The sequence below is a fragment of the Pseudoalteromonas luteoviolacea H33-S genome (assembly GCF_001625695.1).
Classification (GTDB): Bacteria; Pseudomonadota; Gammaproteobacteria; order Enterobacterales; family Alteromonadaceae; genus Pseudoalteromonas; species Pseudoalteromonas luteoviolacea_B.
The window spans coordinates 57,672-115,342 of record NZ_AUXY01000051.1; the positions used below are offsets into that span (position 1 = coordinate 57,672).

At 42.7% G+C, this 57,671-nt stretch carries 55 protein-coding genes (2 of these 55 cut by a window edge); 33 read left to right on the plus strand and 22 right to left on the minus strand.

The genetic code is table 11. From position 1 onward, the window contains the following. Positions 1-1,672 carry the 5' portion of a DEAD/DEAH box helicase gene (locus N477_RS03920; RefSeq protein ID WP_063360268.1) on the minus strand. Its footprint begins 659 nt before the window's first position, so the window shows 1,672 of its 2,331 coding nt (coding positions 1-1,672); it begins with the start codon at positions 1,670-1,672; its stop codon lies beyond the left edge, outside the window. Positions 1,673-1,776: 104 nt separating this feature from the next. Here N477_RS03920 and N477_RS03925 point away from each other — a divergent pair, with 104 nt between their 5' ends. Both N477_RS03925 and N477_RS03930 read left to right on the plus strand, forming a co-directional pair. Then, complete coding sequence (locus N477_RS03925; protein ID WP_063360267.1) at positions 1,777-2,613, plus strand: M90 family metallopeptidase; 837 nt, start codon at positions 1,777-1,779, stop codon at positions 2,611-2,613. 2 nt (positions 2,614-2,615) lie between these two features. Further along, complete coding sequence (locus tag N477_RS03930) at positions 2,616-2,834, plus strand: zinc-dependent peptidase (RefSeq protein WP_419555231.1); 219 nt, start codon at positions 2,616-2,618, stop codon at positions 2,832-2,834. Positions 2,835-2,917: 83 nt separating this feature from the next. Here N477_RS03930 and N477_RS03935 read toward each other — a convergent pair whose 3' ends face one another. The 6 genes from N477_RS03935 to N477_RS03960 form a co-directional block, all read right to left on the minus strand. After that, a complete protein-coding gene (locus tag N477_RS03935; protein WP_063360265.1) occupies positions 2,918-4,816 on the minus strand; it encodes a DEAD/DEAH box helicase in 1,899 nt (632 codons plus the stop codon). 128 nt (positions 4,817-4,944) lie between these two features. Further along, positions 4,945-5,208 (minus strand): GrxA family glutaredoxin, encoded by a 264-nt coding sequence (locus N477_RS03940; RefSeq protein WP_063360264.1) that lies wholly within the window; start codon positions 5,206-5,208, stop codon positions 4,945-4,947. A 128-nt stretch (positions 5,209-5,336) separates the two neighbouring features. Then, positions 5,337-5,615 carry a peptidylprolyl isomerase gene (locus tag N477_RS03945; RefSeq protein WP_063360263.1) on the minus strand — a complete coding sequence of 93 codons (279 nt, stop codon included), beginning with the start codon at positions 5,613-5,615 and terminating at the stop codon, positions 5,337-5,339. A gap of 141 nt (positions 5,616-5,756) precedes the next feature. Continuing rightward, positions 5,757-7,829, minus strand: coding sequence for a TonB-dependent receptor plug domain-containing protein (locus N477_RS03950; protein ID WP_063360262.1), 2,073 nt, complete (start codon positions 7,827-7,829; stop codon positions 5,757-5,759). A 112-nt stretch (positions 7,830-7,941) separates the two neighbouring features. Then, positions 7,942-8,427 carry a TlpA family protein disulfide reductase gene (locus N477_RS03955; RefSeq protein WP_063360261.1) on the minus strand — a complete coding sequence of 162 codons (486 nt, stop codon included), beginning with the start codon at positions 8,425-8,427 and terminating at the stop codon, positions 7,942-7,944. A 116-nt stretch (positions 8,428-8,543) separates the two neighbouring features. Continuing rightward, complete coding sequence (locus tag N477_RS03960; RefSeq protein ID WP_063360260.1) at positions 8,544-10,268, minus strand: GNAT family N-acyltransferase; 1,725 nt, start codon at positions 10,266-10,268, stop codon at positions 8,544-8,546. Between the two features lie 160 nt (positions 10,269-10,428). On the opposite strand from N477_RS03960, the gene N477_RS03965 reads away from it, so the two are divergent. Continuing rightward, complete coding sequence (locus N477_RS03965) at positions 10,429-11,349, plus strand: 2-hydroxyacid dehydrogenase (RefSeq protein ID WP_063360259.1); 921 nt, start codon at positions 10,429-10,431, stop codon at positions 11,347-11,349. A 221-nt stretch (positions 11,350-11,570) separates the two neighbouring features. Further along, entirely contained in the window at positions 11,571-11,705 is a 135-nt protein-coding gene (locus N477_RS26555) for a hypothetical protein (RefSeq protein WP_269199988.1), read from the plus strand. 44 nt (positions 11,706-11,749) lie between these two features. Here N477_RS26555 and smrA read toward each other — a convergent pair whose 3' ends face one another. The 3 genes from smrA to N477_RS03980 form a co-directional block, all read right to left on the minus strand. Continuing rightward, positions 11,750-12,331 carry a DNA endonuclease SmrA gene (gene smrA, locus N477_RS03970; RefSeq protein ID WP_063360258.1) on the minus strand — a complete coding sequence of 194 codons (582 nt, stop codon included), beginning with the start codon at positions 12,329-12,331 and terminating at the stop codon, positions 11,750-11,752. 218 nt (positions 12,332-12,549) lie between these two features. Beyond that, positions 12,550-12,789: a hypothetical protein gene (locus N477_RS26430; protein WP_063360317.1), complete on the minus strand. Its 240-nt coding sequence runs from the start codon at positions 12,787-12,789 to the stop codon at positions 12,550-12,552. Positions 12,790-12,891: 102 nt separating this feature from the next. Continuing rightward, complete coding sequence (locus tag N477_RS03980) at positions 12,892-13,353, minus strand: hypothetical protein (protein ID WP_063360257.1); 462 nt, start codon at positions 13,351-13,353, stop codon at positions 12,892-12,894. Positions 13,354-13,445: 92 nt separating this feature from the next. Between N477_RS03980 and N477_RS03985 the strand changes: the two genes are divergently transcribed. Continuing rightward, positions 13,446-13,829: a response regulator gene (locus N477_RS03985; RefSeq protein ID WP_063360256.1), complete on the plus strand. Its 384-nt coding sequence runs from the start codon at positions 13,446-13,448 to the stop codon at positions 13,827-13,829. 86 nt (positions 13,830-13,915) lie between these two features. On the opposite strand, the gene rpsT is transcribed toward N477_RS03985, so the two are convergent. Beyond that, entirely contained in the window at positions 13,916-14,176 is a 261-nt protein-coding gene (gene rpsT / locus N477_RS03990; protein ID WP_010382487.1) for a 30S ribosomal protein S20, read from the minus strand. 402 nt (positions 14,177-14,578) lie between these two features. Between rpsT and murJ the strand changes: the two genes are divergently transcribed. From murJ to N477_RS04060, 13 genes are all read left to right on the plus strand, one after another. Continuing rightward, a complete protein-coding gene (gene murJ, locus N477_RS04000; RefSeq protein ID WP_269199989.1) occupies positions 14,579-16,156 on the plus strand; it encodes a murein biosynthesis integral membrane protein MurJ in 1,578 nt (525 codons plus the stop codon). Positions 16,157-16,249: 93 nt separating this feature from the next. Then, positions 16,250-17,179 carry a bifunctional riboflavin kinase/FAD synthetase gene (gene ribF / locus N477_RS04005; RefSeq protein ID WP_063360254.1) on the plus strand — a complete coding sequence of 310 codons (930 nt, stop codon included), beginning with the start codon at positions 16,250-16,252 and terminating at the stop codon, positions 17,177-17,179. 20 nt (positions 17,180-17,199) lie between these two features. Beyond that, a complete protein-coding gene (gene ileS, locus N477_RS04010; protein ID WP_063360253.1) occupies positions 17,200-20,028 on the plus strand; it encodes an isoleucine--tRNA ligase in 2,829 nt (942 codons plus the stop codon). Positions 20,029-20,037: 9 nt separating this feature from the next. Beyond that, positions 20,038-20,544 carry a signal peptidase II gene (gene lspA / locus N477_RS04015; protein ID WP_063360252.1) on the plus strand — a complete coding sequence of 169 codons (507 nt, stop codon included), beginning with the start codon at positions 20,038-20,040 and terminating at the stop codon, positions 20,542-20,544. Continuing rightward, a complete protein-coding gene (fkpB, locus tag N477_RS04020; protein ID WP_063360251.1) occupies positions 20,541-20,981 on the plus strand; it encodes an FKBP-type peptidyl-prolyl cis-trans isomerase in 441 nt (146 codons plus the stop codon). The genes lspA and fkpB overlap by 4 nt, the downstream gene beginning before the upstream one ends. Continuing rightward, on the plus strand, positions 20,981-21,910 hold the full coding sequence (gene ispH / locus N477_RS04025; RefSeq protein WP_063360250.1) for a 4-hydroxy-3-methylbut-2-enyl diphosphate reductase: 930 nt from the start codon (positions 20,981-20,983) through the stop codon (positions 21,908-21,910). The genes fkpB and ispH overlap by 1 nt, the downstream gene beginning before the upstream one ends. A 3-nt stretch (positions 21,911-21,913) precedes the next feature. After that, positions 21,914-22,957, plus strand: coding sequence for a sensor histidine kinase (locus N477_RS04030; RefSeq protein WP_081216322.1), 1,044 nt, complete (start codon positions 21,914-21,916; stop codon positions 22,955-22,957). Then, positions 22,935-23,609 carry a LytR/AlgR family response regulator transcription factor gene (locus N477_RS04035; RefSeq protein WP_081216321.1) on the plus strand — a complete coding sequence of 225 codons (675 nt, stop codon included), beginning with the start codon at positions 22,935-22,937 and terminating at the stop codon, positions 23,607-23,609. The genes N477_RS04030 and N477_RS04035 overlap by 23 nt, the downstream gene beginning before the upstream one ends. A gap of 98 nt (positions 23,610-23,707) precedes the next feature. Continuing rightward, positions 23,708-24,259: a type IV pilus modification protein PilV gene (gene pilV, locus N477_RS04040; protein WP_063360248.1), complete on the plus strand. Its 552-nt coding sequence runs from the start codon at positions 23,708-23,710 to the stop codon at positions 24,257-24,259. Between the two features lie 2 nt (positions 24,260-24,261). Then, complete coding sequence (locus N477_RS04045) at positions 24,262-25,239, plus strand: PilW family protein (protein ID WP_063360247.1); 978 nt, start codon at positions 24,262-24,264, stop codon at positions 25,237-25,239. Next, complete coding sequence (locus N477_RS04050; RefSeq protein ID WP_063360246.1) at positions 25,233-25,724, plus strand: pilus assembly PilX family protein; 492 nt, start codon at positions 25,233-25,235, stop codon at positions 25,722-25,724. The genes N477_RS04045 and N477_RS04050 overlap by 7 nt, the downstream gene beginning before the upstream one ends. Then, the gene (locus tag N477_RS04055; RefSeq protein ID WP_331245838.1) at positions 25,721-28,864 is read left to right on the plus strand and encodes a pilus assembly protein; all 3,144 of its coding nucleotides are present in this window, start codon (positions 25,721-25,723) and stop codon (positions 28,862-28,864) included. The genes N477_RS04050 and N477_RS04055 overlap by 4 nt, the downstream gene beginning before the upstream one ends. After that, a complete protein-coding gene (locus N477_RS04060; protein WP_063360245.1) occupies positions 28,854-29,270 on the plus strand; it encodes a type IV pilin protein in 417 nt (138 codons plus the stop codon). The genes N477_RS04055 and N477_RS04060 overlap by 11 nt, the downstream gene beginning before the upstream one ends. On the opposite strand, the gene N477_RS04065 is transcribed toward N477_RS04060, so the two are convergent. Together N477_RS04065 and N477_RS04070 are read right to left on the minus strand one after the other, a co-directional pair. Further along, entirely contained in the window at positions 29,267-29,788 is a 522-nt protein-coding gene (locus N477_RS04065) for a GspH/FimT family pseudopilin (RefSeq protein WP_063360244.1), read from the minus strand. The genes N477_RS04060 and N477_RS04065 overlap by 4 nt on opposite strands. A 194-nt stretch (positions 29,789-29,982) precedes the next feature. After that, positions 29,983-30,522, minus strand: coding sequence for a pilus assembly FimT family protein (locus tag N477_RS04070; protein ID WP_063360243.1), 540 nt, complete (start codon positions 30,520-30,522; stop codon positions 29,983-29,985). Positions 30,523-30,654: 132 nt separating this feature from the next. Between N477_RS04070 and glnB the strand changes: the two genes are divergently transcribed. Beyond that, the gene (gene glnB, locus N477_RS04075) at positions 30,655-30,993 is read left to right on the plus strand and encodes a nitrogen regulatory protein P-II (protein ID WP_010382451.1); all 339 of its coding nucleotides are present in this window, start codon (positions 30,655-30,657) and stop codon (positions 30,991-30,993) included. Positions 30,994-31,044: 51 nt separating this feature from the next. Here glnB and N477_RS04080 read toward each other — a convergent pair whose 3' ends face one another. Then, positions 31,045-31,803 carry an outer membrane protein assembly factor BamD gene (locus N477_RS04080; RefSeq protein WP_063360242.1) on the minus strand — a complete coding sequence of 253 codons (759 nt, stop codon included), beginning with the start codon at positions 31,801-31,803 and terminating at the stop codon, positions 31,045-31,047. Between the two features lie 123 nt (positions 31,804-31,926). On the opposite strand from N477_RS04080, the gene rluD reads away from it, so the two are divergent. From rluD to N477_RS04110, 6 genes are all read left to right on the plus strand, one after another. Beyond that, complete coding sequence (gene rluD / locus N477_RS04085) at positions 31,927-32,904, plus strand: 23S rRNA pseudouridine(1911/1915/1917) synthase RluD (protein WP_063360241.1); 978 nt, start codon at positions 31,927-31,929, stop codon at positions 32,902-32,904. 4 nt (positions 32,905-32,908) lie between these two features. Beyond that, complete coding sequence (gene pgeF / locus N477_RS04090; RefSeq protein ID WP_063360240.1) at positions 32,909-33,634, plus strand: peptidoglycan editing factor PgeF; 726 nt, start codon at positions 32,909-32,911, stop codon at positions 33,632-33,634. 78 nt (positions 33,635-33,712) lie between these two features. Further along, complete coding sequence (clpB, locus tag N477_RS04095; RefSeq protein WP_063360239.1) at positions 33,713-36,289, plus strand: ATP-dependent chaperone ClpB; 2,577 nt, start codon at positions 33,713-33,715, stop codon at positions 36,287-36,289. A 133-nt stretch (positions 36,290-36,422) separates the two neighbouring features. After that, the gene (locus N477_RS04100; RefSeq protein ID WP_063360238.1) at positions 36,423-37,358 is read left to right on the plus strand and encodes an NADP-dependent oxidoreductase; all 936 of its coding nucleotides are present in this window, start codon (positions 36,423-36,425) and stop codon (positions 37,356-37,358) included. A gap of 66 nt (positions 37,359-37,424) precedes the next feature. Beyond that, positions 37,425-39,002, plus strand: coding sequence for a glutamate--cysteine ligase (gene gshA / locus N477_RS04105; RefSeq protein WP_063360237.1), 1,578 nt, complete (start codon positions 37,425-37,427; stop codon positions 39,000-39,002). Between the two features lie 117 nt (positions 39,003-39,119). After that, positions 39,120-39,728, plus strand: a complete 609-nt coding sequence (locus N477_RS04110) for a hypothetical protein (RefSeq protein WP_063360236.1) — start codon at positions 39,120-39,122, stop codon at positions 39,726-39,728. A gap of 71 nt (positions 39,729-39,799) precedes the next feature. On the opposite strand, the gene N477_RS04115 is transcribed toward N477_RS04110, so the two are convergent. Continuing rightward, positions 39,800-41,077: an HlyC/CorC family transporter gene (locus N477_RS04115; RefSeq protein WP_063360235.1), complete on the minus strand. Its 1,278-nt coding sequence runs from the start codon at positions 41,075-41,077 to the stop codon at positions 39,800-39,802. Positions 41,078-41,159: 82 nt separating this feature from the next. Then, positions 41,160-41,963, minus strand: coding sequence for a cytochrome C assembly family protein (locus N477_RS04120; protein WP_063360234.1), 804 nt, complete (start codon positions 41,961-41,963; stop codon positions 41,160-41,162). Positions 41,964-42,126: 163 nt separating this feature from the next. Here N477_RS04120 and ffh point away from each other — a divergent pair, with 163 nt between their 5' ends. Then, positions 42,127-43,506, plus strand: a complete 1,380-nt coding sequence (ffh, locus tag N477_RS04125) for a signal recognition particle protein (protein ID WP_046354729.1) — start codon at positions 42,127-42,129, stop codon at positions 43,504-43,506. A 55-nt stretch (positions 43,507-43,561) separates the two neighbouring features. Here the strand turns inward: ffh and N477_RS04130 are convergent, their stop codons facing one another. Genes N477_RS04130 through N477_RS04145 form a run of 4 tightly spaced genes read right to left on the minus strand, consistent with a single transcriptional unit; the run spans position 43,562 to position 46,952 of the window. After that, the gene (locus N477_RS04130) at positions 43,562-44,305 is read right to left on the minus strand and encodes a HugZ family protein (RefSeq protein ID WP_063360233.1); all 744 of its coding nucleotides are present in this window, start codon (positions 44,303-44,305) and stop codon (positions 43,562-43,564) included. Continuing rightward, on the minus strand, positions 44,298-45,095 hold the full coding sequence (locus tag N477_RS04135) for a heme ABC transporter ATP-binding protein (protein ID WP_081216320.1): 798 nt from the start codon (positions 45,093-45,095) through the stop codon (positions 44,298-44,300). Before N477_RS04135 ends, N477_RS04130 begins: the two co-directional genes overlap by 8 nt. Further along, positions 45,088-46,137 (minus strand): FecCD family ABC transporter permease, encoded by a 1,050-nt coding sequence (locus N477_RS04140; RefSeq protein ID WP_063360231.1) that lies wholly within the window; start codon positions 46,135-46,137, stop codon positions 45,088-45,090. The genes N477_RS04135 and N477_RS04140 overlap by 8 nt, the downstream gene beginning before the upstream one ends. After that, the gene (locus N477_RS04145; protein ID WP_063360230.1) at positions 46,134-46,952 is read right to left on the minus strand and encodes a heme/hemin ABC transporter substrate-binding protein; all 819 of its coding nucleotides are present in this window, start codon (positions 46,950-46,952) and stop codon (positions 46,134-46,136) included. Before N477_RS04145 ends, N477_RS04140 begins: the two co-directional genes overlap by 4 nt. A gap of 242 nt (positions 46,953-47,194) precedes the next feature. On the opposite strand from N477_RS04145, the gene N477_RS04150 reads away from it, so the two are divergent. From N477_RS04150 to tyrA, 6 genes are all read left to right on the plus strand, one after another. Further along, positions 47,195-49,294 (plus strand): TonB-dependent hemoglobin/transferrin/lactoferrin family receptor, encoded by a 2,100-nt coding sequence (locus N477_RS04150; protein WP_063360229.1) that lies wholly within the window; start codon positions 47,195-47,197, stop codon positions 49,292-49,294. A gap of 270 nt (positions 49,295-49,564) precedes the next feature. Further along, positions 49,565-49,813, plus strand: a complete 249-nt coding sequence (gene rpsP, locus N477_RS04155) for a 30S ribosomal protein S16 (protein WP_023398624.1) — start codon at positions 49,565-49,567, stop codon at positions 49,811-49,813. 17 nt (positions 49,814-49,830) lie between these two features. Next, on the plus strand, positions 49,831-50,364 hold the full coding sequence (rimM, locus tag N477_RS04160) for a ribosome maturation factor RimM (protein WP_063360228.1): 534 nt from the start codon (positions 49,831-49,833) through the stop codon (positions 50,362-50,364). Continuing rightward, complete coding sequence (trmD, locus tag N477_RS04165; protein ID WP_063360227.1) at positions 50,364-51,128, plus strand: tRNA (guanosine(37)-N1)-methyltransferase TrmD; 765 nt, start codon at positions 50,364-50,366, stop codon at positions 51,126-51,128. Before rimM ends, trmD begins: the two co-directional genes overlap by 1 nt. A 33-nt stretch (positions 51,129-51,161) precedes the next feature. Further along, the gene (gene rplS, locus N477_RS04170; RefSeq protein WP_039608679.1) at positions 51,162-51,521 is read left to right on the plus strand and encodes a 50S ribosomal protein L19; all 360 of its coding nucleotides are present in this window, start codon (positions 51,162-51,164) and stop codon (positions 51,519-51,521) included. A 255-nt stretch (positions 51,522-51,776) separates the two neighbouring features. Next, positions 51,777-52,922 carry a bifunctional chorismate mutase/prephenate dehydrogenase gene (tyrA, locus tag N477_RS04175; protein ID WP_063360314.1) on the plus strand — a complete coding sequence of 382 codons (1,146 nt, stop codon included), beginning with the start codon at positions 51,777-51,779 and terminating at the stop codon, positions 52,920-52,922. A 79-nt stretch (positions 52,923-53,001) separates the two neighbouring features. Here the strand turns inward: tyrA and N477_RS04180 are convergent, their stop codons facing one another. Next, positions 53,002-54,156 (minus strand): chorismate mutase, encoded by a 1,155-nt coding sequence (locus N477_RS04180; RefSeq protein ID WP_063360226.1) that lies wholly within the window; start codon positions 54,154-54,156, stop codon positions 53,002-53,004. A 311-nt stretch (positions 54,157-54,467) separates the two neighbouring features. Here N477_RS04180 and N477_RS04185 point away from each other — a divergent pair, with 311 nt between their 5' ends. After that, a complete protein-coding gene (locus tag N477_RS04185) occupies positions 54,468-57,446 on the plus strand; it encodes an EAL domain-containing protein (RefSeq protein WP_063360225.1) in 2,979 nt (992 codons plus the stop codon). On the opposite strand, the gene yciH is transcribed toward N477_RS04185, so the two are convergent. Then, on the minus strand, positions 57,443-57,671 hold the 3' portion of the coding sequence (gene yciH / locus N477_RS04190; protein WP_063360224.1) for a stress response translation initiation inhibitor YciH. Its footprint extends 101 nt past the window's final position; the window shows 229 of its 330 coding nt (coding positions 102-330); its start codon lies off the right edge, out of view; the stop codon is at positions 57,443-57,445. The genes N477_RS04185 and yciH overlap by 4 nt on opposite strands.

The following is a 57,671-nucleotide window of genomic DNA, read 5'->3' on the forward strand; positions in this document are numbered from 1 at the left end:
AAGTATCGAGTACCAGCATTGCTTGTGCCCGCTCATCTACTCGTGAGGTATTTGAGGCAGAGACTTCCACGAGACCATTGCCAAAACCGCCCCTGCGATTTTGTCGTTTTATAAACACCCACTCAGGGCGCGCTTCGGCGATTGCTTGGAGAAGCGCTTGGCGGTTGTAGCTAGCTGCTTGGGCAAGACTTGGTAGTGAAAATGCTTCCCTCAACTGCTCACTAAACTGCTTGGCTTCAGCTAGGGCTTCAGGGTCTGCTTGCACGATACCATCAAGTTTCCCTCTGACCAGTGCGATGGCAAGCTCTATATCACACTGATTAGGAAGTAGCAGGTTTAGTTGTTCTAATTGTTCAAGGTGAGTCGGTAACTGATAAACGCGCGCTGGCACAGAGATAACCGCGATTAAATCAATTATGGCTTGTTTGAGTACACCCGAGGGCATTTTGTCAATCAGATAGCCAAGTTCAGCATCGACTGGAAGTGGGTATAGCAATCGACCAAGATTGGTCGCCAGTTGGTCATCGTCAATTGCACCGATACTATGTAATGTTGAAATTGCACGTTGTTTTGACGCCTTTGGCAAGGGATCGATAAAGGGCAGTGAGTCAACGCCTTGTGCTGCGCACCCAGCTGCAAGTACAAGCTCTGTGAGCGCTTCACGCTGTATTTCCGGGGGCGTGCGTTCAATTAAAGGGGCATATTGGCCGTATAGACGAATGCAAATACCAGCTTGAGTTCTGCCTGCTCGCCCTAGGCGCTGTTTGGCGGAATCTTGGCCAATGGCATCTAACCCAAGTACCGTTTTGCCATTTCTCAGGTGTGTACGACGCTCTAACCCTGAATCAATTACACAGGTAACATTTGGAATTGTCAGTGATGTTTCTGCGACATTAGTGGCCAATATTATACGCTGTGTTGATTGCTGCGATAGGGCGAGCTGCTGGTGTTGTTTGCTACAGCCGCTGTAAAGCGGGACGGTAATGGCTTCGAGAGATTTTAAGGCTGTGGCACAGGCGAGGATCTCTCCTTTGCCTGGCAAAAACACTAAAATGTCGCCATGTGTATCTTCAAGCGCTTGTTGACAGGCTAGGACAACACGCTCGACAAGGCGGTCTTTACTGGGCATATCGCGCTGATCTTTTGCGATAAAATCTTGCTCTACGGGATACATTTTGCCTTCGCTTTGCAGTATCGGTGCTTCAAGGTAGCGACTCAGGCTTTGTGCGTTGAGCGTCGCAGAAGTCAGTACTAACCGGTGTTTTGAATGATGCTTGAGCAGTGCTAGGAGTAAATCCATGTCCCAGCGACGCTCGTGAAACTCATCGAGTATGATATGTGAATAATCGGCTAATTTATCCTCAAAATACCACCTTAGTGCGACACCAGGCGTGACAAACACAATATTCGTTTGTTCATCAAACACGGTTTCAAAACGGATTGAATAGCCTACCTTGTCACCCAGTTTTGAGTTGCATAGGCTAGCCACATATTCAGCAAGTGATGTACATGCAATTCGCCTTGGCTCAACAACTAGTACCTTTCCCATTGTGGCTGCCCAGATAGGCAGTTGCGTTGACTTACCAGAGCCAGTGGCTGCGGTCACGACCACATCTTGCTTGGCAATGGTCGCTAAAAATTTTGATTTGATGGATTCAATGGGCAAGGTCATGGCTGTTATTTATTCGGTACTTTTTTGTCGATTTTATCAAAAAATGATTGAAAAGGGACAAGGGTGAACACACTTAAATAAAAAAGTACAGTAAATGAGCAAATATGATAAACCTAATATTAATCGTGTTCTTAGTGGTGTTTGTGGTTGTGTATTGGTACCTCAACGATATTAAACGCTACTTTTGGCACAAAAAATACCAGCAGCAAAGCCTGTCACGGGCAGATAAAAAAATATTGCGTAATTACATGCCTATTTATCGCAACATGACAGATGCAGATCGTGCGCGTTTAGAACAGCACATCATTTGGTTTTTAGGTGAAAAGCGAGTGATTGGACGTGATGGTTTGCAAGTGACCAGGCCGATGTCGTTAATTATCGCAGCGGATGCCTGTCTATTGGTGTTAAATCAAGCTTGGCCTTTATATCCCAATGTTAAAGAAGTACTGCTATATCCAAGTCAGTATTATGCACCGCAAACCAATAAAGACGGTGCTGGGTTAGTAAGCTATCACACAGCTGTGAGACAAGGCGAGTCTTGGCCAGGTGGCACCTTGGTGCTCAGTTGGCACGATGTCCTCGAGGGTAACCGCTTACCCGGGGATGGTCATAACTTGGTATTTCATGAGTTTGCTCATCAATTAGATCAGCAAGCTGGCAATACTAATGGCACGCCAGAGTTGCCAAAAGGGATCAGTTACCAGCACTGGGCTGATGTGCTAAGCCGCGCCTATCGCCAGCTAAAAACACAGTTAGCGTATCAAATGCCGCACGTTATTCATGAATACGGTGCGACCAATGAGGCAGAATATTTTGCAGTTTTAACGGAGACCTTCATTGAAAAACCAGTTGAGCTAAAGCAAGAAAACCCGGAACTGTTTAACCTGTTAGTGAGTTATTTTAGGTTTGACCCCAGAGATTGGTTGGGTAGGACAGTGTAAAACTGGTAAACGCAAACAGGGTCAAGTTTGCGTATCAAATGCGCCATCTGCTTTTTATCCATGAATACGGTGCGACTAATGAAGCAGAATATTTTGCTGTTTTAACGGAGACCTCCATTGAAAAGCCAGTTGAGCTAAAGCAAGAAAATCCTGAACTGTTTAACCTGTTAGTGAGTTATTTTAGGTTTGATCCCAGAGATTGGTTGGGTAGGGCGGTTTGAAACAGTGACAACGTAAGACAGGACGAGTCAACAAAAACAAAAAAGCCGCTGAGTCAGCGGCTTTTATCAATAACGGTTACAACTTATGAAAAGTTGATTTCGTTGCGCTCACCGCGCTCTTTACGTCTGTTGTCACGGTTACCATCTTTGTTTCCGTCACGACGTTTGTCAGTGCGAGGATCTCGGAAGCTACGTTTGCCACCATCACGACCTTCAGAACGTCTGCCACCATCACGGCGCTCGCCACGCTCTTCAAAACGTCTACCACCTTCACGACGATTACCGTTGCCACGCGCCTGATCAGCAGGGTGTGTGCTCTTGGTCATCTTCATTGGGCGTTGACAAATGTGAACACCTTGGAAGTGTGTTAGCGTTTCAGCAGGCATATCCTGTGGAAGCTGAACAGTGCTGTGCTCATCAAATAAACGGATTTCACCGATAAATTTGCTTGAGATATCTGCTTCGTTAGCGATTGCACCCACAATGTTCTTAACTTGAACACCATGCTCACGACCCACTTCAATACGGTAAGTATCCATTGGTTCTGAGCTATTGCGACGGCCTTTTCTGTCGCCACGTTCACCACGTCTGTCACCACGCTCACCACGTCTGTCGTCACGGCGGTCACGGTTACCATCACGGTCACGACGCTCGCGTTGTTGAACTTTAATTTCTTCAACTTTAAGCGGAGACTGTTGCTGTGCAAGGCAAAGTAGTGCAGCTGCAAGTTGTTCTTGGCTTAGCTCTAGTTTCTCACCTAGGCCTTGTGCAACTTCACTGAAGAACTCAATGTCTTTGTGATCAAGTGACATACTGAGCTTGTTTTGAAGTGCTTCAATACGCTTTTGCTCAACGATTTTTGCACTTGGAAGCTCGACTTGCTCGATGTCTGAGCGAGTATGACGCATGATGTTACGTAGTAAGTAACGCTCGTTACCTTTTACGAACAAGATAGCCTTACCTTTACGACCCGCACGACCAGTACGACCAATACGGTGTACGTATGCTTCGCTGTCTTGTGGGATATCGTAGTTAATAACTAGGCTCAAGCGATCAACATCTAGACCACGTGCCGCAACGTCTGTTGCGATAACGATATCTAGTAAACCACTTTTCAGTCTTTCAACTGTGCGCTCACGTGCCTGTTGGTTCATGTCACCATTAAGTGGTGCAGCAGAGAAACCTTCACGCTCAAGCAGCTCAGCAAGCTGAACTGTATCGTTACGAGTACGTACAAACACGATAGAAGCATCATAATCTTCCGCTTCTAAGAAACGTACGATTGCTTTGTTTTTATGTGTCGTTGCACGCCAGTACACCTGCTCAATTGTGTCAACAGTTGAGTTACGTGGTGTGATTTTTACTTGCTCTGCGTTATCTAAGTACTTAGAACAAATAGATTGGATCTGCTTTGGCATAGTTGCAGAGAAAAGGCATGTTTGCTTTTCTTCTGGTGTTTTTTCCATGATGCTTTCAACATCATCGATAAAGCCCATGCGTAGCATTTCATCAGCTTCATCTAATACCAATGCATTTAGGTTTGATAGATCAATGGTCTTACGGTTGATATGGTCGATTAAACGCCCCGGAGTTGCCACGATGATCTGTGCGCCACGGCGAAGTGCACTTAACTGCACGCCATAGCTTTGTCCACCATATAGCGCAAGTACTTCTACGCCTCTGGTGTACTTAGCATACTGCTCGAATGCCTCAGCAACTTGCAATGCAAGCTCACGAGTCGGAGTCAGTACTAAAATTTGTGGTTGCTTAACGGATGCGTCAACATTGTTTAATAGCGGCAGTGCGAAAGCCGCCGTCTTGCCCGTACCCGTTTGCGCTAGTCCCAGCACGTCCTTTCTTTCTAGCAATAACGGTATACATTGAGCCTGGATCTCAGAAGGTGATTGATACCCTAGCTCTTCGACTGCTTTTAGGATTGCAGGAGAAAGGTCTAAAGATTCAAACGTTACTGGTTCTGACATTAATGCGCCTCAACAATTTAAAAGAGGCGGCATTGTACAGTAAAGAAAAGATAATTGCTTGTATAAATTGGCACTAAATTTGTAGGTGTTTGAAATTGGTTAAAAAATAAACTGTAATTTTTTTAGGGTTATTGATATAACCCTAAATTTGCCTTGGCATAGGCCTCAAAATCATCAAATCCACCAATGTGATCTTGGTCTACAAATATTTGTGGCACCGTGTTACATGGCTTGCCAGCAGACTTTTCTAGGTCAGCTTTGCTTATCCCTTCTTTGTTTATATCGATATAGCGAAAATTGAAATCGTTACGTTCATCTTTTAAACGTGTCGCCAATTCTTTCGCACGTACACAATAAGGACAACCTTCACGACCAAAAATAACAGTAAACATAGTAATAACTCTCTCAATGATTTCAATGACACTCAGTATAGTTGAGCGCGCTGGAATTAAAATTGATTAAAAGCTATTACACCAATCTGTTTTTTCGATTTGAAAATAAGGATAGGCTGAGTTGTGTTTTAAGAGCGGTACACCGTTTTAATTAAGTGAAAGCCAAATTTGGTTTTAACAGGGCCATGAACCTCGTAAAGCGGCTTTTTGAAAACTACGTCGTCGAAGGCTTTAACCATATCGCCCTTGTTAAATTCACCCAGGTCGCCGCCACGTTTTTTTGAAGGGCATGTTGAATGCTGTTTTGCTAGCTTATTAAAATCTCCCCCCTTTTCGAGTTTGGCTTTGATGGCTAAGCATTCTTTTTCAGTTTTGACTAAGATGTGATACGCGCAAGCTTTAGGCATGATAATACTCCGGTATGTTTAAGGATCGGATCATGCAAGGCGATGGCGAAAAACGCAAGAGGCAATTGCTTGCTCGCCACGCCTTTATCAGGAAAGCGCAAGCCGTCACCTGGTTTTGTCAGTGGAGATGACGGCGTTATATTAAAAGGTCACACTAAAACCAATTGAAGGGCGCATTTCGAAGTCGTCATTTTCTTCTTTTATATGTAGGTCATTCACCGACGAGATCTTGTCGTAATCTAAATCAATGTAGGCGACATTGTCCTGACCATAGGCATTCATGAGCTCAAGTATTAATTTGCCCTCTAGGCCAAACACGGTGGTTTTTCTTTCAAATCGCACATCCAGCCTGTGGTAAGTCTTAAAGCGCTCAGAGAACGGATCGCCATAAACAGGTAAAAATCGCCCAGCGTGATCTGGGTTCTCTCTTACACCGACAATAGGGGTGTAAGCTTGCCCACTGCGTGCGGTAAAGTTAAATCCACCTTGCCAGAGCTCATTAATGTCGTAGTTTAAGACCGCGTTAAATACGAGCGGTGTATCTGCATAATAATCTCGCGTGACGTTACGGCTTAAGTCAGTTCGTTCACTTTTGGCGTAGCTCAGTGCTACCCAGCCATACCAGTTATCGGTTTTGTTCTTATTTACCAACAGGTCAACACCATATGCACGCCCTTCGACTTGGTTGCTATATAAAAGATGTGCATTACTGCCCGCATCGATCGCCAGTGGTAAATCTTCCATGGTTTTATAATAGCCCTCTATCGACCAAGACCATTCATTTTCAAGCACTTGTCTAAATCCAAGGGTGCTGTGTGTTGCAACTTGTGACTTGAGGGCTGGGTTACCTATCTCCGGTAGAATGTACTCAACATCTTGCATGCGGTTGTAACGACCGACTTTCGCGCTTATCACGCTATTAGGTGTCACATAGTAATTCACTGCGACACGGGGCGAAGTAAATGTTTCGTCGGTATAGCGGTTATGCTGGCTTTGTACACCGACTTCGGTTTGCCAGTCTTCATGGGGTTGCCAGATATGCGTGATCCCAACAAAACCTGAGTCCAGATCTATGGTACGTTTACCTGAAATACGATCTCCCTTTTTCAAGTCACAGTCTGGATCAATCTCAGTACACAAATATTGAAATGTGTCATATTCATAAGACGTTTCATTATCAAAGTAGGCTGCGTCAAATACAAATCGGTGCTGTGGGTTAACGGTATAGTTTAAGCGTGCTTTATAGGTAAGTTGCTTTTCACCTTCTTGTTCAAAAAAGCCCGCTAGATTATTTGGTTGTTTGCCAAATTCGAGTCGCCCTGAATGATCCAGCGCGCCAACACCGACCCTTAAGTGAAACTTTTTGTTGTAGTGATCCCACAGAATACTCTGGCTATTAAAGTCTCGAATAAATCGGGCATCCCCCTGAAACTCAGGCGTTTTTTGTGCGAGTTCAGCTCGTTCACTAAACCCTGCTGCTGCGGAGTCTTCAGCACCGGTAAAATTAAAGGTGAGGGTATTGCTGTTATTAATGTCCCATAAAAATTTGCCTTGATAGTCATGATCATCTGGGGCGTCGTTAATGGTTACCCCTGATGGTTCGCCATCATCATCATCTAGCTCTTCTCCTTCACTGAAAAATAAAGGGAGCGTACTTTTTCTGCCCGAGACATAAAACGCCGTATTTTCAGTGGCCTGACCTTCCACAAAAAAACCAGCATTAAACATCGAAAAGTCTAGTGTGGTCGTAATTGGCTGGTATTTGGGGTTTCTTAACGTAACATCAAACACCGCACCTGTAGCATTACTATAACCCGCGCCATAGCCTGCTGAGTACAACTGAAAATCTTGAATAATATGACGATTAAAAATGGAGCTGCCAAAGTCATGGAAAATATACCCTGCCGGCATAAAGTCGACTTCAAACATGTTGTCGCTGGGTGATGAGCCTCTAACTGCAGGCTCGCTCATAGAACCGCCAGCAGCGACGACCCCCGGTAGTGCAAAAACAGCACGCAGTGGATCGCCCAGTGCACCTGGCATTTCTATGAGCTTTTCGGTGTCTTCCGTAATTTCTGAGGTAATAGAGCTGCGTTTGTAAATGACCTCTATATGCTCAATGTCATCTTTTTTGGTTTGAGCATGTGCTGACATTGCCATACACAACATGATTGGAGATAAAATAAAACGCTTTTTCGCAGTAAGTGCAAACATCGTCGAGTCCCTTTGGCAGTGAGTAACTTCAAATTTGATGACAGTGTACGGACTAAAAGCGTTGATTTATTGCGGATTTGGGTAAGAAAATGTATTGCTGCGATACACTTTCTTACAGGCGAAATCTAATACCCAGCTCGCTTGAGTAACCAATAGAGCGCTCGATGACTTTGAGCTTTGGGTTCATCACATAGTAAGTTGGATAGGCTTTAACTTTATAATCTTGTGCTGTTTTTCGGTTGCCTAATAAAACAGGCATGGATAAGTTCAAGTCTTTGCTAAAAGCTTTAACTTCTTCGGCACTTTGAAAGTCTAGCGCGATGGCAACTGCGTTTACTTTTCCTTGGCGGTGAAGCTTGTCTATATTCGGCATGCTGTAACGACAAATGTTACACCAAGGTGCAAAGAAATAAATGACAGAACGATCCCCCTTAAGCTGGCTAATGTCATATCTTTGCGACGTATCCTCTAATAAAGGTAGTGAGAAGTAGGGGGCTGATTGCTTGCCATCATCTTCCAACATACCGAGCTCTTGATACGCAAGCACGGCCGCAAAGATGACAACAAAAACGATGATATTAAAGAGAGATTTAATCATTACTGGCGCTTAATCTGCGTTGTTATAAATGAAGACCGAGCGCCAGTATAAAAAATTGCAACAGGGTTGCAAGGAGTTTGTCGCAAGCTTTCTTTTTATAAAAGCATAAAGCTTCATTACCGCTGATAAATATTTTCACCAAGATAACGTTTCGCTTTATTTGCTTTTAACTTGGTAAGGTCGACGAGTACCAGCCCATCTATACAATTATTGAAATCAGGATCAATGCTAAAGCTTAAAAAGTTAACGCCGTCTTGTTCACAAAGCTCAGTATACTGCTTAAAAAGCGTTGGCACCTGTGCACCCATGTTCGCCAAAATGTGTTTGAGTTCAGCAAAGTCTTCTTTTATATCATTACCACAGAATAAATCAGTACAGGTCTCTAATTGAGATTGTGAGAGCTTAAATTCATTATTTGGGTTAGCTAAGCTGCCAAGTGCTGAAAAGTAGTGTTGATAGTGATATACCAACATGGCTTTTGCTTTATCTGGCAGTGCGTTTGATAAACTCACGGGGCCGAATAAATAGCGGTGTTCGGGATAGCGCTGAATAAATGCACCTATGCCATACCAAAGGTAATCTAGGCTTTTACGACCCCAATATTTAGGCTGTACGAAACTTCGACCCAATTCCAAACCTTGATTAAAATAGGGGACCATATCATCCGTGTATGAGAACAAGCTACTGGTATATAAGCCATTGGTACCATGTTGCTGAATAACCTGCTGAGCACTGGCTAAGCGGTAAGCGCCCACCAGTTCAAGTTGCTTGGCGTCCCATAGTACTAGCTGCTGATAGTACATATCATATTTGTCAGTGTCTCGTCTTTTACCGCTGCCTTCACCGACGGCTCTGAATGCAATTTCACGTAAGCGACCGAGTTCTCGAAAGATGGGGGAGCTCCCAGCATATTGATACAAATATATATGCATGCCATCTGCGGTTTCGCCAAGACGCTCACATTGCTCAATGGCTTTTTTGAGCTCTTTTTTGCATTCAGGAACGGCAATGGGGGTTTGTGTTTTTAACGGTAGCGCTTTTTTACTGTTTAATCGATACAATTGCTTGCGGATAAGTGCAACGATTTCTTTATCTTTGAGATTATCTAATCGATAGGACTCCGGTGGGATACTGGCCCCAATCTCAAACTCCAACGATTTTTGTCTTTGCTTAAACATTTCTTTAACCAAAAGCAAACTCGCTAGAGGTTTGTAAATCATAGACGTGCCGTAGAACAGGGGGCTGTTCTTCGCTTTGATATAGATGGGGAGAATAGGGCAGTTGGCTTTTTTTGCCATGCGTAAAAAGCCTGTATTCCATTTGCAATCCTTGATACCCGTTGGACCTAGCCTAGAGACTTCGCCTGCTGGGAAAATTAACAGTGCCCCTTCGCTTTTAAGGTGCTTTTGGATATTAGCAAGTTCTTGCTTGCGACTGGCGTTAGATAGGTTATCCACTGGGAGTAACAATGAATGCATTGGCGTAATTGACATCAACATTCGATTGGCGACGACTTTTAAGTCGGGCCTCGCTTTGGCCAAGACTTTGATGAGTGCGAGGGCATCCAAAGAACCAATAGGGTGATTTGCGACAATTACGACGCTGCCTTCACTAGGTATGTGCTCAATTTGCTTAGGTTTAAACCGTGCATCAAAATCTAATTCTTCAAGTACTTGCTCTACAAACTCAAGACCCTCCAAATGTGGGTATGTATCTGCAAATGCGACAAACTCTTGTTCATGTAATAAGTAGCCTAGTCCTTTTTTTACTAAACCTTTCACTTTTGGTGAGTTTTCTAGTTGTGGCAGGTTGGCTTCGATCACTTTATCAACGCTGATCATCATAATTCTCTACGGCTGTGTTTATAGCAGATTAAAAACTGAATGTGACAATTGCGTTGCATGGGTATGTCAATTTTATGGTGATCGCGCACTATTATCCGCGTGTCACTAAACGATATACTGTGCAAAGTGAGCTTTGTATTTTAAATTGGGGTGTAATATGTCTGTATTGGTTTGTATAACCGGAAGAAACAATGAAAAATTAATGGCAAAATTACAAGTTGCATTACCTGATGTTAACTTGCAGTTATGGCCTGAATGCGACGACTTATCAGGCATAGAGTTTGTATTAACATGGAAAGCGCCCGAATCACTTTGGCAGCAATTACCAAACCTGAAAGTGGTGCAGTCTTTCGGCGCGGGTGTAGATGGTATCCCCATGAATAGCCTCCCAACAGATGTAACAGTTGCAAGGATTGTTGATCCCCAGCTTAGTGATGATATGGCACAGTATGTATTGTCTCATGTACTGGCTTATAAATTGAGGCACCAATCATACATTGCTAATCAAGACACTCAATATTGGAAGCCGCGCCGTGCAAGAACAGGTGAAAGTGTAGGCATACTCGGTTTGGGTGAACTGGGTAAAGTTGTTGCAAAGCGGCTATTAGATAATGGTTTTATGGTTAGAGGGTGGTCTAGAAGCCATAAAGAGATTGATAACATTGATTGCTTTCATGGAGAGGGGCAACTTGAAGCATTTGCCTCTGAACTCGACTATTTAGTGTGTTTGTTACCATTAACTGTGGAAACACATGGCATATTGAGCAAGTCTATTTTTCATCATGTGTCTAGTGAGTGTTTACTGATTAATGTCGCAAGAGGCCAGCATTTAAATGAACAAGACTTGATTGAAGCGCTAGATAAAGAGGTGCTTGGTGGTGCAGTCTTAGATGTTTTTGACACAGAGCCATTGCCTAAAACACATCCTTTTTGGAACCACCCTAAGGTGATAGTCACTCCACATATTGCAGCTGTGACAAATCTAAATACGGTTGTTGCACAAATTGCAGAAAATATCCGAGCTTGCATCGCGGGTTTACCGATTAAAAATACAGTGGATGTGAACAAAGGCTACTAATATTTTTAGATACTAAAAAAGAATTAATTTTGACTGAAATTCTCTCAAGTTGACTTTATTAATGAATGATTTAATAGAGAAAAAAATTAACTCTCTGATTTGTAAGTAAATGTAAGTAATAGTTATTCTAATTTACATAATTACTGTATATAAAAACATATTGTGACATCTTTTTATATTCAGTATGTTAGGGAAAAAACAATAATAAGACAGGAAAAAAAATGAAAAACGGTCAAGGTGGTGTGAAACTTTATTTTGTCGTTATTTCTGTACTTGCATTGGGTGTTTCAGCTTGGTTTAACCAAGCACAGGCAGCTGAGAGCCAAACCTGTACGTACTTTGTTCAAACTCAATAAAGTATGTTGAAATGAATATGGGGCTACACGCCCCACTTTGTGCTTTATCTCTTCGCGTGTATTTCTCTATTTTCCAGTTTTTTCTCGTCGCTTTTCTTGAGTAGCGTATAGGTTGAACCGCTCCCACCGTGGCACGTCAGTGCAGAATGAAAAGCTAATACATTAGGCATTTCTTGCAGCCATTTATTACAGTAGCTTTTCAGAATAGCTGGAAACGGCTTACTTTTCAGACCGACACCATGGCGGATCAGTAAAACTCGGATATTTCTTTTTTGGCAGTCTGTAACAAATTCGAACATAGCCTGGCGGGCTTCTACAAATGATTTTCCATGTAGGTCAAGTGTTGCATCAATCTGGTATTTGCCCAATCTTAAGTTTTTGTAGACACCCTCTTGGACACCATCTTTTTTGTAGCCTAACTGGTCATGGGGGTCTAACAGGTCAACATATTCAGTGGATAAAAAGTTAGGGTCGAAATCCAATTCTTTTTGAGCTGCTTTGCGCCTTGCTAGTTGCGCATCCGTTGGTTGGTTTTGCTGTTTTTTAAGTTGTGCGCGATTATCTTGTGCCAGCGGTACAACATCGCCCATTGAAGCTAAAAATAATTCTTCATCTGTCATTGCCATGACGAATCTCCAATAAGGGACAATTTTCAAGATTCTAGCCTATCACTGTAACCTTGAATAGCCTTAAGCAGGTGAATATTTTTTTGATCTAAATTGAGGTGAAAAACGTAACGCGCAAGACAACCTATCTATTCATGTGAATAGATATGTATTTTTATTTAATAGATATTATTAATGAAAGTGAGCTGAGATTTCGTGTACCTCAGCTAGTCGATACTTTAGTTGCTATCGTAGTGCTCTAGTGTAAACACTTTAAACAAATAAAAGGAGTTAATCAGAATTAATCCAAGATTAGAAATCACAGAAGTATCCATAAGATCTAGACTAAACAAAACAAACAATAAGCTACAAGCCATGATAGCTGCGGCTCGAAGCAATGTTTTATGATTAATAAAAAGAGCTCCAAATCCCAGTACCAGTAATAAACTATTCAGTAACCAGTCAAACTCATTAGCCATGATCTTAAATAAACTCCATAGATGATTAAAAAGGGGCGCCATTATGCGCCGCTTTTTTAGTCACCTCAAGCGAGTATTTTTATGATTTTCGAATTAGTTTTTTTAATGGAATGCAAGGTGTTTCATTGCGGCGATGAAACCTTGGGTTTCAATAATTGCATACTTTTGACACGTATCAGGCTTTGACACATCTTGACACAAATAAAGTGTGCTGCGCTCCGATGCTTTAATCGGCTGTAAGATGGAATCAAATAAAATAGGTTCGACACCAGGCAAACCTGGCCAATAGACGCTCTGGGTTACCATGTTGAGCTTCTTATACGTGATAAGTTTAGGCTTTGGAAATAATATAGCGATAAGTGCTATAACCCCAATGGTGATAAGTGTTGTCAGGTTTTTTTTCGGTGGTTCGGTTTCTACTCCTTGGTGGCCGTGCTGCTGTACGAGTTCTTGCTGTCGTTTAATTTGTTGTTCAGAGAGGCGACGCTTTTTCTTTTTGTTTGCTTGTTGCTTTTGAAAGTCACTTTTATTCAATAGTGTTTGTTTTTTTGGATTATTTGCCATGCTTAGGTGTAGCCTTTTGGTTGCAGGACTCTATAATAGTTCTATGCTATAGATGATAGCGCATTTCTAATTACTAGCCCACGGGAAAGGATATGGAACAACAGATCTCTATTCTCATTGTTGATGATGTAGGAACCGTTCGCAGCTTTTTGCATCAAACATTGATGCATTTGGGAATTGACAATGTAAAAGAAGCATCAACTGCAAAACAATGTATTGAAGCATGTAAAGAGCGGCACTTTGACATTGTTTTTTTGGATATAGAATTACCGGATGGAGATGGAAAAGAATTAATTGCTGAACTGGCTCAAATAAATCCTGAGATCAATGTAGTAATGGTATCTGCCCACTCAACGGTTGACAACGTGAAAGACGCTATTGAACGTGGGGCGAAAGGGTTTGTTGTAAAACCTTTTTCTCCTAAGAAAATTGCAGCAATGTTGAAAAAGTTTTATCCGAAATTGGAAATAGCGTAATACTTTGAAAGTATTACGTCTTATCCCAGTATGATAGGCATAAAAAAACCGACTTACGTCGGTTTTTTTATATCCATTTCCACAGATTATAGCGCTTTGATTTTAGCAGCTAGGCGGCTCTTGTGACGAGCAGCTTTATTCTTGTGGATTAGACCTTTAGTTGCGTAGCGGTCTAGGATTGGAGTTGCAACAGCAAATGCTTGCTGTGCAGCTTCTTTATCACCAGCTTCAATAGCAGCGATAACTTTTTTGAAGTATGTACGCATCATTGAACGACGGCTTGCGTTGTGCTGACGACGCTTTTCGCTAGTGATAGCGCGTTTTTTTGCAGACTTGATGTTAGCCAAGGTATGCTCCTAACAATCTTTTAAAAATAAGCTTAGTTTTAAGGCCGAGGACTATGCCTGTTTTATGATCCAATGTCAATAAAAAATAACCTGTCCGACCTATGTATTTCAGTACGGCGTTGCTACATCTTTTATGCCAGTTAGCGTAAGATGCGCCGCCTTTATAAGTCTGTAAAACCATCTCCTAAACCTGTGGTCCTCGGCTACGGCGTTAACAGACTACGAATCATAAGCCTAAAGGCTAATGATTAATGGACGTATTGTAGCAAAACACAGAACCCAAGCCTAGCTTTAATAATGAGGTGCGTTGCTTTCTCATTTGTGCCCGATGTTTAGTAGTTATGGTTCTTGCTGGTCTGTGGCATACTTGGCGCTTATTTTTTATTTCTTAAGGTAAGTTTAGTGGCAAAAGGGCTATTCAAGTCAGGCATGATTGTGAGTGCAATGACTATGTTATCTCGCATTTTGGGGTTAGTGCGCGATGCAGTCGTTGCAAATTTACTGGGTGCTGGTCTCGCAGCAGATGTATTTTTATTCGCAAATCGCATTCCAAACTTTTTTCGACGTTTGTTTGCTGAAGGGGCTTTTGCTCAAGCGTTTGTCCCTGTTTTATCGGAAATAAAAGAAAAACATGGTGATGACGAAGTACGTGTCTTTGTTGCGCAAGCGGCGGGAACTCTTGGGACTATCTTACTGTGTGTCACAATATTGGGGGTTGTTGGCTCCCCAGTCATAGCTGCACTCTTTGGCACAACTTGGTTTATCGATTGGTGGCAAGGCGGAGAAAATGCAGATAAATTCCTACTGGCCAGTGCATTACTTAAATTTACCATACCTTATTTATTCTTTATTTCATTGGTAGCACTATGTGGCGCGGTAATGAATGTTTACAACCGTTTTTCAGTTGCGGCGTTTACACCCGTACTATTAAATGTTTGCTTAATTAGTTGCGCGGTACTATTGCACGACCGTTTTGAGCAAGGTGCGTATGCTCTTGCTATTGGTGTGTTCATTGGCGGGGCTGCCCAATTGGCATTTCAGCTTCCTTTTTTAGGTAAACTAGGCATGCTATCTCGTCCAAAATTTGCATGGCATGCGCCACATGTGACAAAAGTTCGCAAGTTGATGTTGCCTGCTATTTTTGGTGTCTCGGTGAGCCAAATTAATTTATTACTTGATACGATCATTGCCGCAGCATTAATGACAGGATCAATTGCGTGGCTATATTACTCGGACCGCCTTATTGAGTTTCCGCTTGGGTTATTTGGTATTGCCATTGCTACAGTTATTTTACCGACGCTATCAAAGTTGCATGCGAATGATAAAGGTGAGAATTTCCAGCAAACAATGGACTGGGGGGTACGATTTGTACTTTTACTTGGGTTCCCGGCAATGGGGGGGTTGATTGTAATAAGTCCTTTAATTATTTCTGTGCTATTTGGGCATGGTGAGTTTAAAAATGGCGATGTTGACAATATAGCTGCTGTCAGCGCAGGTGTGACCGCATATAGTGTAGGTTTGGTTAGCTTTATGCTGATAAAAGTGTTAGCGCCTGGTTTTTATGCAAGGCAGGATACTAAAACACCAGTAAAAATTGGTATTAAGGCACTGACTCTCAATATGATTTTCAATTTGGCATTAGCGCCTTTTTTCGGTTATTTGGGCCTTGCTCTAGCGACTTCACTGTCAGCGACATGTAATGCTTTTTTGCTTTATCGTGGACTCAAAAAAGAGCGGGTTTACACCATTTCAACCTTTTCAATGTGGTTTGCCGCAAAAGCCATTTTTGCAACTTTGGTTATGGCCAGCAGTGTTTATTGGCTATCACATCAGCTTACGTGGCGAGGGGAAGGGATTGCGACACAGTTGTGGGTTTTGGGTAGTTTATTAGCGAGCGCAATCTTTTTGTACTTCTGCGTTTTGTATGTTTGTGGTGTTAGGGTGTCGACGATAAAAGAAATTCGGCAGATAGAAGAATAAATAGACTCGATTGAAGGTCTTCATAGCTCGCATTTCTAACTAACTTGGGTATAATCGGGCTTTTTGAAGACTCGAGCAAAAGGCACGCGTTGTATGCAATTAATCAGGGGCATCCATAATATTCGACCACACCACTACGGCTGTGTTTTGACTATAGGAAACTTTGATGGTGTTCATTTAGGCCATACTGAAGTATTAAAAGGGCTCAAAGCAGACTCTGAAAAATACAACTTACCCAGTACCGTGATGCTCTTTGAGCCGCAGCCGCAAGAGTTTTTTATTAAGAACAAAGCGCCAGCTCGATTAACACGACTGCGTGATAAGCTTGCGTTGCTCGCTGAGAATGGTATAGAGCGCGTTATTTGTGTCAGCTTTAATAATAAGTTTTCAAATCTAGAAGCTGAGTTTTTTGTCCGTGAAATACTTTATCAACGTTTGGGAGTTAAAGCCCTGACTGTAGGTGATGATTTTCGTTTTGGCAAAGCTCGTAAAGGCGACTTTGCGATGTTATCAAATATCGGACAAGAGCTGGGTGTACACGTTAAAGATACATTGAGCTTTAGACAGCAAAACAGCCGTGTCAGTAGTACGCTTATTCGTAATGCGTTAGCACAAGGTGATCTTCATAAAGCACACGAGATGTTAGGTCATACTTATGCTATCTCTGGGCGGGTTATTCATGGCTGGAAAAAGGGTCGAGAGCTAGGCTTTCGCACCGCAAATGTAGCATTGAAGCGACAAGTGAGTCCTGTACAAGGAGTCTTTGCTGTAAATGTTTACATCCAAAACAAGATTTACAACGGTGTAGCTAATGTTGGTACAAAGCCGACGCTAAACGGCAAGCGTGCTTTATTAGAAGTACACCTATTTGATTTTGACCAAGATATTTATGGTCAATTTATTAAGGTGGAGCTTATTCATAAGCTTCGCAATGAACAAAAATTTGAGTCACTGACGCATCTGACAAAGCAGATATCGGCAGACGTCGATGCAGCAAGAGCAGTATTTTCTAAAATTAGGTAGCCGAACGGAAAGTAAGTTAAATGAGCGATTACAAACATACTTTAAATTTACCGGAAACATCGTTTCCGATGCGTGGCAATTTGGCGCAACGCGAACCCAAAATGCTTAAAAAATGGTATGAACAAGACTTATATGGTCAAATTCGTAACGCGAAGAAAGGTAAAAAGCCATTTATACTGCACGATGGCCCTCCTTATGCGAATGGCAATATTCACCTAGGTCATTCAGTAAACAAGATTTTAAAAGATATCATTATCAAGTCGAAGACGTTGTCTGATTTTGACGCGCCTTACGTGCCTGGTTGGGACTGTCATGGTCTACCAATCGAGTTGATGGTAGAGAAAAAAGTCGGTAAGCCGGGCAAGAAAGTATCGGTTGCTGAATTTAGAGAAAAATGTCGCGAGTATGCTCGTAAGCAGGTTGATGGCCAAAAAACAGACTTTAAACGCCTAGGTGTGTTTGGTGATTGGGATAAGCCATATCTGACAATGAACTTCGACTTCGAAGCGAGTGCGATTCGAGTACTTGGTCGTATCATTAAGAATGGTCATTTACACAAAGGTGCTAAACCTGTGCACTGGTGTACTGACTGTGGTTCTGCGCTTGCTGAGGCAGAAGTTGAATATCAAGATAAGCAATCACCTGCAATTGATGTACGCTTTGTATTTACCGAAGCGGCTGCAGTAGAGAAAGCATTTTCACTGTCTGAAGGTCATGAAGGCAAAGGCGATATCAGCACAGTTATCTGGACGACAACACCTTGGACACTGCCTGCAAACCGAGCTGTTGCTGTACACGGCGGCCTTGAGTATGCATTAGTTCAAATTGAAGACGAAGGCAAAGAACAGCGCCTAGTATTAGGCTCTGAGTTAGTAAAAGACGCAGTTGACCGCTTTGGCTTCAAGCAATATCACGTATTAGGCTACTGTAAAGGTGATACGCTAGAAAACCTAGAAGTTGCACACCCATTCTACGATTTTAATGTACCGGTTATCCTTGGTGAGCACGTTACGACTGATTCAGGTACTGGTATCGTTCATACAGCGCCTGGTCATGGTCAAGAAGACTTCGTGGCAGGACAAGCATATAACTTAGAGGTTGCAAACCCTGTAGGTGCGAACGGTGTATATTTACCGGACACGCCAATTTTCGCTGGCCAGCATGTGTTCAAAGCGAACGAAAATGTGATTGAGCTTCTGACTGAAAAAGGCATGTTAATGCATCATCATGCATTAACGCACAGCTATCCACATTGTTGGAGACACAAAACACCAATTATTTTCCGTGCAACACCGCAATGGTTTGTAAGCATGGATCAAGCTGATTTACGTAAAGACTCGATGAAAGAAATCGAGAAAACACAGTGGATCCCAGCTTGGGGTGAGAACCGCATTGCTAACATGGTAGAAGGTCGCCCAGATTGGTGTATTTCACGTCAACGTACTTGGGGCGTGCCAATTGCACTATTTGTTGATAAAGACACTGGTGCACTTCACCCAGATACTGAAACTCTAATTGAAAAAGTAGCTGACTTAGTGGACCAAGCTGGCATTCAAGCTTGGTATGACTTAGAGCCAAGCACTTTACTCAATGAAGCAGACGCTCAGCAGTACGTTAAAGTGCAAGATACGCTGGATGTATGGTTTGACTCTGGTGTCACACACGCATGTGTTGTTGATGCAAGAGAAGAGCTGACTGGCCCTGCAGATTTATACCTAGAAGGCTCAGATCAGCACCGTGGTTGGTTTATGTCATCTATGATGACGTCTGTGGCTATTAACGGTCACGCGCCATACAAGCAAGTGTTAACGCATGGTTTCACCGTTGATGAAAACGGCCGCAAGATGTCAAAGTCTTTAGGTAACGTGATTTCACCACAAGACATCATGAATAAACTAGGCGCTGACATCCTACGTTTATGGGTTGCTTCAACCGATTACACAGCTGAGATGACAGTTTCTGATGAAATCTTCAAACGTTCAGCTGACCGTTACCGCCGTATTCGTAACACTAGCCGTTACTTATTGTCTAACTTAAGCGGTTTCAATCCAGCAACAGATTCAGTTGCCATTGAAGATATGGTTGAGTTGGATCGTTGGATTGTGTCTCGTGCAGCAGAATTGCAAAGTGAGATTGTTGAAGCTTATGACAACTATCAAATGTTGGTGGTCACGCAGAAACTAATGAACTTCTGTACAGGTGAATTAGGCTCATTCTATCTTGATGTTATTAAAGACAGACAGTACACCGCGAAGAGTGACAGTCATGCTCGTCGTTCATGTCAGACTGCGCTATATCATATCGCAGAGGCAATGACGCGCTGGATGGCGCCTATCTTGAGCTTCACGGCGCAAGAGCTTTGGGAAGCACTGCCAGGTGAACGTGGTGAGTTTGTTTTCACTGATGTTTGGTACGACGGAATTACAGGCGCAACGTGTGGTCAACTTGATAATACGTTCTGGCAAGAGCTATTAACAGTTCGTGATGAAGTGAACCGAGTACTAGAGAACGCACGTAAAGAAGAAGTCATTGGTGCAACATTACAGGCTGAGGTAACGCTGTACACAGGTGGTGAATTAGCTGAAAAACTGCAAGGTTTAGAAGATGAACTACGCTTCGTATTACTTACTTCAAAAGCACATGTTGAAGTAGTATCAAGCCAACCAGAAGGCTCAGTGGCTTCTGAGATTGACGGCTTATTCATTAAAGTTGCTGCAACAGATGCGGCGAAATGTGATCGTTGTTGGCATCACAGCGAAGATGTTGGTACAAGTGAAGCGCATCCAGAGCTATGCGGTCGCTGTATAACCAATGTTGACGGTGAAGGCGAGCAGCGTAAATTTGCATAGGAGTTGCAAGTGACCAAATTGACCGAACGAAGTGGTCTAGTGTGGTTATGGTTGAGTCTACTGCTTTTTGCAGTAGACTACGTCACAAAAGCATTAGTTGTTGCAAACATGAAGCTGTATGAATCAATAGAGCTGTTGCCGTTTTTCAATTTTACATACATGCATAATTATGGTGCTGCATTTAGTTTCTTAAGTGAAGCCGGTGGGTGGCAAAGATGGTTCCTCAGCGGTATTGCCGTAGTTATCAGCGTATTGTTAGTCGTTTGGCTAAAAAACTTAAGAGCCAATAACTGGGTTCTGTGCGGCGCTTATTCATTGGTGCTTGCGGGCGCTATAGGTAATTTATATGACCGCGTAACTTTAGGCTACGTTGTCGACTTTTTACATTTTTATTATCAAGATTGGCATTACCCTGCTTTTAACGTCGCTGACATGGCGATCGTTGGTGGTGCTGGTTTACTTTTATTTGATGCATTTTTTGGTGATAAAACCAATACTCGGGAGACAGAGGCGTGAGTGAACAAGTCATAGGCCCTAAATCAGAAGTTCTGTTCCACTATTCAATAAAGCTGGAAGATGGATCTGCTGCTGACTCAACAAAGGTGAACAATAAGCCTGCTAAGTTGTTTATGGGAGATGGAAGCCTCACTGAAAATTTTGAAAGCTGTTTACTGGGGTTAAAAGAAGGTGACAATAAAACCTTTGAGCTCCAGCCAGAAGATGCTTTTGGGATGCCAAATCCAGATAATATTTATTATTTAGACCGCACCAAGTTTGGTGCCGATACACCTGCAGAAGTAGGCAGTATTATTGCCTTTACTCAGCCCGATGGCACTGAGTTACCAGGGCTTATTCGTGAAGTGGCAGGGGACTCTGTTACAGTTGACTTTAACCACCCTCTTGCAGGTCAGGTGGTGACGTTTGAAGTAGATATCTTAGAGGTTCATAGTTAATGGAAATCTTGTTAGCTAATCCACGAGGGTTCTGCGCAGGTGTAGATAGAGCGATTAGTATTGTTGAGCGCGCGCTCGATATTTTCGAAAAGCCTATTTATGTACGTCATGAGGTTGTGCACAACAAATATGTTGTGAATGGTCTCAGAGATAGAGGCGCAGTATTTGTTGAGGAGCTTCATCAAGTGCCAGATGACAGCATCGTCATTTTTAGTGCGCACGGTGTCTCACAACAAGTGAGGCAAGAAGCGAAACGACGTGAATTGAAAGTGTTTGATGCAACTTGTCCATTGGTGACCAAAGTCCATATGGAAGTGACTCGAGCGAGCAGAAAAGGCACTGAATGCATTCTAATCGGTCATCACGGTCATCCAGAAGTTGAAGGTACTATGGGGCAGTACGATAATCCTGAAGGTGGGATTTATCTTGTTGAGACACCTGAAGATGTTGCCTCATTAGAAGTCAAAGACGCGAGTAATTTATTTTATTGTAGCCAAACGACATTGTCAGTAGATGATACGGCAGATGTTATTGATGCATTGCGTGAGAAGTTCCCTGAAATCCATGGACCACGCAAAGATGATATTTGCTATGCAACGCAGAACCGTCAAGATGCAGTACGTGACTTAGCTGATAAAGTTGATTTGTTACTCGTGGTGGGTGCAAAAAATAGCTCGAATTCAAATCGCTTACGAGAATTAGCAGATAAAATGGGCACCGCTGCGCATCTTATCGATGATGAGAAAAGTATTGATGCTGATTGGTTTGATAATGTAGAACGTGTAGGCGTTACTGCCGGTGCATCTGCACCTGAAGTTTTGGTTCAGCAGGTAATTTCTCGCTTGAAGGAGTTGGGTGGACATACGGTTGTAGAAAACCCAGGGCAGGAAGAGAATGTTGTGTTTGCAGTGCCTGTAGAGCTGAGATAACACATGACACCATGGGTTCATTCGACGTCGATTGACCGTGGTTTATTTAAGGCGATGCTCACTGAGCGAGGCATACTTGCAATGATTATTGCCTCGCAAGCTGTCGCCTTTATTTATACACTGGCTAGTGGTAAAGACTTTTGGTTAAGTCTTGGTTTGGTCAGTCTTTTCACACACGCAAATGCATTTATCACACTTGCATTAATAGCCCTTGTGTTGCGATTTTTAAAACCGCTTTCGTTCAAGAGCGAGCTTGGTTTGGTGCTGGTTTTCTTCCAGTCTGTATGTATTGTGACAAGTGTGCTTGTCCAATACTCCCCGTTTACTCCCGTTTCGCCTGTAGATTGGCCGTTTGTTATTAATAATAATGCCATCTGTGGTTTTGTGGTGATTTTGTTATTACATTTCATGGCAATTTATATCGATAACCTCAACACGATTGCACATGCAGCGAATGCCGAGCTAGAGGCGTTACAAGCGAGAATTAGACCTCACTTCTTACACAATGCATTAAATACACTGGCTGAGCTTTGTCATGAAAGCCCAAATGATGCTGAAGAAGCAGCTTTAACCATGGCAAAACTGATGCAAGTCGCTTTTGCACGCAATAAGACACATAGCTTAGGGCAGGAAATATCTCTGACAAAAGGGTATTTAACAATAGAGAAGTATCGCTTTGAGCATCGCCTTAAGGTTGTATGGTCCATTAATAATGTTGATTTAAACGTAAAGGTGCCCGCGCTCATTTTGCAGCCGCTGGTAGAAAATGCCGTAGTTCACGGTATTGAGCCTGCTAGGGAGGGCGGGGTGATCAACATTGAAGTGAATTTTGTGAATTCAATGTTAGCTCTTAAAGTAGATAATCCATTTAACGCTGGCTCAAAATCACGCTCAGGCCAGGGGATCGCCCTTGAAAACATAACTCGCCGTCTATCAATTTACTATGGTGAAAAAGCAACTTTGAAGACATCGCAAAAAAGTGGTAGATTCTTGTTAACAGTTATGTTGCCGCTTGGAGCTTTGAATGAAATATCTGGTAGTAGATGATGAACCGATTGCACGACGACGTATACAGCGATTACTCGGTGAATTTGAGATACTAGAGTGTGTTGGAGAAGCTCCGGATGGCCAACAAGCGGTTGAGCTTGTTGAGAGTTTAAAGCCTGAATTGGTCTTTTTAGACATTTCGATGCCAGGGATGGATGGCATCGAACTTGGAAAGTACTTGCGTGAAAATAACGCTAATTTGAAATTGGTGTATGTAACTGCTTACCCTGAACATGCATTAAAAGCTTATCAAATTTTCGCTTCAGGTTATCTTGTTAAGCCTGTTGATCGGAGCCAAATATCTGAGTTATTGAATCACCTTTTCCCTGATTCATTGGCTAAGCTGCAATATCAAGTAGGGCATGATATTCGTTGGGTAAATGTACCTGATATTTTGATTGCGCAAACAGATGATAGATATACGCATATATATTTTGAAGGTGGTGATGCACTGATTGATATGCCTTTGAAGAAACTATTGTCTGATTATCCCCACCATTTTGTCCAGGTACATCGAAATACCATTGTTAAAAAGGCGAGCATTGTAAAACTAGAAAGTTGCGAAGGGGGACATCGAGTTGTTCTCAATGGTCTAGCAGAGCCTGTACAGGTAAGTAGACGCGCTTATGCGAGCTTAAAAACAGTGTTTTAACCACTGACCCTCATTGATTGACCGTTTAGTCATCTGGCGGTTTGGTTATCAAAAAAAAGCGATAATATGTAATATAGAGTATATATTGAGTTTTTTTCATGGGTAATTTGTTTCCAAAAAAAGTCCAAGCAGGGTTTACCTTATTAGAAGTGGTCGTTGCTTTTATGGTGCTTAGCTTTGGGTTGTTAGGTGCGGTTGCACTGCAAGCGAAGGCGAAGCAAGCAAGCTTTGACTCGATGCAGCGTGCTGCCGCAGTTGCCTTAGCAGGAGATATTATCCAGCGGATCAGGTCAAACGACACAGCCTCATTAATCGATTTGTATGGTGGCTCGTTTACCAGTGAAACCGAGCTTAATACAGATACGACGTGCTTCTCCAACTTTTGCAACAATCAGGCGATAGCTAATTTAGACAAAGAACAATGGAAGCAAGCTATTCGGGCAAAAGAAAATACGGGTTCTTTAGACGATACAACAGTCTGCATCACCCCTGTTAGAGATGGTGATGGCTTCGAAGTCACTGTCACTGTTGCTTGGGTTGGCCGTCAAGCGATTAAAGCAAATAGCACGACATCGGGTATTAACTGCGGTACCAATGATGACTACAGAAGGCTGGTATCGTTATCTAGCTTTGTGCTTGTAAGGAGTTAGCAATGCGCCAGCGTGGGTTTACCCTGATCGAAATCTTAATCTCGCTATTTATCGGGGCGATACTCTTAGGTGGCGTTGTCGCGACGTATGTCAGTATGCGAGTGACGACAAAAGACACGATGGCCATTGGTGAGCTGCAAGAAATAGGTCGATTATCTCTCACATTGCTGCGTAGAGATTTGGAGCAGATAGGGTTTTGGGGCACTTTTTACGATAAAAGCTTTAGTACTGTTAACTCCGTAAGTCCAGCTAATCCTGCTGGTGATTGTTTTGGGGGATTGAATAACGGTAGCTTCCCTGCTGCTGTGCCTACTAACTTTCGCCCAATTTATGCCAGCTATACGACTACGGGTACCACGCTAGAGTGTATCACTGGCGCAAAAAAGAATACTGAAGCCCTGCAACTTAAATTCCTAGAGGGCGAGCAAATCATCAATGATGCGGTAAATAGTAATAAATATTATTTTATTGCGCAGCAAGAGCAGGGGGAGTTTATTGCGGGGAGAGACTTTGTCGCTTTACCCAATGTAAATGCGACGCTCTGGCCATATAGTCATCATGTTTATTACATAAGCGAGCAGCAGATAACCATTAATAATGCGCCATTGACAATTCCGGTACTGATGAGGAAGAGGCTAACTGTGACCGGTCAGATGACTACTGAAACCGTCATCGAAGGCGTTGAGGATATGCGCTTTTTATTTGGTATTGATATTGATGGCGATAGCCGAGTGGATAGCTATCGCAGTGTTAAGCAAATGACGGCTGCTGATTGGGAAAGGTCTGAAGGTGTATTGACAGTTCAGGTTATTGTTCTTGTTAGGTCGTTGGAGCCTGATCCTGGAATAAATTTGAAGAACCAAAAATATACATTAGGGAACGATACCGACAAAGTCATTCATACATTTTCAGACAATTATAGGAGAACCGTTTTTTCAACGACTGTTCAGCTATATAACATGGGGTCTTCAGCATGGTAAATCATTCGAAACAAAAGGGGATGGTATTAATCGTCTCTATGGTACTGATCGTTGCGGTGACGAGTATCGCTGTGACACTGATGAGTAGCAGCACGATTGATATAAAAATTACCAATGCAGCACAAGAACGTGAAACAGCTGAGGCCTACTTAATGGGCGAGGTGCAGCGATTGGTAAAAGATCAAAAACAAATGTTTGGTGCCAGCAAGTTTCACCTCACAAATGGCCAGATTGACGCCAATGATGGCGGTGTTCACAAGTTTGATAATGAAAACCAAGAAAGCCTAGTCGATTATGAATTAAGAAACTTGAATAAAGGACAGTTAGAAGTTCCGTGCCCTAGGATATATGGTTATACCGAGGGGGTTGTCTGCAATATGACTGAGTTAACGAGCTCCGTAGAGTATGGTGACCAAGGCCGCCATAAGGTGACAGTCGTTATTGGTATTGGTCAAGAAATTCAAGATGTTAAGGCAAATCAATGATGTACTTTAAAAGACTCTTATTAGTTTTTTCACTGATAAGCAGCTGTGTATATGCTGAAGACATAGAGTTGTATGTAAAACACGATGTGGGTGGCTCTGAAAAGTCACGTGTCATTGTGATTTTTGATACCTCCGGCAGTATGGCGTGGGATGTTAATGACGGCAGACGATGCTATGAATATCGAAATTGGCGACTGCGTTCAGTCGATTGCTTTGACACATCTAAAACGTCAAAAGCGTGTTATAAATACATCAATGGCAGATATCGTTCTGTAAACTGTGGAGACAGTAGATTAAAAGTGGCACAAGACGCCATGGTGTCTTTGGTCAATAATAATCCAGATTTTGACTTCGGTTTGATGCGCTTATACTCAGGCTCTGGTGGATATGTATTAAATGGGGTTGGTTCCGACCCTAGTGTTGTCATCAGTAAAATTAATAGTTTACGAGCGAGTGGCAGTACGCCACTTTCTGAAACTTTGTGGGAGGCGTATCTATATCTTACAGGAAGAGCTGTAGATTATGGGTATAACGGTGGTGATAACCGAGACAAATCGATTGAGGTGAGTGGTTATTATAAATCACCATTTGCACCAGTGGCAGGGGAGCCTGAACGCTGTGATACATCTACAAATGTTATCTTGATGACGGATGGAGATCCCACCAGTGATACAGGGAAAAACTCTGCAATTGCAACTGAATATTTTAGCAAATTTGGTTCATATCCTTCTGCCGTATCAAATAGTTATCTAAATTCATTGGCTAAGTTAATGCGGGGGACTTCGGAAACACAAGTAGATTTATACCCCACAACATTGGATAAGCAAGACTTTGCACGTGTTTATACCATAGGATTTGGTACTGGTATGTCTAATGCCGGTAAAGCCCTATTAAAGCAAACAGGTGAGATTGATGGTGGGGGCGATTACCTTCACGCAAATACGGCATCACAGTTATCTGAAGCACTAAAACTAACTATTTCAAAAATTCGAGAGCAAAGCGATAGTTTTTCATCTCCCTCAGTATCTACGAGTAGTTCAGATTTGAGTCGCAGTGGTGATTCAGTGTACTTCACCATGTTCTATCCTGAAACTCATACTCGATGGGCTGGGAATCTTAAAAAATTAAAAGTGACAGGTGGTATCGTACATGGTTCATCTAGTACAACTAATGCGATTAATGATCAAGGCCAAATTGATAAGTCAGTAACAACATTTTGGTCTGCGCCAAGCAGTAAAGATGGCAATGTGGTGCTGGAAGGCGGGATTAATTACCAGCTGACCGAGCGGCAAACAGTTCGTCGTTTATATTCAGATTATGGTAAAGGGGCGCTGTATGATTTTGATTATGCATCCGCTTTAAATGCTCATCAAGGTTCATTGGTAAATTTGGCAGCAAAGCTTGATAGTTCAACGGCAGAAGTTCAAAACACTCTTTTGTGGGCAAGGGGGCTTGATGTGGATGACCAAAATGGTAACCGCATCACGAACGAAAGGCGAAAAGATATTTTTGGAGACCCACTTCATTCAAGACCTGTGACCATCGACTATGGCAATGATGATTTAAGGGTGATAGTGGGTACCAATGCTGGTTTTTTGCATATGTTTAAAGACAAAGGCGAAACAGTTGAAGAAAGCTGGGCGTTCATTCCAGACTCGCTCCTAGATATCTTAAAACCGCTTAGAGATCGCAGACAAGATACTAAACTATATGGTATGGATGGACCTATCACAGTATATTTTTGGGATAAAAATGACAGTGGCGTGGTGGACTCTGGCGAGAAAGTTTGGTTGATTGCGGGCATGCGACGTGGCGGCAATGAATATTATGGTTTTGATATTACGGTACCTGATCAGCCCAGAATGCTGTGGGGTGGACCAATTAAGGGCGGTGTCGGTGATTTCACCGAGTTAGGTCAGTCTTGGTCTAAGCCTATTGTTTCTTTTATTACTGCTCAACCCGACAAGCCAGTGTTAATTTTTGGTGCGGGGTATGACACGAATAAAGACAACTCCACCTTCTCTGAAGACAGTAAAGGTAGAGGTATATATATAGTTGATTTAGAAAGTGGTAAGCCAGTGTGGTCTTTGACTCCTGATAACGGCTTTAAAGGTGAGCATAGCATTGCAGCGGATGTGAGTGTGCTCGACTCTGACTATGATGGGTATGTTGATAGGGTATATGCAGCCGATACTGGTGGTGGGCTTTGGAGAATTGATCTACCTAGTAGCAAACCGGACGATGAAGATGCGCCGTGGACACATTATATGCTGGCTAATTTGAGTGGTGGGAATGACAATGCAAAAAGAAGATTTTTCTACCGTCCTATGATAGCGAGGACTTACTTTAGTAAGGTCACCGAAGAAATTATAGATGGCAAAGCGACTAAAATCAGAAGGGATGTACCGTATGAAGGTATCTTGATTGGTAGTGGTAACCGAGCGAAGCCAACATCAACACACATTAAAAACTTTTTATTTATGGTTAGAGATGAAAATACAAAAACTCAATCCTTTACGTCAGATAATACGCCAAGTGTGATACGTGCAAGCGATTTGTTTAATGTCACTAATGACCCATTCAAATCTAACTTAGATAGTTATGAGAACTTTACAGATCAAGAGGTGGAGCTGGGTAAAGCAAAAGGTTGGAAAATTAGGTTAGAGACTGGAGAAAAGTCTCTTTCTGCTGCAACGGCGATTGGTGGGTTAGCCTATTTTACTTCATTTTCACCAACGACAGTGTCAGAGAATCAATGTTCGATTGGCGAGGGCACTGGCTACATGTACATAGTGCACCTCCATTACGGTATGCAAGTATTTCAGTTACGTCGTTATAGGACAACGGCAACATTACCGGATACACCAAGGACGCATTACGATGTATATGAAGACTCAATCACGAAGAAAAAGACGGTCAAAGCCAAAATTATTAGTCCGACGGTGATCAAAGAGGACGCGTTGGATGATATGTTTGGTGATAATCCCTCTAAAGGCATTGAAACTTATAAGCTTGAACCACCTAATGTTTATAAAAATACCGATGGCTCTGCGAATGTACCAGGTGCTTCGCCACTGACGATCACCTATGAAACAAGGCAGCTCTATATTTACAAAAAAGAAGATAATGATGAAAAGTAAAATGCGTATTGACTCAGGTTTTACGTTGATCGAGCTCGTAATTGTTGTGGCTATTGTCGGTGTACTCGCCACCTTGGCGTACCCCAATTACTCTAGTTATATACTACGTGGCGCGAGAGCTGATGCCATGACTATCTTATTGGATGCGGCAAACAAGCAGGAGCAGTATTTCGTGGATAATCGAGAGTATGCCAGTAAATTGGAAGATATTGGCGTACCAACAACAAGTGAAAACGGTTATTTTGCTATCTCAGTCAGTGTGAGCAATGGTGGTTATACCTTAACTGCAACAGCCGCAGGTGGACCTGTTCAAGGAGATCTTGAGTGCAGTAGTCTCTCTATCAATAACTTAGGTATGAAAACAGTGACAGGTACAGCCAGCGCGGATACATGCTGGGAGCGCTAAAGCTTACATCTAGAAGTATCTTGTAGCCTTGTGCGTCCAGCAGTGCTTAAAGAGAGTGCTTTTCCATATTTGCTGCCATCGCGTTTGGTGATGCAATAGACAAAAGTACCATTAGCAAGGCCCCAAGTACTGCCTGTATGTTTAAACGTTACTCCAGCTCTTTGATAACTTATATCGTCAGTAGGGTTGATGCTAGTGCTGACTGTGAGAATGGTGTCTTGAGTATTTAAGCATTTTAGCTGCCCCCTATCGATGAATAGAGTGAGCTCAGTATGCCAATAGTTTTTTGCGCAGCAGTTTGAAACCAATGGGCACAGTGTGACACGTTCACCAGAATAAACCGCTTTGAGTCTGGCGTAACTTATTAACCTGTCTAGATACATAAGTGCGTGTTTAGGCCTATTTATGGAAATCACTTCGCTCATAGAGGGAATAGCAAGGGACGCTACAATGGCGCTAATTGCTAGCACGATAAGCAGCTCAAACAGTGAAAATCCAGTATTTTTAATTTTGTTCATCAATTCCGCTCCAATCCTTGAATATGGGTACGCATTTTGGCGACTTTGGGTATGGATTTGAGGGATGAAAACTTATATATCGTTGGCCATGTGCACTTTATTATTATTTTTTAGTGCATCTTTACAATAGCGAGTGTGAAAATGAAAAAGTTAATCTTTTTTGATTTTAAAACTCTTGTTTAGCATGTTGAAGTTTAGGTGCAAGTTTCTGTTGTATCACCAGTAAATAGCGCCGTACCTGCTTGGGTTATATTGAGGCTTTGGTTTTTTGTTGTAGCACCGTTTGGACAGTAGACAAATGTACCATTTTGTCCGTCACCAAGTCGGCCACTTGAGTCAAATTTTAATGAGGCAACAGGGTAGTTTAAGTCATCATTATCTAATACTCTTTCCATTACTCTCAATAAATCATCAGTGTCAGTCGTGTATGTACCATTATTGTCGCGATCTACAAAAATAACGATTCGATTGCTTTTCCAGTCTGTGTTGCAAGTAAAATCTTTATTTTCTAATAGTAGAGTTTCTAGAACGGGACAGACGATGACAATTTCATCACTGGCTGTCGCTTTTGCTCTGGCAAAAGTAACAGTGCGTTTAAGCTCTAATAAAAAACTTTGTGCGCGATTTTCTTGATAAGTAGAACTTGTGAAGAAGAAGGTCAGGGAAGCCAATACACCTAAAATAGCAACGGTGATTAACAATTCCAATAAGCTCATGCCGCGTTGGTATCGCATCTTATGCTCCAAATATAGGGTGGTTATGATACTTTATTTTGCGCTTTTTCAATATATTATTCAACAGCTATGTTTGCCATGCTTGCCCCTATTGTCTAAAATCGACGCATTACCAGAGGAAGCATGATAATCATGAAGAAGATTGAAGCAATAATTAAACCATTTAAGTTAGATGATGTAAGGGAAGCCCTGTCTGATATAGGTATTACTGGCATGACTGTATGTGAAGTTAAAGGATTTGGACGTCAAAAAGGCCACACGGAGCTCTATCGTGGCGCAGAGTATATGGTTGACTTCCTACCAAAAGTAAAACTAGACATTGTACTTGCAGAAGAAGATGTCGATCGTGCAATTGATGTTATTTTGAAAACAGCTCAAACCGGAAAGATAGGTGATGGTAAGATATTTGTTACAGAAGTTGAGCGTGTGGTTAGGATCCGAACTGGTGAAGAGGATGAAGAAGCGATTTAACTTCGTATCTAGTAGGGCAGTTCAGGCATCAAAGATGCCTGAACCAAAATATTAACGTTGGTTAAGCGCTTTTGTTTTTCTGACATTGTCACTTAGCTCTGTTAAACCAAGCTTATCGTAGCTCTTTTCCATCATATCCAGTGCTTCAAGTAAATAGCTGCTTTGTGAATAGTGCTCAACGACATATTTACCACGGTTAGCTGCTGCCAAATACGCTTCACGCTCAAAGTAGTAATTAGCAATTTTTAGTTCATAACGTGCCATTTTGTTGAGTAGCCAGGCAAGACGTTTTTTCGCTTCTGGCGTGTAACTACTATCTGGATAGTTTTTAACTAGCGTAGATAAATCTTGGAACGCAACGCGTGTTTTACTCACATCTCTATCTGCACGGTCAACGCCGAAGTATTCCTGAAATGCATTTTCATCGGCTTTAATATTAATTAAACCACGCATGTAATACATGTAGTCTAGGTTTTTGTGATTTGGGTTCAATCGAATAAAGCGGTCTACTGTTGCAAGTGCTTGATCGATATTTCCTGTTTGATAATGTGCATAAACCAAATCCATTTGTACTTGTCTAGAGTAAGGACCAAATGGGTAACGAGCATTGATTGCGCCAAGTAGCTGAATAGCTCGTGCGTAAAGGCCGGAGTCTAGAGTGCGTTTGGCATCTTCATATAATGCTTGTACAGATTTGTTTGGTACACGTTCAATTTCTTCTTGTTCTGGTGCTGAAGAACATGCGGCTAATCCTAGTATAGATGCGCTAATAAATACTGCAGCAGCGCGTTTTCCCAACTTCATTATCATTTTATTTTACTACCTTCGTTGTCTTCGGCTAGGCCAAGTCGGTAAAACCGAGTAAACTATGCATTTATGCGATTCTAACCCAGTCGAGCGAGGCTTGCACTGGTAATTTAGGTAAAGTTACACATGTCAGAGCAAATTTCTCTACAAGCCGAAGTGCCAATCGAGTTAGGCGGTAAACGTCTAGACCAAATATTAGCGCAATTGTTCCCTGATTTTTCACGTTCAAGAATAAAAACTTGGATTTTAGATGAGAAGGTAACCGTTAATGGTCAAACATTGAGCACACCGAAAGAAAAGCTATTTGGTGGTGAAGTCGTAGAGATCGAAACACAAATAGAAGCAGAGCGCGAATATGAAGCGCAAGATATTGCACTAGATATCGTTTATGAAGATGACGATATTCTGGTGATTAACAAACCTATGGGTTTAGTTGTTCACCCAGGTGCAGGTAACCCTAACGGTACGGTACTCAATGCACTTCTGTATCATCACCCTGATATTATCAATGTACCTCGTGCTGGTATCGTGCATCGTTTGGATAAAGACACAACGGGTTTGATGGTGGTTGCAAAAACGATTCAGGCGCAAACTCATTTGGTTAAAAACCTGCAAGCGCGCACCAATTTCACACGTGAATACGAAGCTATTTGTAACGGTACAATGACAGCTGGTGGTGTAATTGAAAAGCCGATTGGTCGTCATGCCACTAAGCGTACTCATATGGCGGTACATGAAATGGGCAAACCTGCGATTACGCATTATCGTGTTGCTGAAAAGTTCAGAGCACATACGCGACTCAGGCTACGTCTGGAAACAGGTAGAACACACCAGATCCGTGTACACATGGCATACTTAAAGCATCCATTGATTGGGGATCAGCTTTACAATGGCCGTCCTTGCCCACCGAAAAATGCCTCAGCAGAATTTTTAGAGACATTACGTGGCTTCAAGCGTCAGGCACTACACGCTGTTAAGCTCAGTATCGCACATCCAATTACCGGTGAGAAAATGACTTGGGAAGCGCCAATTCCTGATGATATGCAAGCGCTGACTGAGATGCTAAGAGCGGATACGAAAGCTAACCCTCAAATTGAATACTAGTCATATGATATTGCCTCAATGGCCAGTGCAAGAAAAAGTCGGTGCTTTAACAAGCACCCGCTTGGGCGGTTATTCTAAGGCGCCTTTTGATACGTTTAATCTGGCGAGTCATGTCGGAGATTGCGTTGAAGACGTTAAAAGTAATCGTAGGCTGTTAGGGGAATCTCTTCCTGTCGACCCTATTTGGGTTAACCAGGTTCATGGCTCACATGTACACATTGTTGATGCGCATACAGAGTTTGACAAGACATGTAGTGCAGATGCTTTGTATACGCGATTAAGAAAACAGCCCTTAGCAATCATGACCGCAGATTGTTTGCCCATCCTATTAGCAAGTCGACAAGGTGATGAAGTTGCGGCAATTCATGCCGGTTGGCGGCCACTTGCTGGTGGTATTATCGAGAACACGCTAAAGTGCTTTCGTGCACCTGCAAATGAGATAGTGGCTTGGTTTGGGCCTGCAATTGGACCTATTGCGTTTGAAGTGGGGGCTGAAGTAAAAGATGCCTTCATAGACAAATTATCAGCGCAAACTCAGGCATTTACACCAAAAAGTGGGCACAAGTTTTTCGCGGATATCTTTTTATTGGCTCGCATTCAGCTAAATTCGCTGAATATAAACAATATCTATGGCAACGAACTTTGCACTTTCAGTGACAGCAAGCAGTTTTTTTCATACCGCCGTGAGGGGCAGTGTGGACGCATGACAACTGTGATCTGGCGCAAATAAATTTTATTCCCCACTTGATCATATTCGTCAAAGGACCCACTTAAAGAAGTAGTTTAGAATACTTAGGTGTGGAGTCTCATGCGTTTAGATAGATTTACTAGCAAATTTCAAAGTGCGTTGTCAGACGCTCAATCCCTAGCATTGGGTCGAGATCATCAATTTATAGAACCAGTCCATTTAATGTATGCGCTGCTACAGCAAACGGGTTCGAGTGTCAGGGCGTTATTTGCACAAGCTGGTGTGAGTGCAGACGAGCTCAACACTAAGTTATCTCAATCTATAGAGCGACTGTTCAAAGTTGAAGGTGTTGGCGGTGATGTTCAATTGTCTAATAACCTTATTTCACTTATCAATCTATGTGATAAATATGCACAAAAGCGCAAAGATAAATATATTTCTAGCGAAGTGTTTGTATTCTCAGCATGTGAGGATAAAGGCGAGTTAGGAGATATCTTTCGTGCCCTCAATATTACCCAAGACAAGGTTGAAAAGGCCATTAAAGCCATTCGAGGCGGACAAAAAGTAGATGATCCAAACGCCGAAGAAACACGTCAGGCCCTTGAAAAATTTACAATAGATCTAACTGAGCGTGCTGAGCAGGGCAAATTAGACCCAGTGATAGGTCGCGATGATGAAATTCGGCGCACGATTCAAGTCTTGCAGCGTCGAACTAAAAATAACCCGGTGCTGATCGGTGAACCTGGGGTCGGAAAGACAGCGATTGTCGAGGGATTAGCACAGCGCATTATCAACGGTGAAGTACCTGAAGGGCTCAAGCATAAACGTGTTTTGTCTCTAGATTTAGGGGCACTTGTTGCAGGTGCTAAGTATCGAGGCGAATTCGAAGAGCGCTTAAAATCAGTGTTAAATGAGTTAGCCAAAGAAGAAGGGAGTGTGATTTTATTCATTGATGAGATCCATACCATGGTTGGTGCAGGCAAAACAGATGGTGCAATGGATGCGGGGAATATGCTTAAGCCTGCTCTCGCGCGTGGTGAGTTGCATTGCGTTGGTGCAACGACGCTGGATGAGTATCGCCAATATATTGAGAAAGACGCAGCACTTGAAAGGCGTTTTCAAAAAGTCTTTGTCTCAGAGCCTACAGTTGAAGACACAATTGCGATTTTACGTGGCTTAAAAGAACGCTACGAATTACATCACTCTGTAGACATTACCGATCCTGCGATTGTTGCTGCGGCAAATTTATCACATCGTTATATTAGCGACCGTCAACTACCCGATAAAGCCATTGACCTAATAGATGAAGCAGGCTCATCTATTCGTTTGCAAATCGACTCTAAGCCAGAGCAACTAGACAAGCTCGAAAGACGCATTATTCAGCTGAAGTTAGAAGACAATGCTTTGGCGAAAGAAAAAGACGAAGCCAGTCAAAAACGCCGCACTGAAATGCAGTCACTGATCGCCCAGCTAGAGACTGAATATACAGAATTAGATGAAGTTTGGAATGCTGAAAAAGCCTCTTTGCAGGGCACGCAAGTAATTAAAGCTGAGCTTGAACAAGCGCGCCTTGACCTTGAAGTGGCGCGCAGAGCAAGTGATTTGCAGCGCATGTCTGAATTGCAATATGGCCGTATTCCTGCGCTTGAGCGCAAACTAGACTTAGCATCTCAAGCTGAAATGCAAGAAATGAGCTTGCTTAAAAACCAAGTGTCTGAAGATGAAATCGCGGAGATCCTTTCTCGTTGGACAGGTATTCCTGTGGCGAAGATGCTGCAAGGGGAGCGTGAAAAGCTCTTACATATGGAAGATGAATTACATCAGAAAGTCATCGGGCAGGATGAAGCGGTTAATGCGATTGCTAACGCTATCCGTCGCTCTCGAGCAGGACTTGCGGATCCTAATCGTCCAATAGGCTCCTTCTTATTTTTAGGACCTACTGGGGTGGGTAAAACAGAGCTGACAAAAGCGTTAGCTAATTTTATGTTTGATACAGAAGATGCCATGGTGCGGATCGACATGTCTGAATTCATGGAAAAGCACTCAGTCGCTCGTTTAGTCGGTGCCCCCCCTGGTTATGTCGGCTATGAAGAAGGTGGTTATTTAACGGAAGCGGTCCGTCGCAGACCTTATTCTGTTGTGTTGTTGGATGAAGTAGAAAAAGCGCATCCGGATGTCTTTAATATTCTTCTACAGGTATTAGATGATGGCCGTTTAACCGATGGCCAAGGTCGAACGGTTGATTTTAAGAATACTGTTATCATCATGACATCAAATTTGGGGTCAGACGTTATTCAAGAGCAGGCAAGCAGTAATGATTATACCGGCCTGAAAAACAAACTGATGGACGTACTGACGACTCAGTTTAGACCTGAGTTTATAAACCGTATCGATGAGACTGTGGTATTCCATCCACTGGTCACCGAACACATCAAGCAAATTGCAAGAATCCAACTTGATAAGCTCTCAGGTCGTCTTAAAGATAATGGTTATGGGTTCGAAGTGAGCGAAGGTGCACTTGAGAAAATAGCACAGAGCGGATTTGACCCAGTGTTTGGGGCGCGGCCACTTAAGCGTGCGATACAGCAATATATTGAAAACCCATTAGCACAAAGTTTGTTGCAAGGTGATTTTAATGGGTACGCACGCATTAAGGTAGATGTTGACGAAGGCAATATATTGTTTAGTGGCGAGTAATCTCGCACTACAGCTCAAATATAATTAAAAATATTTGTTATGAACCCCCTAAAGATCACGATGAAGTTATTTGGGGGGTTTTGCTTTTATATGGTAAATTTAACGACTATTTAGTCTAGCTTGATGACATAGCATGAATAAAAATTACAAACAGGCGGGTGTCGTCAATTTTGGCACCGCAGACAGACTTCAGATACGAAGCCTTCCACAGCCAACACTTGAACGGGGTCAAGTTTTTATTCGTATTACCTCATCTTCGATAAATCCCATTGATGTTAAAACACGCGCAGGCTTAGGTTATGTTGCACAGTCAAAGCAGGATGGTGCATTTTTACCTTTAGGCTACGATGTATTAGGCATCATTGAAGAGGTAAGTGAAGGCGTTAATAACCTAGCAGTCGGTGACACTGTACTAGGTATGGTGGGTTTTCCCTCGACGCCTGGATGCTATGCGTCCCATGTCATTGTTGAAAGTGAAGAAATTATTGTTGTTGACTCGAAAGTTTCTGATGAATTTGCGGGTCTGAGTTTAGCAGGACTCACTGCGCTACAATCGTTAAATAAATTAAATGCGAACGCAGGGACCTTGTTTATTAACGCGCCGACAGGTGGTGTAGGCCACTTAGCTATACAGCTAGCGGTACTTAATGGATTTGACGTGGTTGCCGTAACAACACGTAAGGCATTAATTGAGTCATTGAACTTTGATGTGGCAACTATGTCTTATGAGGAGTTTTTTGACCAACCCCAGTCGGGTCAGCTTTTGGATTTGGTCGGTGGCGAGCTTGCTTGTAAAATGCTGTCACACATGGGAGCGGGTACTTCGTTTGTGACTGTGCCCTCAATAACCAAAGACGCAGTTATTGAACACGGTGCCTCTTTTGGCGCTCAAGGAGATGGAATTTTAGTCCAAGCTAATCCAAAACACCTAAATGAACTGTATAAAGCTGTCGCGACACAGCGAGTAAAGCTTGTTGCAAGTAAAAAGTTTAAGCTAGATGAGGTTGCCTTGGCTCACAAATATGTTGAGCAAGGCGAGCACTTTGGCAAAGTTATTATTGTGGCTTGAGTATTTTAAATTAGCCCCCATTGAAGGGGCATAACTTAAGCTTGATCCGGGCCTCGAGGTATTTTTTTGAAACACACGAATTTAGATAGCAAGTTAGAAACACTTGCCAACACTGCGCTTGTCTCTTCATTAGCGGGTATTCAGCGCGGTATTGAACGAGAAGCTTTACGGATCCAGCCATCCGGCAAAATCGCTAAAACCCCCCATCCAGCAGGTGTTGGACACCCATTGACACATAACTCAATTACAACTGACTTTTCAGAATCACTGCTTGAGTTTATTACACCTGTTAGCACCTCTGCAGAACAAACGTTATCTCAGCTTAGAGATCTACAAAAATATACTTTGACGAATATGGGCGATGAAATGCTCTGGCCTATGAGTATGCCGTGCTTTATCGAAGATCAAGACGATATTGTTCTGGCACAATTTGGTGAGTCCAATATTGGGAAAATGAAAACCCTGTATCGCGAAGGATTAAAAAATCGCTATGGCAGCATGATGCAGGCTATTGCTGGTGTGCATTTTAATATGTCATTCCCAAGTGACTTCTGGAGCGCATTAAAGGCGAGCGAGCAAAATACTGGGTCGGTACAAGATTTTATTTCTGATAAATACCTTGGCCTTATTCGCAATTTTAAACGTGAACTATGGCTGATAAGCTATTTGTTTGGCGCTTCCCCTGCGTTATGTCGCTCTTTTTTACAAGGCAAGCAAAGCGATTTACCATTTCAAGAGTCAGGTAAGGGGACTTTATATTTAGATAAAGGTACAGCGTTACGTTTGGGCGATTTAGGGTATACCAACAGTGCTCAGTCTTCACTCAAGGTGATGTACAACAGCTTGCCTGAATATGTGAAAGGCTTACAAACCGCAATCCGCTGTCGTTCTGATTTATACGAAAATATTGATGATTATCGCGCTGATGTGCCTAAGCAGTTGAACAAGAATATTCTTCAGATAGAAAACGAGTTCTACTCACCAATCCGACCAAAGCGCAATGCCAATTCGCAAGAGACACCAACACAGGCATTGGCACGCGGTGGTATCGAGTATATTGAGATCCGCGCCTTAGATGTTAATCCATTCTCAGATACAGGCATTAGCTTAGAGCAAATCAGATTCTTAGATGTGTTCTTAACTTACTGTTTGTTAAAAGACTCACCAGAGATGGACTGGGATGAGCAGCAGGTTTCAGACAGAAACTTGCAAAGTGTAATTTGCACAGGACGCGATACAGAGACTCATTTACAGCAAGGCGATACGCAAATTTCTATTGCGGCGTGGGCTGAATCTATTTTCTGTGACTTGACGAAAGTTGCCAAGCTGTTTGATGACGCGCATGGTGATCAGACTTACTCAGATACGATTGCAAGCTTAGCTACTTGGGTAGATAACCCGGATGAGACGTTTTCAGGTCAATTGGTGAGTGCTTTGAAAGAACAGAGTACCGATTCTGCTGAGCAAGCTCTTAAACTGGGCAGTCAATATAAGCAATCTCATTTGCAAAGTGATTATCAGTTTTATAATGAGTCAGAGTTGGATGCTAAAACAGCGCAGTCATTTGCTGATGAAAAAACGGTTTGTGATGCAGATGAGTTAACACTGACTGCATTTTTACAAGATTATTTTGAAAAAGCATAAAAAAACGCAGCCCATGGGGCTGCGTCAAAATATATCAGGGATGAAACAATGCTAAACTGCTGCATTCAAGTAGTATGACCCTAGCAAAATAGAAAAGTTCAGGTGAGTTCAAAAAAAATGAGAAAAAAAATAATATTTTTACCTCTACTTCTAGCTCTGACTGGTTGTGCAACAGCCCCTCCGAAGCAACCTAATGATATTTGTAAGATTTTTGAGGAGAAAGAGGACTGGTATTACGATGCGCGTGATGCACAGGATAAGTGGGGTTCGCCAAAACATGTGCTGATGAGCATGATGTACCAAGAGAGTTCATTTAGGCATGATGCCGCGCCGCCGATGGAATACTTCTTAGGCTTTATTCCAATTGGTCGTGCTAGTTCAGCATATGGTTATTCCCAGGCCAAAACAATGACTTGGAGTGATTATATTCGCGAGACTGGCAATTCAGGGGCCGATAGAGATGACTTTGAAGATGCGATAGACTTTATGGGCTGGTTTGTTTATAAAACGCATAAGGTAAATGGTGTTTCAAAGTGGGATGCCTATGCGCAGTACCTAAACTATCATGAAGGTTGGGGTGGATACCGCCGTGGCACCTATAAACAGAAAAAATGGCTGATGAAAGTTGCTAATAAGGTTAAGCATAGAGCGTCTCGTTACGGTGCACAGCTGAAACGATGTGAGGATGATCTGGATAAAAACTGGTTTCAGAGGCTGTTTTCGTAACAATCAGTGTCGAGGAAACGAGTTTAGACTGAATAAAAAGAAAAAAGGGTTAGCATATGCTAACCCTTTTTTTAAGCTTGTTTTTGTGCTTGTTGCAGTGGATAAATCTTCACTATTTTAATCATGTTTTCTTTGACTTCCATGACTTCCATTGGATAGTTAGCGATTTTTAAGCTTAGTTGACTCTCTGGAATATCTTCAAGGTACTCAACAATTAAGCCGCTGAGTGTTTTAGGCCCTTCAGTGGGTAACTCCCAGCCCATTTCTTTATTTAGATCTCGGATATTGGCGCTGCCATCAACCAAGACGGAGCCGTCACTTTGCACCGTCACTTCATCGCTTGGTGTTGGTGTTTGAGTCGTTGTAAAGTCACCAACAACTTCTTCTAATATATCTTCTAACGTCACCAAGCCCTGAATGTCACCGTATTCATCAACTACCAAGCCAATACGCTCTTTGTTTTGTTGAAACTTCAGCAGTTGAGTATTCAGCGATGTGCCTTCAGGAATAAAGTATATTTCTCTTACGGCACGCAGTAGTGAAGGCTTATCAAACTGTTCTTTAGTTAACAAGCGCAGTGCATCCCTTGAGTGAATAAAGCCAACGGCGTCATCTATTTGATCACGGTATAGCAGCACTCGAGTGTGCTGTGCATTTGTTAACCGACGAGAAATATCTTTCCAGTCATCGTTAATATCAATGGCATTGATCTCATTTCGGGGGATCATGATATCTTCAACTGTGACTTGCTCTAGGTCTAAAATAGAGGTCAGCATATTGCCATGATTGGTGGGTAGCATGGCACTGGATTCATTTACGACCGTCTTGAGTTCTTCTTTACTTAAGCTATGTTCTTCTATTTGTTCTGGTGATACACCAAAAAGCTTGAGCATGCCGTTGGTGATCCAGTTGACGGTAACCACAACAGGGAATAATACTTTTAAGAGTATTTTAAGTATCACAGAGCTTGGGAAAGCCACTTTTTCAGGATACAGCGCTGCAAGTGTTTTAGGCGTGACTTCTGCAAAAATCAAAATAACCAAGGTCAGTGCAAATGTCGCAACAACAATACCTGCATCACCTAATAATCTCATACCAATCACGGTGGCAACCGCTGAGGCAGCGATATTAACGAGGTTGTTACCGATAAGAATAAGTCCAATAAGGCGATCTGGCCTTTTGAGTAGTTTATCAACGCGTTTGGCAGATTTGTTATTCTCTTTAACTAAATGTCTGAGCCTATAGCGATTAATGGACATGATGCCAGTCTCAGAGCTTGAGAAATAACCTGATATAAGTATCAGTACGCCAAGTATGATAAACAAGGCGCTGGTAGATATGTCGTCCAACAGAGGATCCCTTTTTTACTTTCGAAAGGTTATTAAGCGTCAGCATACGAATAGAGTCAAGCGTGACGCTCATTTTTTTGTATTAAAATTTGTCTAAGATAACTTCTTGAATAAATCGGCTGCCAAAATATGCCAAGGTAACAATGCCGGATGCGCCGATAATGGCAAAAACGACAGGTTTTCCGCGCCAACCAAATTGGTGGTGGCCGAGTGTGACTGAGGAAAAAATTGTCCAAGCAATTAATGATAATACCGTTTTGTGGATAGACGCTTTATCGAACATACCATCTAAAAATACAAACCCAGCAATTAATGCCAATGTGAGTAGTCCTGTGCCGACAGTGAGGAGTTGATATAGCTGAGATTCCACTTGCATCAGCGGAGGCAAATGGCTATTCATGATTGCCAGATCTTTGCTTTTTAAACGCTTATCAATAAAGTAAAACTGCACAGCATATAAAGTAGCGATGATTAAAATGCAGTATGCCAGAAGTGATAGCGAGATATGTGTGACTAAGCCAATATCTACATTGATGTCATCCATAATAATGTGGTGGGGGATAAATAAACTGGCAATAAGCAAAATCGCGGCAAATCCATAAACCACGGGTAACAATAAAGTTGCGGGGAATTTTAATGAGACCGTTGTCACAGAGACGACAATAACCCAGCAAGTCAACAGGGCAATATTAATGGTACTCAAGTCTTGACCGTACTGAGTAAACACCGAGTTCACCAATACCAGCATATGGCTCAATATCGCCACCGTACTTAAAATAACGGTCAACTTTTGGCTTGGGCCTTCTCTATGGAATAAACGTGAAAGCACGTGTCCAGTTGCTAGTATGTAAAACAGGCTCGCCAATAATGACAAAATGATGATCATGAACTTTGTGTCTACTTTCGTGGTCCTTTTATAGGCTATTGTATTTTAAGCCTCGCCGCTTGCATAGACTTTGTAAAAAGAATCTTTGTATAACTTGAATACTGTATTAGTTGCGCGCATATCAGTATAATGTTGCGTAATTACGAGATAGTGGAAGCGATACATGTTTGAGAACCTCCAAGAACGCTTAGGAAAAACGCTTAAAAATATCAGCGGCAGGGGCCGACTGACCGAAGATAATATTAAAGAAACACTGCGCGAAGTGCGCATGGCCTTGCTTGAAGCAGACGTTGCACTGCCTGTAGTGCGTGAGTTTGTAAAAAAAGTGAAAGAGCGTGCTGTTGGTGTTGAAGTCACCAAGAGTCTAAGTCCTGGTCAGGTTTTCATTAAAATTGTTCGTGAAGAACTTGAAAAGGCGATGGGTGAAGCAAATGAAGAGCTAAACCTTAACGCTCAGCCTCCAGCTGTTGTGATGATGGCAGGTTTGCAAGGTGCTGGTAAAACGACCAGTGTGGGTAAACTTGCAAAATTTCTAAAAGAGAAAAAGAAAAAATCTGTTTTGGTTGTCAGTGCCGACGTATATCGTCCGGCGGCAATCAAGCAGCTTGAAACGTTAGCACAGGAAGTAGATGTTGAATTCTTCCCAAGTGACATTTCACAAAAACCAGTTGATATTGCCAATAACGCTGTTAGTCATGCGAAAAAGAAATTCATTGACGTAGTGCTGGTGGATACCGCTGGTCGTCTTCACGTTGACAGTGACATGATGGACGAGATCAAAGAGTTAAACGCGGCGATTAATCCAATTGAAACGCTATTTGTTGTTGACTCAATGACAGGTCAGGATGCCGCCAATACGGCGAAAGCATTCGATGAAGCGCTTCCTTTAACCGGTGTGATTTTAACGAAAACAGATGGTGATGCACGTGGTGGTGCAGCGTTATCTATCCGTCATATCACAGGAAAACCGATTAAGTTTATGGGTGTGGGTGAGCGAACAGATGCGCTTGAACCATTCCACCCAGATCGTATCGCCTCGCGTATTCTTGGTATGGGTGATGTGTTATCACTTATCGAAGAAGTAGAAGCAAAAGTTGACAAAGATAAAGCTGCAAAAGTGGCGGAAAAAGTCTTTAAAGGTGACGGCTTCACACTGGAAGATTTTGCTGAGCAATTAAAGCAAATGAAAAACATGGGCGGCATGATGTCTATGCTAGAAAAGCTGCCTGGCATGAATAACCTACCTGATGCAGTGAAAGGTCAAGTCAATGACAAAACCTTTAATCAGATGGAAGCGATTATCAGCTCAATGACGCCAAAAGAGCGTGCCCGCCCAGAAATCATCAAAGGCTCTCGCAAGAAGCGTATTGCTGCAGGTTCTGGTACGCAAGTACAAGATATCAATAAGCTGCTTAAGCAGTTTACTCAAATGCAAAAAATGATGAAGAAGATGAAAGGCAAGGGCGGCATGATGAAAATGATGCGCGGCATGAAAGGTATGATGCCTCCAGGTATGTTTGGCGGCGGCGGTCCTAAGTTTTAATTAACTGAATCAAAAAAGGGAAGTGATGTCACTTCCCTTTTTACTTTATCAAGCCCTAATCTTGTTCGGCCTCAGAGCTAAGCGCTTTGCGTGCTGCCTTAGTCAGTCTAACAAGTTCCATTCTCACTGCTTTACTATCCATACACACGTTTTCAAACTGAACATAGTAGTTTTTGTCATTGGCGCGAAGATAACATCCATCAGGGACAATGGTTGTCATGATGACATCATCAGCTTGCACTTGGTGGATTAGATTCAGCATAAGTTGGTTGGCATCAGCATGGTCATCATTCATATGTTTAACCATGCGCTTTTCATCTTCAAGCGTCCATTCTGGCGCTTGTGCATGCCATTCATTTTCTTCTATCCAGAAGATATGACCAAATCCACCGATATAGCGAACGCGCTTTACTTCCATGCGCCATAACTGAAAGTCATGGGCTTGGCGGTAAGATATAGCTTCAGGGTATTGACGCTCATAGCGCTCAAGTAATGATTCTGACTCTTTAGCTGGCACCGGCGCTGCATCACCAACGACAGTTACTCGTGCGTGTGCATTTTGGTCACCTTGCTCTGCAGCATCGAATACGGTCGCACACATGCGGCTATCTTCAGTAAGGTTTCTTGAATGTTGTGCTATCCCTGCAATATAAAAAATCAGCCTACCTTGATTGTCCGTCATAAAAGGAGACACAGATCCAAAAGGGTAGCCCTGTAGGTTTTTAGAAATAGTTGAGATCACACAGACAGATGACTGTCTTACTAAGGTGCGTGCTTCAAAAGCGGCTTGTTCACGCATTGGAGGCTCCTGTTAGCGGTTCTGAAAAAATCATAGGGATTTCAAAGCTGGGGTGCAAGTTAATTTGCATGCCAGCACGGTATATTGGTTGCAACACCTCAGGGCGTAAGACTTCCTGTGGCTTGCCGTCGTGATAGATGACGCCATGGTGCAGCAGTAAAATTCTGTCAGCATATAATGATGCTAAGTTTAAGTCGTGTAATACAGCAATGACGGTATTACCTTGCTCTGCAAACGATTTCGCTTTGCTTAAGGTCATATGTTGATGATGCAGATCCAATGCCGAGGTTGGTTCGTCCAGTAACATCAACTTGCCTGACGTTTCAGGCTTATGTGCATCAAGCTGCGCAATGCAACGTGCAAATTGCACGCGTTGAAACTCACCGCCTGATAGTACGGTAACATCTCTGTCAGCTAACGCTTCTAGAGACATTTGCAGGATAACCTCATTGACCACTTCAGCTTGTGCTGACCTAGTCTCGTGATAGGGGTAGCGCCCCATTGCAATCAATTCTGCAGCACTAAAAGCAAAATTGACGCGATTGTTTTGCAGCAGCATGGCGCGTTTGGTCGCCAGTTGCTGTGGGTCAAGTTGATGGATCCGCTGTTTGTGAAATAACACATCGCCTGAATAGGTCAGATCATCACATATTGCACTCAATAAGGTCGATTTACCCGCGCCATTCTCTCCAAGTAAGACAATAAATTGACCTTGCTGCGCAGTAAAAGACAGATCGTGAATAATGCGCTTGTTACCGCGCGTAATCGAGATATTGTTGCACTCAAGCATGAGCACCTCGCTTTTGCTTCACTAATTGATAGATAAAAAACGGCGCGCCAAATAGCGCAGTGACAATACCTATCGGTAACTCAGAGGGTGCGACAATCAGGCGTGCTATCCAATCAGCCAGTAACATTAATAAGCACCCTAAAAGCATGCTCAGAGGGAGCATTTTTCGTAGATCAGGACCTACTAATAAGCGCGCGATATGGGGAACAACCAACCCAACAAAGCCAATCATACCCGCCATAGCAACGGCACCACCGACACCGAGCGCAACGAGAAAGACCACTTCGGTTTTTAGGCGTTTTACATTCACACCTAGATGTCTTGCATCCCTTTCGCCAAGCATCAGTGCGTTTATTTGGCGTTTCTTCAAAATCAACATGATGGTGCTGATGATGATAAGAGGAGCGCCGTAAATCATTGCTGACCAACTCGCGCCGCCTAAAGATCCCATTTGCCAATAAGTCATCAAACGCAATGAACTGTCATCAGCAAAAAAGCTGAATAAGCCGATAATGGCCATGGCAATGGCATTAATGGCGACGCCTGCCAATAATAATGTCGTGATTTGAACCTGACCTTGATGGTTGGCTAGACGGTAAATGACAGAAGTGATGGTTAATGCACCTACAAATGCAGCTGGTGCAACCATGGCTTCATTAATAAAGCTAACTTTGGGAGCGAGTGCGATAACGGCAATGGCAGCGACCGCTGCGCCACCTGTCACGCCCATTAAACTGGGGTCGGCTAGCGGGTTGCGACATAGCGCCTGCGTTGCCGCGCCGCTGCAAGCGAGCACGGAGCCAACTAAAATGGCGAGCAGCAATCGAGGTAATCTAATTTGTGATACGACACTCATTTGCAGCTCATTAATGTCCATTGCCATGGTATCGGGTAATAACCAAGCGATGGGCATTTTCCAATCCCACCCAACAGGACCGCTACTGAGAGAGAGCCAAGCGAGGCCAAGCAGCAATAAGCCGCTCAACCAGTACCACTTTAAATGCTGATTTGAATTTAAAAGGGGAAGTGCGGTGTTACTCATAATGCCTGCTTACGATGAAATGCGTCTAGTTTGGCAATGGCTTCAGGTAATCGAGTAGTCATACCGAGTGCCATTAGAGAATCCATAACTAATAGACGACATTCCTTCGCAGCTGGGATTAAAGCAAGGGATGCTTGCTGACAAAACTTTTCTGGGCCGCCTGCGCCATAGACAACATGACTGGGTGCGACGATAAAGTCAGGGTTACTGACTAATAGAGCTTCACGGTTAAAGGGCTTAAAACCATTATGTACAGCGATATTTTCAATGCCTGTATAGTCAAATAAGACATCTGGTACAGTCTCTTTTCCTGCGACCATCACACCTCTTTCACCAGCAGAGAGAATAAATAATGCCTTCGTACCTGAGCGTTTAGATTTACTTGGCAATTGCTTTTTTAAAGAGTTGATTAGCTGTTCTGCTTGAGGCTTTTTGTTGAGATCGGTTGCAACTTCGGTGATAAGAGAAAAAAGCCCTTGAACATGCTTTGGCTTTTCATACAACTTGAGTGGCACGCCAGTGCTTTTAATTTGCGTGAGTACTTCAGGGCGGCCGGCGCCTTCTAGGGTCAAAATCATGGTTGGCTTTTGCGATAAAATACCTTCTGCGGCCAAATCACGATAATAGCCAACCTTTGGCAGGGTTGTTGCTTTTGGTGGCCATGTACTTGAGGTGTCTACTGCAACGACAGACTCACCTGCATTGAGCGCATAGACGATATCTGTAATGGTGCCACCAGCGACGACCAAGCGTTCAGCGTTCGCAGCGAAGCTACTCAGCATCAGTAAAATACCAATATAAAGGGTATGTTTCATTGTTCTCTCACGTGTTAATTACTTGAGTTTTTGACTCGTTACTGCACGTTTGAAGGGCAGTTTGAGCGACTGATAAATCCCTTATGAGTCTGTGTATCCAATGACGGTAATAATACATTCTCAAGAAACTAAAATCTACATGATTATAGAAATGCAAATAATTATCGTTTGCGATGGTTTAAAAATACCTTTATAGTGCACAGCGAAATTTATTCGTTCTTCCTGTTTGAGGTTAAAAGATAATGTTTAAACAAACTACTATTTCGCTAAGTATTGCAGCTGCGGTCTTTACTGCGCCAAGTTCAGTTGCGGAGCAATTTGAGAAAGACAGCGAGGTTATCGTAGTATCAGGGTCGCGTATTGAGCAAAAGCTTGAGGATGTTGCTGGCTCTGTGAATGTTGTCACCGAACAAGAAATTGAACGTGAGTTAGCAGTGGACTTAAATAGTGCATTTAAGTATCAAACAGGGATCACAACTACGGGCTCAACAGGTGAAGCCCAAGCGCTCAATATTCGTGGTATTGGTGGAAATCGTGTTGTTTACGTCAAAGACGGACGCCGCTTGAATGATGCTTATTCTGGTGGTGGCGGCTTAATCATTGGTCGCGGTTACTTTGATGTTGATAACGTAAAGCAAATTGAAGTGGCAAAAGGTGCTGCATCATCTCTTTATGGCTCTGATGCTTTGGGTGGCATTATTGTTATATCGACAAAAAATCCGTCTGATTACCTAGCTAATGAAGATAGCTATGCTCAAGTTGGTATTGGCTATTACGGCGTTAACTCGGAAAAGAGCGCCACAGCAACATTTGCAAAGCAACTTAGTGATCTAAACGCCACATCGATTCAAGTGACGCGTCGGGATGGCGAAGAAACGCAAAATTATCAAGAAAATCTTCCAGGATTTGACTACACATCAAATGCGTTATTGCTAAAGTCGGAGTTTAAATTGACTGACAGCGAGCGTGTTTTGGCGACGCTTGATTACTTTGACCAAGACAGCGAGCAAGTAATCACGGCAAATAAGTATGAAACAAGAGATGATAACGAAAGCCTTTCTTTGTCATTAGAGTTTGATACTTCAACAGCGACAAGCTTTTACGATAACTTAAGTACACAAGTTTATTATACTGACTTTGAACAAATCAGTAATCAGACTCGTGCAAATGATGGAAGTCGCAGCCGTATTGGGCCTTACACGGATTACAACGACTATCGTTTCGAGCAGTCTATTCTTGGTGCACGCTTAGTATTAGATAAGCAGCTAGAGTTTGGTTCTGTGTCACATCAACTTGTTTATGGCTTTGATTATGATGGCTATGAAACATCAAGACCTCGTCTAAAAACCCGAATCGATGCACAAGGTAATAAAATACTTGATAATGAGGGACAAAAAACATTCCCTGGTGCAGACACCACCATGTTAGGTCTTTTTGTACAAGATAATATTGCTTTGTCTGATGCTGTTACATTGAACGCGGGTTTGCGCCTTGATAAGTACGATATGGATGCAAAACAAAGTGAGCTTTATGAAGGCACAGAGTTTGGAGATATCAGTGAAACTGCGCTATCGCCAAAGCTTGGCTTAGTATATGCAGTTTCAGATAACTTGAATGTAGTGGCGCAATACTCTCGTGGCTTTAAAATTCCACCTCATGATCTGGCCTATCAAAGCCATGGTGTTGAACCTATTTACCAGATTTTACCGAACCCTGATTTAGATCCAGAGACCAGTGACAGTATAGAGTTTGGTGTGAAAGGTGGTTTTGACTCAAAGCAGTTTTCTGTAACACTATTTAATACTAAGTTCGATGACTTTATAGGTAATAAGGTCGTTCGTGTTGAGCCTAGTCAAATACCTAACATGCCGCCTAAGACGTATTATCAGTACCACAATATTGGTGAGGTAGAGATTAAAGGGTTAGAAGCGAACTTTACCGTTTGGGTAAGTGATAACGTTTCTGTCGATACTGGTCTTACATATGTACAAGGCAAAGATAAAGAAACTAATGAGTATCTAAGTTCAATCAGTCCTCTAAACGGCTTTGTAAAGACACGCTATGAGATGGACAGCTGGTCAGTTACGGCTGCGTTTAAAGCGGCTAAGCGTATGACTAAGGTTCCAACAGATGACAGAATTAAAACTGGTGGTTGGGGAACAGTCGATCTCTATGCTGAGTATGATTTCGGTAACCTGCGACTCAATGCTGGTGTCTTTAATCTGTTAGATAAAGAATATATCCCTTATGAAAGTGTTGCAGGGCAAGCGGCTGATGCAAACCTAGAGCAATACACACAGCCAGGACGTAATTTTGCAATTAATGCTAAATATACCTTCTAGGCGGTAATGTCTCCCTGCGAGCAAGGCGAAATTCGCTTTGCTTGAGCATTTAAACGGGTGTTTTCAACAGCATCCGTTTCTTTATTTTGGCGGGTACGAAGCCAAATGACGATTGCATTTTAGGTCTAAACCGACCTAGCTATGTCAAGATTGAGAATTAAATCTAAAACATACTTGCATTGTTGAGAAAAACTCGTACAATTCCCCAGCTTCCCGTAGTGGGAAGTTATATCTTATTAATGAAAACAGTCAATCTATGTAGAGGACGGTATGGTAACTATTCGTTTGCAACGTGGCGGCGCTAAAAAGCGTCCATTCTATCAAATCGTGGTTGCGGATAGCCGTTTCTCGCGTGACGGTCGTTTCATCGAGAAAGTAGGTTTCTTTAACCCAATCGCTTCTGGTCAGGAAGAAAAAATTCGTCTAGATCTTGCTCGTGTTGATCACTGGGTAGGTCAGGGCGCATCTCTTTCAGATCGCGTAGCTAAGTTAGTTAAAGACGCTCGTAAAGCGGCTTAATAGGCGTAAGTGTAACCATGAGTCAAGATAACACCTCGACACTCGTTGTCGGCAAATTAGGTGCCCCTTACGGTATTAAGGGTTGGCTTAAGGTGCATTCATTTACTGATGATCCCCAAGGGATCTTCGATTTCAGCCCATGGTTGATAGGGCAACAAGGTAAATGGCAAGCTCTTGAAGTGAGCGACTGGCGTCGCCACAGCAAGGGTTTCATCGCTAAATTTGCGAACATTAACGACCGAGACGAAGCAATGGCTTATACCAATGCTGAAATCGCCGTTAATAGTGAGCAGCTTCCTGAATTACCTGAAGGGGAGTTTTATTGGCGAGACTTAATTGGTATGACGGTTGTAACCAATAAAGGTTATAACTTAGGTCATGTCGATGACCTTATGGAGACTGGCTCAAATGACGTTTTGGTTGTGAAAGCAAACAAAAAAGATGCATTTGGTCAGACTGAACGCTTAATTCCATTTTTGACAGACTCTGTCATTGTTGAAGTTAAGCATGAAGAACGTGAAATTACGGTTGATTGGGATCCAGCATTTTAATGAGTAAACAGCAAAAACTTTGGGTCGGCGTTGTATCGTTGTTCCCTGAAATGTTTGATGCAGTTACTCAGCAAGGTGTAACTGGTCGAGCTGTGAAAAACGGTTTGATTGAGTTCAATTGTTGGAATCCAAGAGAGTATGCGACTGACAAGCATCGTACTGTAGATGATCGCCCTTATGGCGGTGGTCCAGGTATGTTGATGATGGTAGAGCCGCTTGAAAAAGCCATTCTAGATGCAAAAGCTGCAGCTGGTGATGGTGCAAAAGTAATTTACATGTCTCCACAAGGGCGCAAACTAGACCAACAAGGCGCTGCTGAATTGGCAACGTCTGAGAAGTTGATTTTAGTTGCGGGTCGATATGAAGGTATAGATGAACGGATCATCGAGTCTCATGTAGACGAAGAGTGGTCCATTGGTGATTTTATTCTCAGTGGTGGCGAACTGCCCGCTATGACACTTATTGACGCAGTTGCGCGATTAGTGCCAGGTGTGCTTGGTCACAATCAGTCTGCTGAGCAGGATTCATTTTCGGATGGCCTGTTAGATTGCCCTCACTATACTCGGCCTGAAACATTGGATGGAAAGCAGGTCCCTGCTGTATTACTCAGTGGGAACCATAAAGAAATTGCAAAATGGCGCTTAAAGCAGTCATTAGGCAGGACTTGGCTACGCCGTCCGGACTTGTTGCGTAACCTAGCTCTGACTGAGGAGCAAGCAAGGCTTCTCGCTGAATTTCAGCAAGAACATGAAGCTTGTGGCTAGAAGACAGTTACTCCTAGGAATGTGAGAAATAAAATGGCAAAAGTAAACCAAAATATTATTAAAGCGCTTGAAGAAGAGCAGCTTAAAAAAGACGTACCAGTGTTCGGCGCTGGTGATACAGTAGTTGTACAGGTACGTGTAAAAGAAGGTAACAAAGAGCGTCTACAGGCCTTTGAAGGTGTTGTAATCGCTAAGCGCAACCGTGGCCTTCATTCATCTTTCACTGTTCGTAAGATCTCAAGCGGTGAAGGTGTTGAGCGTGTTTTCCAAACACACAGCCCAGTGGTTGATAGCGTTACAGTTAAGCGTCGTGGTGCGGTTCGTCGTGCTAAGCTTTACTACTTACGCGAGCGTTCTGGTAAATCTGCACGTATTAAAGAGAAACTTAACTAATACGCGCATACTACCTATGCTTAACAAACAGACCGCTTTATGCGGTCTGTTTGGTTTCAGGCTCTCACTTTTTCAATATTAGCCACCAAACTCACTTCAAAACACTTTCTTATTTTTTACTTAGTATAAAACTCCTGCGTTTGTACCCTACAATAGTATGAAGAAACAAATTGACGCTTTCTTAATAAAATTCGTCCTGTTAGACTGGGTGTAATTTATTATTTACTGGTGTAAATTAAGGTTTACGGTATGGGAATGAGAGAGAACTTAAGCCTAGATGAGCTGCGCATACAGATAGATCGTTGTGATAGTGAACTGGTGAGCTTACTTGCTGAGCGAAGAAGACTGACTGAACAGGTAGGTCAGATCAAACAACAAAAGGGCGCAGCGCTACATGCTCCAGATCGAGAGGCGGCGTTGATCGCTGCTCGCCGTCAACAGGCTGAAGAGAAGGGCGTTAACCCAGAGTTGGTAGAAGATATTTTGCGTCGCATGATGCGTGAAGCTTATGAAAACCAACAAAGTAAATTGGCATGTGCAGCGCCACAACTTTCACCTATTGTTATTGTCGGTGGTCAAGGGGCGATGGGCCAGCTGTTTGCAAAACAGTTTAAACGTTCAGGGTATGAGGTAAAAATACTCGACAAATCTCAGCAAACGGATGCCAGTTCAGTGTTAGCAGGCGCTAAACTCGTGCTCGTGAGTGTGCCGATAAACAGTTTAGATCAGGTAATAGCAGATTTGCCGCCATTAGATCCTGAATGCATTTTGGCAGATATTACCTCTGTTAAGCAAAGCCCTTTAAAAAGTTTACTCAATAAACACGCAGGCCCAGTGGTTGGATTACACCCGATGTTTGGACCGGATATTTCGCATTGGGTTAAGCAAACTGTAGTTGCTTGTCATGGCCGTGATGAAAATGCATGCAGTGGATTATTAAAACAGCTGCAAATATGGGGATGCCATATTGTGCCAATGGAAGCGAAAAAGCACGATCAAGCAATGCAGATTATTCAGGTTATGCGCCACTTAACAACGTTTGTCTATGGGCAGTTCTTAGCAAAACAGTGCCATACTCTGGAAGAGCTGCGCAGCTGCTCATCACCTATATATCAATTAGAACTAATGATGGTTGGCCGTTTGTTTGCGCAGTCTCCGGAATTGTATGCTGATATCATGTTAGCTCAGTTTGAAGATGTCGAAGGGCTACTTGCCAGCTATCAAGATACTTTTGCACAAACACTTCAGAGTTTAAAGCAAGGTGATAAGCAGGCCTTGATTGATGGCTTTGACAAAGCACAAACTTATTTCTCAGACAGTGCGCATACCTTCTTAGCGCAAAGCCGTGGGATTTTAAATAAAGCCAATGATGCTAAAGTGTTAGATGAGCTTGCTTCTTAAATTAAAAAAGCGCTAGGTACATAGCGCTTTTTCCACTGTTTTATTCTATTACCCGTTCACGAAAACCTACGGTTGACTATTAGATTGGGTCTACCGCTTTGAGCGACTCACTTTGATAGCAGCCGAGTATTCTTACCGTTTGCGTGTGCGCTTTAAGAGCTTCAAGTGCGTTTTGAACAACTGGATCAGCAATGTTTGCTTGAAGGTCAACATAAAATACCTCCTCCCAAGGGTTGCCTGGTACTGGGCGAGATTCAAGTTTTGTCATGTTGATACTGTTCTCTTTAAACACCATCAATGCATCTGCCAGTGAGCCCACATGCTGTTTGGTTGCCATAATAAGACTCGTTTTAGTGGGTATTTGAGTAGAGACTTGCAGTGGTTTTCTCGCAACAACAATAAAGCGGCTGTGATTTTCAGCTTGGTTAGCCAATTCACTTTTAATGACTTCTAAACCTTGGGCGCGACCAGACTGTGCAGAACCAATAGCGGCACTTTGTTCACATTCTGCGGCAAATTTTATGGCACTGGAGGTGGAATCACAGGTTTCATGAATGACATCCGCTAAGCTTTGTAAGAATCGACTGCATTGGGCAAATGGCTGAGGGTGAGCAAATATTTTTTTCACATCTTTAAGCTCAGTGCCAGGCTGTGCGAGCAGGCAATGCTCAACGCTGTGTGTCACCTCTCCAACGATAGACACTTGCGCGTGTTGCATTAGATCAAAGACTTCGTTGATACTACCGGAGCTGGTATTTTCAATTGGTAATATACCGAAGTCAGCTTTACCATGCTCAACAGAGGTGGTGATTTCTTCGAAAGATTGGCAACCAAGTTCGACGACTTTACCTGGGCGACGGCTAAAATACTTGTGGCATGCCAGCTGGCTATAAGAGCCCTGTCCACCGAGATAAGCTACGCGGTGGGTGTCATTGACTGCCTCTGGGTTTAAACTCTTTTGCAATAGTGCCTGCTGATTAAGAACCGAGTCTTCTAAGATAACTTGGAAAACGTTGTTGATGTAAAAAGGGTCAAGACCTAAAGATTTTCCGTAACTGATGAGCTTTTCAAGTAGTGCTAGCTCTCGTTCTTCATCTCGAATTGGCTTGTTGTTGTTTATTTTATACTCTAGTACTCCGTGGCTTATCCTTCTGCGTTTAGCCAGCAGCACTAATAGCTCAGAGTCTATTTCGTTAATCTCTGTTCTCAATGCATTTAAAGTATCTTGCGTCATGGTCCTCACTCCCATTTTGCCAAAAAAAAAGCCTCCCAGATGTTGGGAGGCTTAGCTATTCGTTTTCACGCGCAAACAGTTAAGCCTCTTCACCTAAAGAAGCTAAAAAAGAAAAAATAGCGGCGCGCAAAATAGTTCATAATCTGTTCGTTTTCATATTTACAGTGTTATCATTATTATTAACACAGATATTAAGGCAATTACAACAAGGTATTTTAAATTATACCAGAAATGCATTGGCTACGATTTGTGTGATCTGATATATTCAAGACAATATATGAAAAAAAACATAGCTAGGTAAAGAGTTTATCGTGGGCAATCGTCGTCCTCCTTCGCGTTTTGGTGCTAATTCTCTAAGTGTGAAATTATCAATTTTGATTTCCGCCGTATGCGTTATCGCGGGGGTATTTGCTGCTGCTTTGATGTTAAAGTCTGAAGAGAAGCACCTAATAGAGGCTGAATTTGTCCAACTGCATGATTTAAGCGAGCAAATGCTGCAACAGTTTGTGCAATACTTAGAGCTTAAAAAAAACTTGGCGCAGCAAACAAATGTCGTTGTGACAAAAAAGTTGCTCCCAGTTACCAATTCGCCCATTGATGTTGAAGTGCCAGTCAACGCCCTTGATGGTAAGGTACACAGTGTTGCAGCAAATGGCATGTCTGCTGCGTACATATTAAAAGAAACATTATCCGATACTGACAAAGTACTGTTCCAAAAATCGGAAACGCTATGGAATACGCTCTCTCCGATATTGCTGCAGGACTTTTTTAACTTTTATATTTACACCACTGAAGATTTTGTTCGCATCGCACCACCCAATTCTGTGCTATTGGATAGTGCACAGAATCGGCAAGCGAATATTCATGCGCAACCGCTTTTACGTGAAGAATTAAATCCTACTAGAGAGGCTGTCTGGTCTGATGTACATCATGATCCTGTTTGGAACAAATGGGTTGTGAGTATTTTGGTGCCACTTTATGAAGGTGATGAGTATAGAGGGTTTACAGGCAGCGATTTAGAGCTTGAAACATTACTGGCTCACCTGCCAAAGCCGACTTCAGATCAAAGTTATATTATTTTTGATAAACAGGGCCGAATTGTTTCTGCGCCTAATTTAATTGATGCCACAGATACATCTGAACTACAAACAAAAGATGCGTTACCACAAGCAATCCAACGAGTCATTGATACTGCGCTTAAAGTGAGGTTGCCAAGCTATCAAGATGAATTCATTCATGATAAGGCTGGTCACATAGCTAATGTAATGCACCTTGGTGAGTTAGATTGGTACGTCGGCATGTATAAACGCAGAGATACTGCTTTATATGCGCTTGAAGAGCTAAAAGTGAAGTTCTTTGGTTTATTTGTTTTATATGCCGCCTTTGTTGCTATGTTGCTACATCAAGTAATTTATCACTTGATTTTGAAGCGAATAAACCAGCTCGTTAAGGTGTTGATTAGCTTTGGTCGCGGCCAGTGGGACCACCCTAAGCTCACTGATAGTGATGATGAGATTGGGCTCCTTAATGCGTCATTCAACGACATGAGTGATGACATTAAAAAATTAGTAAATGGGTTAAACCAACGTATTAGTGAGAAGGAAATTGCTGAAAAAGCGGCAAATCGTCTCTCTAAAGCCGTGGCTTTTTCTGGAACAGGCGTGGTAATAACCAATGAGCGTTTTAAAATCGAATATGTCAATCCAAAAATGGTGGAGATGACAGGGTTTCCTGAGTCTCACTTTTTGGACTCGCCATTGCTTGGTATCATTTCTAATGAAATGGCGATTTTAATCGACGACATTGACTTTGATTTGAAGAGTCGAAATTACTGGCGCGGTGATACGCTGTTGCAAAGCAGTGATAATGAGCAAATTTGGGTGAGTTTGAGTATTTCTCCAATTCGAGAGAATGGGGGACGTATTTCAAGCTATGTTGCGTCTGCGCAAGACATCTCTTTTGTCAAAGAAAGCCAAAGAAAAATGGAGGAATTGGCTTATTTTGATACATTGACTGGACTCGCTAATCGTACTTTTTTCCGTATGCAATTGCGAAAGTCTATGGCGCTGGCGTCTCGGGGGCATTATGCATTTGCGTTGTTTTATTTCGACTTGGATGAATTTAAACGCATTAACGATACACTGGGTCATGATGCTGGAGATAGACTGTTAGTAGAAGTTGCAGACAGATTGAAGCAACGCCTCAGAGCGGAAGATACCATTGCCCGTTTAGGCGGTGACGAGTTTGCTGTTTTGCTCAGTGGAATAAGCACCCGAGATAATGCCATGGACGTTGCTCACACTATTCAAAAGACGTTAGGGCAGCCAATATTACTGGGTAATAATGAGGTGATAGTCAGTGCGAGCATCGGTATTACGCTTGCACCATTTGATAGCCAAGAAGAAGAGCAGCTGTTGAAACATGCAGATTTGGCCATGTATGAAGCCAAAGCCAAAGGACGAAATACATTCCATTTCTACTCACAGGAATTGAATGCAGCAGCAAATGAACGCCTTCATATAGAAAACGAGCTTCGACAAGCTATAAAAAGTCAGCAATTCTCGCTGCAATACCAGCCTCAAATTGACAGCCGAACAGGGAAAATAGTGGGCTATGAAGCGCTGATCAGATGGAATCACCCAACTGAAGGCAATATTCCACCAACGAAATTTATCCCTATTGCTGAGGCAACAGGTTTGATTGTTGAAATTGGCACATGGGTGTTAAAAGAGGCGTGTCGCTTTTCTGCGGTGCTCAAGTCCAAAGGCTGCACAGCAGATATTTCAATCAACCTGTCTGCTCGACAGTTTAAAGATTCAAACTTAATAGAGACCATTTCTCAAACTTTAAGCGAAGTGGGCCTTGCACCGTCAATGCTGCACCTAGAGCTAACAGAAAGTATGCTTATGGGTGATGTCGAAGCGGCAATTGAGCAATTGAAAGAAATGAAAAAGCTAGGTGTCTCCTTGTCTATTGATGATTTTGGGACGGGTTATTCCTCGCTGAGTTATTTAAAACGCTTCCCTGTTGATGTTCTTAAAGTAGATAGGTCATTTGTGAAGGATATACCACAAGATACGAACGATATGGAAATCACTGCGGCTATCATTGCGATGGCGCAGAAGCTCAGTATGAAAGTCGTTGCCGAAGGTGTGGAAACTGCTGATCAGGTCGCTTTTTTACAGCGTAACAATTGCCACATTGTGCAAGGCTACTACTATAGCGCGCCACTGACAGAGCAGGGGGTGTTTGCGCAAAACCCCGATATAATGAAGGTAGCAGGGAATTAACCCCCTGCTATTTTTACTTTAAAACCTTGTGCAACCAATAAGCCTTTAAGCTTTTCTCTGTCGTCACCCTGAATTTCAATAATGCCTTCTTTGACGGCACCACCTTGTCCCATCTTACTTTTTAATGATTTAGCTAGCTTTTTTAAATCATGTTCGCTTGGGTCTATGCCGACGACTAACATAACACCTTTACCCTTTCGCCCTTTGGTTTGACGCTCGATACGA

Bases quoted from the DNA above. Each gene is read 5' to 3' on its own strand.
- N477_RS04035 (WP_081216321.1), top strand. From the start codon at position 22,935: ATGAAATATCTGGTAGTAGATGATGAACCGATTGCACGACGACGTATA.
- glnB (WP_010382451.1), top strand. From the start codon at position 30,655: ATGAAGAAGATTGAAGCAATAATTAAACCATTTAAGTTAGATGATGTA.
- N477_RS04070 (WP_063360243.1), bottom strand. From the start codon at position 30,522: ATGCGATACCAACGCGGCATGAGCTTATTGGAATTGTTAATCACCGTT.
- N477_RS03925 (WP_063360267.1), top strand. From the start codon at position 1,777: ATGATAAACCTAATATTAATCGTGTTCTTAGTGGTGTTTGTGGTTGTG.
- N477_RS04050 (WP_063360246.1), top strand. From the start codon at position 25,233: ATGGTAAATCATTCGAAACAAAAGGGGATGGTATTAATCGTCTCTATG.
- N477_RS03980 (WP_063360257.1), bottom strand. From the start codon at position 13,353: ATGGCAAATAATCCAAAAAAACAAACACTATTGAATAAAAGTGACTTT.
- ileS (WP_063360253.1), top strand. From the start codon at position 17,200: ATGAGCGATTACAAACATACTTTAAATTTACCGGAAACATCGTTTCCG.
- N477_RS04135 (WP_081216320.1), bottom strand. From the start codon at position 45,095: ATGCTTGAGTGCAACAATATCTCGATTACGCGCGGTAACAAGCGCATT.
- rluD (WP_063360241.1), top strand. From the start codon at position 31,927: ATGTCAGAGCAAATTTCTCTACAAGCCGAAGTGCCAATCGAGTTAGGC.
- N477_RS04065 (WP_063360244.1), bottom strand. From the start codon at position 29,788: ATGAACAAAATTAAAAATACTGGATTTTCACTGTTTGAGCTGCTTATC.
- rplS (WP_039608679.1), top strand. From the start codon at position 51,162: ATGGCAAAAGTAAACCAAAATATTATTAAAGCGCTTGAAGAAGAGCAG.
- N477_RS04080 (WP_063360242.1), bottom strand. From the start codon at position 31,803: ATGATAATGAAGTTGGGAAAACGCGCTGCTGCAGTATTTATTAGCGCA.
- N477_RS04145 (WP_063360230.1), bottom strand. From the start codon at position 46,952: ATGAAACATACCCTTTATATTGGTATTTTACTGATGCTGAGTAGCTTC.
- N477_RS03950 (WP_063360262.1), bottom strand. From the start codon at position 7,829: ATGTTTGCACTTACTGCGAAAAAGCGTTTTATTTTATCTCCAATCATG.
- N477_RS03960 (WP_063360260.1), bottom strand. From the start codon at position 10,268: ATGATCAGCGTTGATAAAGTGATCGAAGCCAACCTGCCACAACTAGAA.
- N477_RS04120 (WP_063360234.1), bottom strand. From the start codon at position 41,963: ATGATCATCATTTTGTCATTATTGGCGAGCCTGTTTTACATACTAGCA.
- N477_RS03965 (WP_063360259.1), top strand. From the start codon at position 10,429: ATGTCTGTATTGGTTTGTATAACCGGAAGAAACAATGAAAAATTAATG.
- N477_RS26430 (WP_063360317.1), bottom strand. From the start codon at position 12,789: ATGGCTAATGAGTTTGACTGGTTACTGAATAGTTTATTACTGGTACTG.
- ribF (WP_063360254.1), top strand. From the start codon at position 16,250: ATGCAATTAATCAGGGGCATCCATAATATTCGACCACACCACTACGGC.
- N477_RS04100 (WP_063360238.1), top strand. From the start codon at position 36,423: ATGAATAAAAATTACAAACAGGCGGGTGTCGTCAATTTTGGCACCGCA.
- N477_RS03985 (WP_063360256.1), top strand. From the start codon at position 13,446: ATGGAACAACAGATCTCTATTCTCATTGTTGATGATGTAGGAACCGTT.
- ffh (WP_046354729.1), top strand. From the start codon at position 42,127: ATGTTTGAGAACCTCCAAGAACGCTTAGGAAAAACGCTTAAAAATATC.
- N477_RS04060 (WP_063360245.1), top strand. From the start codon at position 28,854: ATGAAAAGTAAAATGCGTATTGACTCAGGTTTTACGTTGATCGAGCTC.
- N477_RS04180 (WP_063360226.1), bottom strand. From the start codon at position 54,156: ATGACGCAAGATACTTTAAATGCATTGAGAACAGAGATTAACGAAATA.
- rimM (WP_063360228.1), top strand. From the start codon at position 49,831: ATGAGTCAAGATAACACCTCGACACTCGTTGTCGGCAAATTAGGTGCC.
- N477_RS04150 (WP_063360229.1), top strand. From the start codon at position 47,195: ATGTTTAAACAAACTACTATTTCGCTAAGTATTGCAGCTGCGGTCTTT.
- N477_RS04130 (WP_063360233.1), bottom strand. From the start codon at position 44,305: ATGCGTGAACAAGCCGCTTTTGAAGCACGCACCTTAGTAAGACAGTCA.
- N477_RS03955 (WP_063360261.1), bottom strand. From the start codon at position 8,427: ATGATTAAATCTCTCTTTAATATCATCGTTTTTGTTGTCATCTTTGCG.
- rpsP (WP_023398624.1), top strand. From the start codon at position 49,565: ATGGTAACTATTCGTTTGCAACGTGGCGGCGCTAAAAAGCGTCCATTC.
- N477_RS04055 (WP_331245838.1), top strand. From the start codon at position 25,721: ATGATGTACTTTAAAAGACTCTTATTAGTTTTTTCACTGATAAGCAGC.
- N477_RS03935 (WP_063360265.1), bottom strand. From the start codon at position 4,816: ATGTCAGAACCAGTAACGTTTGAATCTTTAGACCTTTCTCCTGCAATC.
- ispH (WP_063360250.1), top strand. From the start codon at position 20,981: ATGGAAATCTTGTTAGCTAATCCACGAGGGTTCTGCGCAGGTGTAGAT.
- N477_RS04140 (WP_063360231.1), bottom strand. From the start codon at position 46,137: ATGAGTAACACCGCACTTCCCCTTTTAAATTCAAATCAGCATTTAAAG.
- tyrA (WP_063360314.1), top strand. From the start codon at position 51,777: ATGAGAGAGAACTTAAGCCTAGATGAGCTGCGCATACAGATAGATCGT.
- N477_RS04030 (WP_081216322.1), top strand. From the start codon at position 21,914: ATGACACCATGGGTTCATTCGACGTCGATTGACCGTGGTTTATTTAAG.
- N477_RS03945 (WP_063360263.1), bottom strand. From the start codon at position 5,615: ATGCCTAAAGCTTGCGCGTATCACATCTTAGTCAAAACTGAAAAAGAA.
- pilV (WP_063360248.1), top strand. From the start codon at position 23,708: ATGGGTAATTTGTTTCCAAAAAAAGTCCAAGCAGGGTTTACCTTATTA.
- N477_RS26555 (WP_269199988.1), top strand. From the start codon at position 11,571: ATGAAAAACGGTCAAGGTGGTGTGAAACTTTATTTTGTCGTTATTTCT.
- trmD (WP_063360227.1), top strand. From the start codon at position 50,364: ATGAGTAAACAGCAAAAACTTTGGGTCGGCGTTGTATCGTTGTTCCCT.
- N477_RS04110 (WP_063360236.1), top strand. From the start codon at position 39,120: ATGAGAAAAAAAATAATATTTTTACCTCTACTTCTAGCTCTGACTGGT.
- pgeF (WP_063360240.1), top strand. From the start codon at position 32,909: ATGATATTGCCTCAATGGCCAGTGCAAGAAAAAGTCGGTGCTTTAACA.
- N477_RS04045 (WP_063360247.1), top strand. From the start codon at position 24,262: ATGCGCCAGCGTGGGTTTACCCTGATCGAAATCTTAATCTCGCTATTT.
- smrA (WP_063360258.1), bottom strand. From the start codon at position 12,331: ATGGCAATGACAGATGAAGAATTATTTTTAGCTTCAATGGGCGATGTT.
- clpB (WP_063360239.1), top strand. From the start codon at position 33,713: ATGCGTTTAGATAGATTTACTAGCAAATTTCAAAGTGCGTTGTCAGAC.
- N477_RS03940 (WP_063360264.1), bottom strand. From the start codon at position 5,208: ATGTTTACTGTTATTTTTGGTCGTGAAGGTTGTCCTTATTGTGTACGT.